Below are 55,189 nucleotides of genomic sequence, written 5' to 3'. Positions count from 1 at the left end.
TGGCGCCAGCTGACCACCATCGCGCTGGACGCGCCGCTGGAAGGCAGCCAACCCGGCCTGCTGCGCCAGGCGGCCGACCCGGAGCTGCTCGGTGGCCTGTGCCAGACCCTGCGCTTCGGCCCGATGACCCGCCGCCGGCTGTTCGATGCCGCCGGCGTACCCGACATTCTTCCCACCCACAGCGAGCCCGCATGAGCCAGCGCAACACCGAAGCCCCGCGTGTCGTCTATGAAGGCAAGTACCAGCGCATGCTGGTGCGAGGCACCTGGGAGTACAGCGAACGCACCCATGCCGGCGGCCTGGCAGCGATCATCATCGCCGTCACCCCCGAGGACAAGGTGCTGTTCGTCGAGCAGTTCCGCGTGCCGCTGCAGGCCCCCACCATCGAGATGCCGGCCGGCCTGGTCGGCGACATCCACGCCGGCGAATCGATCGAAGTCTCGGCCGTACGCGAACTGGAAGAAGAAACCGGCTGGACCGCCGACCACGCCGAAGTGCTGATGATCGGCCCCACTTCCTCCGGCGCGAGCAGCGAGAAGATCGCCTTCGTGCGCGCTACCGGTCTGCGCCGGGTCGGTGAAGGTGGCGGTGATGACAGCGAGGACATCACCGTGCACGAGATTCCGCGCAGTGAGGCTGCGGCCTGGCTGGTGCAGAAGATGGGCGAAGGCTACGAGCTGGACGCCAAGCTCTGGGCCGGGCTGTGGATGATCGAGCATCACCTGGACGGACGCCCGCGTGGCTGACGCCGACCTGCATGCGCTGCCGGCGCTGCTGGGCGCCGATGATCCGGCAATCTACGCGATCCACCGGGCGCAGGGCGCGTCGCCGTACCTGCTGCTGGCCGACCATGCCGGCCAGCAGGTGCCGCGTGCGCTGACCGGGCTCGGCCTGGCCCAGGCCGAACTTGACCGCCATATCGGCTGGGACATCGGCATCGCCGGCACCACCCGCGCACTGGCGGATCGGTTGGATGCCTGGGCGATCGAACAGACCTATTCGCGGCTGCTGATCGACTGCAACCGGCCACTGGCCTCACCGACGCTGATTCCGGAAGTGAGCGACCACACCGTGGTCCCGGGCAACGCCGGGCTGTCGGCGGCACAGCGCCAGCAACGCATCGATGCGATCCACGCGCCCTACCACGCGCGCATCGACGCAGAGCTGGATGCGCGCCGCGATGGCGGCCGCCCCACCCTGCTGGTGATGATGCACAGCTTCACCCCAGTGATGAACGGCACGCAGCGGCCGTGGCAGGCCGGCGTGCTTTACCACCAGGACACGCGCTTTGCGCATGCGCTGCTGCAGGCACTGCGCGACGAAGGCGACCTGGTGGTGGGTGACAACGAACCATATTCGGTCAGCAGCACCAGCGACTACGCGGTGCCGGTGCACGGCGAAGGCCGAGGGCTGGTGCACGTGGAACTGGAGATCCGCCAGGACCTGATTGCCGACGTGGCCGGGCAGCAGGCGTGGGCGGAGCGGCTGGCGCGGATCTTCAGCGCGCTGCAGCCGCAGTTGCTGGCGTTCGGTTGAACGTCATCCACGCATGGCGTGGCTCTACTCGCGATGTCCCAGTAGATCCACGCCATGCGTGGATGGTGTCGTTCAACGCAATACGGGCGCGTCCATCCACGGGAACGGCTTGAACGCGTGCACCTGCACGGTCGCGCCGATGACGTCGAAGTCATCCTTGATCGCCTGCGCGCGGCGACGATCCAGCGCTTCACCCAGCACCAGCGGCAACGCGCGGCAGCGCGCCAACGCCTCGCCCACCGGAATCTCCAGCAGGCGCGCCACGCACTGGGCTGCGGCTTTGATCTGCCCCTCCAGGCACGCTCCCAGCGTCAGATCGAAGGACGCGAAGATGCCTGTGCCCACACCCGCCTCGCGCGCAGCCACCTGTTCCGCAGCTTCCGCTTCGCCCAGGGCCTCGTCGATACCCTCGACCTGCTGGAACGCGTCGTACTCGGCGTAGTACGCCAGCGCCTGTGCGTAGTCCCGCAGCGACGACAGCGGGCGTTGCCGCTTCTGCACGTCGAGCACATCCGCAAACGTCGCAGGTTCCAGAAACGTGCCCAGGCCCAGCGCGCGCGCTTCAGCCGGGACCTCGCTGTCCTCATCGAAGGCGGCATCCTCATCGGGTGGCAACCAGAAGCGCGCCTGCAGCAGATCGCCCTCGGTGGCGTGCACCCAACCGAAGGAACCGTACACCTCATCATCATCGTTGCAGGCGGCGAAGGCATGCAGGGTCTGTTGCAGGTCCAGCAGTTCGATCATGCGTCGGTGCTCAGGCAGGCGGTCGCTGCCGAGTCTACCGGCGCCGGGCGCAGGCCCAGCGCGATCACCACGCCGAGCGCGGCGAACAGCGCGGCGCCGTACTGTGCATTGACCATGCCCTGTAGGGCATCGGGGCTGGTTGCCGCCTGCGTGCCGCGCGTGGCGTTGGCGATCATCACCAGTACCGCCAATCCCAAGGCGCCGCCGATCTGCTGGGCGGTGGCCGCCATGCCGGACGCAACACCTTGCTGCGGTCCCGGCACGCCCTGCCCGGCCACGATCCACATCGCCGTCCAGCTCATGCCCTGGCCGATGCTGAGCACGACGATGCCCGGCAGCAGCGGCCAGTAGCCGGCGCCATGCGGCATTGCCAGCGCCACCGCGGCGATGCCGATGGCACCGGCGGCAAAGCCCCAGGCCAGCACCTGCCGTGGCGAACGGCGCCGCAGCATGCGTTCGGCAATACGGATGCCGAAGGTGCACACCAGCGTAGGCAGCAGGAACGCCATGCCAGCCTGCAGCGGGCTCCAGCCATAGCCATCCTGGAAGTACAGCGCCAGGAAGTAGTACTGCACGCCGTAGCTGCTCATGAAGGCGAAGGTCAGGCCCAGTGCCGCGCGCAGGCCGGGCAGGCGCAACAGCGAAAACTGCATCAGCGGGTCACGGCTGCGCTTCTCGATCTGCACGAACACGGTCAGCAGTACTGCTGAAAGCAGCAGGCAGATGAGCGTGGCCGGCGCCGTCCAGCCCCACTCCGGCCCTTGCACGAGGGTGGTGACCAGCAGGCTGCCGCCAGCGGTGACGGTGAGGCAGCCGGCCAGGTCGAAGGAGCGCCCCTGCACCCGTGGGCCATCGGCCGGCAACCACGCACCGGCAGCGACCGCACATGCGGTGGCCAGCGGCACGATTACCGCCAGCACCGCCGGCCAGCCGAACGCCTGGGTCAGCACGCCACCGAGCAGCGTGCCCAGCGCCAGGCCCACCGCGCTGGCCATGCTCCAGATCGCCAGCGCGCGGTTGCGCACCGGGCCTTCGGCGTACAACGTGTTGATCAATGCCAGCGTAGCCGGGAACAGCAGCGCCGCACCGACGCCCTGTGCGGCACGCGCGATGATCAGCAGGGTCGCATTCGGCGCCAGCGCACCAAGCAGCGAGGCCAGTGCAAACAGCAGCATGCCCAGCCGGTAGAAACGGCGGCGGCCGATCAGGTCGGCGGCGCGGCCACCCAGCAGCAGGCTGCCGCCGAAGGCGACGGTGTAGGCACTGACCACCCATTGCAACTGCTGCGCGTTGATCTGCAGCGCGCGGCCCATGTCGTGCAGGGCGACGAAGATGATGGTGGCGTCCAGGGCGATGATCAGCTGCGCGGTGGCCAACAGGGTCAGCGCCCAGCGCGGGTATTTGAGGGGAGGCATCGGCGGGTTGGAGCGGTGGGGGGAGCGCAGTCTCATTGATGCGGACAAATCAATAAACCCCCTGCCACCCATATCTGTCATGATTTTCAGCATGAATGGAGCCTCGATGGACCTCAATGCGGTGCGCATGCTGGTGCAGGTGGCCGAAGCCCGCAGTTTCACCGTGGCCGCCGGCCAGCTCGGCCTGAGCCAATCCGGGCTGTCCCGCGCGATCGGCCGGTTGGAGGCGACGCTGGGGGTGAAGCTGCTGCAGCGGAACACCCGCAACGTGGCGCTGACCCCGGATGGCCGCCAGTTCGTGGAACAGGTGGCCCCCCTGCTGGCCGGCCTCGACGATGCCGAGCGCCAGCTGGCCGACCGCCCATGCACGCCTTCGGGCACGTTGAAGATCAGCGCGCCGTCGATGTTTGGCCGCAAGGTGCTGGTGCCAATGCTGGGGCCGTTGCTGCAACAGCATCCGCAGTTGCAGGTGGAAGCCGTGCTCAGCGACCGCCTGGTCGATCTGGTCGAGGAAGGCTTCGATGCCGCGCTGCGCACCGGCGTCATCGCCGACCAGCGCATCGTCGCGCGGCCCTTGCGGCCGCTACGCTGGGTGACGGTGGCCAGCCCCGCCTATCTGGCCCGCTGTGGCGCACCGGACGATGTGGCCGCGCTGCAGGATCACGCCTGCCTGGCGGTGCGCAATCTGCGCAGTGGCCGGCTGGTGGACTGGCAGTTCCTGCAGGACGGGCAACTGCGTGAGGTCACGCCACCGACGCGGATGGTGTTCGACAGCGGCGATCCGCTGGTGGAAGCGGCCATCGCCGGTATCGGCATCGTGCAGGTGATGGATTTCGCGGTGGCCGATGCGTTGGCTGACGGCCGCCTGCAGCGCGTGCTGCAGCCCTTCGAGGGCCGCAGCCGCGAACTGTCGTTGATCTACCCGCCGTCGCGCCAGCATTCGCCGAAGCTGCAGGTACTGGCCGACGCGTTGCTGGCGGGCGACTGGTAGATCCACGCCATGCGTGGATGGGTTCCTGACTGGGGTCAGAGCCCTTTCCGTGGGAAAGGGCTCTGACCCCGGGGCATTACGCGAAGCTATCGGTGGCACGCACCAGCGCGTCCACGTTCTCGGCCTCGAACGCCGAATGGCCCGAAGCCGGGGTGATTTCCAGCTTTGCCTTCGGCCACACCTTGGTCAGATCCCAGGCGTTGGCCAGCGGGCAGACCACGTCGTAGCGGCCGTGCACGATCACGCCGGGGATGTCGGCGATGCGGTGCGCGTCGCGCAGCAACTGGTCTTCCACCTCGAAGAAGCCGCCGTTGACGAAGTAGTGGTTCTCGATGCGGGCGAACGCCAGTGCGAAATGCGGATCTTCGTGACTGTTGATGAAGTCATCATCAACATGCAGGAAGCTGGTCGCGCCTTCCCACACCGCCCACGCCTTGGCCGCTTCCAGGCGGGTGGTTTCGTCGTCGCTGGTCAGGCGGCGGTGGAAGGCCGAGATCAGGTCATGACGCTCCACCGACGGGATCGGCTTCAGGTAGTGCTCCCACGCGTCCGGGAACAGGCGGTTGGCGCCTTCCTGGTAGAACCATTCCAGCTCCCAGCGACGCAGCATGAAAATGCCGCGCAGGACCAGTTCGGTCACGCGCTGCGGGTGGGTTTCGGCATAGGCCAGCGCCAGGGTCGAACCCCAGCTGCCGCCGAACACCTGCCAGCGATCGACCTTGAGGTGTTCGCGCAGCTTCTCGATATCGGCAACGAGGTCCCAGGTGGTGTTGTCCACCAGGTCCGCGTGCGGGGTCGAACGGCCGGCACCGCGCTGGTCGAACAGGATGATCCGGTACTTGGCCGGGTCGTGGAACTGGCGCATCTTGTCGCTGCAGCCGCCGCCCGGGCCACCGTGCAGCATCACCACCGGCTTGCCGTCCGGGTTGCCGCACTGTTCGAAGTACAGCGTGTGGCGGTCGTCGACCTTCAGGGTGCCGACCTCGTAGGGGGTGATGGCGGGGTACAGCGTACGCATGCTTGCAGCTCCAGGGTGATGCCCTGCCGGGGCAGGAGAACCTCCATTCTAGGCCGGACGCCGGCCCAGAGTGATGCGGTCGCGCTGCTCCAGGTCCTGCACAGTCTGCACCTCGGCAAAACCCGCTGCGTCGAACAGCGTGCGGATCGCCTCGCCCTGGTCCCAACCGTGCTCGATCAGCAGCCAACCATCGGGCAGCAGGTGGGCCTGGCCACCGTCGACGATGCGGCGGATGTCATCCAGGCCATCCACGCCGGAGGCCAGCGCGGTGGCCGGTTCAAAACGCAGGTCGCCCTGTTCCAGATGCGGGTCGTCGCTGGCGATGTACGGCGGGTTGCTTGCTATCAGGTCGAAACGCGCGCCCTGCAGCGGCGCATACCAGTCGTGCCCGCCCTCGGCGAAGCGCACGTTGCGCAGTTCATGGCGCGCGGCGTTGCGCTTGGCCACGGCCAGCGCGCCCGGGCTGGCATCGGTGGCCAGCACCTGCGCCTGCGGCCGCTCGCTGGCCAGCGCCAGGGCGATCGCACCGCTGCCGGTGCCGAGGTCGGCCACCTGCAGGTCGCGATTGGCCGGCAGGCGCTCGAGCGCCAGTTCCACCAGCAGCTCGGTTTCCGGGCGCGGAATCAGCGTGGCTGGGTCGACCTCCAGGTCCAGCGTCCAGAAACCGCGGCGGCCGGTCAGGTAGGCCACCGGCTCACCGGCCACGCGGCGGGCCAGCAGTACTTCGAAGGTGGCCTGATCGGTGGACGGCAGCGGGTCGGTGGCGTGCGCGAACAACCAGCTGCGCGGGCGCTCCAGTACGTGCAGCAGCAGCAGTTCGGCCTCGTGGCGGGCGTCGATGCCGCCCAGGCGGGCGCTGGCCTCGGCCACGATCTGGCGCAGGGTGGGTTCGGGGTGTAAAGACACCCCCCATTTGTAGCCCCGCGCCGCTGCTCGGCTACTTCTGGAACAGCCGAGCATCGGCTCGGCTCTACAGATCCACCGTCGAGCGTGGCTTGACGCTACAAAAAGCTGGAATCCGTTCAGGTTTCGCCAGAGCGCATAAGGAGGGGCTATCAGCCCTTTTCACGCGCCCAGGACGATTTTCCTTGTCACACAGGCAGTTGCAGGATGAGGGCGGCAAGGTTCAGTGCCTGCTCATGGCCTTTTGATAGACTCCATCTATCAAATAGATGCAATCAATGGATTGTTCTTATCGCGAGCGAATCGGTAACCTAGCTCCTGTCGATTCACCCACTCCCCTTCACCAGAGGAAAAACGATGTCCCTGATCAACACCCAGATCCAGCCGTTCGAAGCCAACGCTTACCACAATGGCGAGTTCATCAAGGTTTCCGACAACAGCCTGAAGGGCCAGTGGTCCGTCCTGATCTTCATGCCGGCCGCCTTCACCTTCAACTGCCCGACCGAGATCGAGGACGCGGCTGACCATTACGCCGAGTTCAAGAAGGCCGGCGCCGAGGTCTACATCGTCACCACCGATACCCACTTCTCGCACAAGGTGTGGCACGAAACCTCGCCGGCCGTCGGCAAGGCCCAGTTCCCGCTGGTCGGCGACCCGACCCACCAGCTGACCAATGCCTTCGGCGTGCACATTCCGGAAGAAGGCCTGGCCCTGCGCGGCACCTTCATCATCAACCCGGAAGGCGTGATCAAGACCCTGGAGATCCACTCCAACGAGATCGCCCGTGACGTCTCCGAGACCCTGCGCAAGCTGAAGGCTGCCCAGTTCACCGCCGCCAACCCGAACCAGGTCTGCCCGGCCAAGTGGAAGGAAGGCGAGAAGACCCTGACCCCGTCGCTGGACCTGGTCGGCAAGATCTAAAGCAGTACCGGCCTGCCGTGGCCCCACGCCACCGCGCGCCTTTCATCCCCGTGCCGGTCCCCCCGCCGGCGTGGGGGTGAACCCAAGACAGCCAACGCGCGCCAGCCTTGGCCAGCCAGCCCCTTCCACGGTCGCTGTCTTGGGTTCACCCCTACCCCCTGCTGGTCCGCTACCTTCTACAGCGGTGCCACACCCCCTGTTTGCCTGAAGCCAGGAGATGACCCGATGTTGGACGCCAACCTGCAGTCGCAGCTGAAGACCTATCTGGAGCGCGTGACCCGCCCGATCCAGATCACCGCGCACGCCGACGACGGCGCCAAGTCGCAGGAAATGCTGGAACTGCTGCAGACCCTGGAAAGCCTGTCGGACAAGATCTCGCTGCAGGTGCTGCGTGACGGCCAGGGCCGAGTGCCCTCGTTCGACCTGGGCACGCCGGGCCAGGATATCCACCTGACCTTCGCCGGCCTGCCGATGGGCCACGAGTTCACCTCGCTGGTGCTGGCCCTGCTGCAGGTGGGCGGCCACCCGTCCAAGGCCACCGCCGAGCTGATCGAGCAGGTGCAGAACCTGGAAGGCGAGTACCGGTTCGAAACCTACTTCTCGCTGTCCTGCCAGAACTGCCCGGACGTGGTGCAGGCGCTGAACCTGGCCGCGGTCCTCAACCCGCGCATCCAGCACGTGGCCATCGACGGTGCCCTGTTCCAGGACGAAGTCGAGAAGCGCGAGATCATGTCGGTGCCGACCGTGTACCTCAACGGTGAAGTCTTCGACCAGGGCCGCATGACCCTCGAGCAGATCGTGGCCAAGCTGGATACCAATGCCGGCAAGCGCGATGCCGAGAAAATCGCCGCCAAGGACGCCTTCGATGTGCTGGTGGTGGGCGGTGGCCCGGCCGGCGCGGCAGCAGCGATCTACGCCGCACGCAAGGGCATCCGCACCGGCATCGCCGCCGAGCGTTTCGGTGGCCAGGTGCTGGACACCATGGCGATCGAGAACTTCATTTCGGTGAAGGAGACCGAAGGCCCGAAGCTGGCCACGGCGCTGGAACAGCACGTGCGCGAGTACGAGGTGGACATCATGAACCTGCAGCGCGCCAGCGCGCTGGTGCCGGCCGGTGAAGACGGCCTGGTGCAGGTGCAGCTGGAGAACGGCGCAGTGCTGAAGTCGCGTTCGGTGATCCTGTCCACCGGCGCACGCTGGCGGCAGATGAACGTGCCGGGCGAAGACCAGTACCGCAACAAGGGCGTGGCCTACTGCCCGCATTGCGATGGTCCGCTGTTCAAGGGCAAGCGCGTGGCGGTGATCGGCGGTGGCAACTCCGGCGTGGAAGCGGCCATCGATCTGGCCGGCATCGTGTCGCATGTAACCCTGCTGGAGTTCGATTCCAGCCTGCGCGCCGATGAAGTGCTGCAGAAGAAACTGCGCAGCCTGGCCAACGTCACCGTGTTGACCAGCGCGCAGACCACCGAAGTGCTGGGCGACGGCAGCCGTGTCACTGGCCTGGTCTACAAGGACCGCGTCGGCGGCGACGCCCACCGCGTCGAGCTGGAAGGCATCTTCGTGCAGATCGGCCTGCTGCCCAACACCGAGTGGCTGAAGGACACCGTGGCGCTGTCGCCGCGTGGCGAAGTCGTCATCGACGACCGCGGCCAGACCAACCTGCCGGGTGTTTTCGCCGCCGGCGATTGCACGACGGTACCCTACAAGCAGATCATCATCGCCATGGGCGCCGGTTCGACCGCCGCACTGAGCGCGTTCGACCACCTGATCCGCTCGTCGGTGAGCAGCAGCAGCGGTGCCGTTGCTGAAGCTGCCTGATCCACCGTTCCCAGATCACCGGGAACATTGTCTGCCTGTCGGGTAACCACGCCGTCAGCCGGTCCGTTACCCCTGGGGTGTAAGGATGAACCTACGTGATCTGAAGTACCTGGTAGCCCTGGCCGACCACAAGCATTTCGGCCGGGCTGCCGCCTCCTGCTTCGTCAGCCAGCCAACGCTGTCCACGCAGATCCGCAAGCTGGAAGAAGAGCTGGGCCTGCCACTGGTGGAACGCGCACCGCGCAAGGTGATGCTGACCCCGGCCGGCCAGGAGGCTGCCGCGCGGGCGCGAGTGATCGTGTCCGAAGTGGAACAACTGAAGGAAGCGGCGCGACGCAGCCGCGATCCGGAAGCCGGTACGGTGCGCCTGGGGATCTTCCCGACCCTGGGCCCGTACCTGCTTCCGCATGTGATCCCGCGCATCCGCGATCGCTTCCCGGAGCTGGAACTGCTGCTGGTCGAGGAAAAGAGCGATGTGCTGCTCGACCGCCTGCGCGAAGGCAAACTCGATGCTGCGCTGCTGGCCCTGCCGGTGATCGACGATCAGCTGCACGCCGAGTTCCTGTTCGAGGAGCCGTTCCTGCTGGCCGTGTCCGGGCGCCACCCGCTGGCCCGTCGCGAACACCTGGACGTGCAGGAACTGGCCACGCAGAAGCTGCTGCTGCTGGAAGACGGGCATTGCCTGCGCGACCAGGCGCTGGAAGTCTGCCGCCTGTTCGGTGCCAACGAGAAGTCCGAGTTCCGCGCCACCAGCCTGGAGACGCTGCGGCAGATGGTTGCCGCCGACGTCGGCATCACCCTGCTGCCGAGCCTGTCGGTGCAGCCGCCGGTCCCGCGCTCGAACAACATCCGCCTGCTCGACTTCACCGGCGAGGGCCGTCCCAGCCGCCGCATCGCCATGATCTGGCGCCGCAGCTCGGCCATGAACGACTTCCTGATGGAGCTGGCCGACCAGTTCAAGCGCCTGCCGCAGGCGCTGTTCACCCTGGAGGCGGTCAACGCCGCCGGCGACACTGCCGCCCTGCCCGGCCCCGCGCTGAACGGCTGAGCCCCCGCAGTACCGGCCTGGAATCGGCAGGAGTCGATTCCGGCCGCATTTGTCCCCACAATACAGACAGGCGGCGCCAGCAGGTGCCGCCTTTTGCATGGCTTTCAACCAAGGAGCTTCACCATGAGTACCGCCAGCGGCCTGCCGCCGTCGATCACCGTTTCCACCTTCGACATGGACCGCCTGGACGCCATGCTCGAATCCCCTGCGCTGAGCCAGACGCCTGCCGCGCTCGCGCTTGCTGAAGAACTCAACCGTGCCACCGTGCTGGCACCGGACCAGATTCCCGAAGGCATCGTCATGATGCATTCGCGCGTGGAGTGCGAAGATGAAGTCTCGGGCGAGAAGCACGTCCTGACCCTGGTCTTCCCCCGCGAAGCCAACGTCGATGAAGGAAAGGTTTCCGTGCTGGCCCCGGTCGGCAGTGCCCTGCTCGGCCTTTCGATCGGCCAGAGCATCGACTGGAACGCGCCCGGCGGCCGCAAGCTGCGCCTGCGCGTGACCGCGGTCCACAACGACCGCCCCTGATTACCGCTGCGCACCGCGCGCGATTCGATCCCCCTGCACCAGGAGCCGTAATGAGTACCCCGTCCAAACTGTCCCAGCTGCGCGAACTGTCCGTGGTCGTTGCCGATACCGGTGACTACGACGCCATCAAGCGCCTGCAGCCGGTGGACTGCACCACCAACCCGACCCTGGTGAAGAAGGCGCTGGACCTGCCGGTCTACGCCGAGCTGATCGAACGCGAACTGGCCTGGGGCCGCCAGCAGAGTGGCGACCGCGAAGCCGTGGTGCATGCCGTGGCCGACCGCCTGACCATCGGCGTCGGCGCGCTGCTGAGCACGCTGGTGCCGGGCCGCGTGTCCACCGAAGTGGATGCCGACCAGGCTTACGACACCGCCGCCACCGTGGCCAAGGCCCGCCAGTTCATCCAGATGTACGCTGATGCCGGCGTGCCGCGCGAGAAGATCCTGATCAAGATCGCCGCGACCTGGGAAGGCGTGGAAGCCGCGCGCATCCTGCAGGCCGAGGGTATCGACTGCAACCTGACCCTGATCTTCAACCCGACCCAGGCACTGGCCTGCAGCGAAGCCGGCGCGTTCCTGATCTCGCCGTTCGTCGGCCGCATCCTGGACTGGTACGTGGCCAACGGCCAGACCCCGGCCAGCATCGACGAAGACCCGGGCGTGAAGTTCGTGCGTGGCGTGTATGCCGAATTCAAGCGCCGCGGTTCGCCGACGGTGGTGATGGGCGCCTCGTTCCGTTCGACCGCGCAGATCGAAGCGCTGGCCGGCTGCGACCGCCTGACGATTTCGCCGGACCTGCTGGAGAAGCTGGACGCCGACCACGGCGCGCTGCCGCGCAAGCTGGTGGTCGGTGCCGCCGACGGCGTGGCGGTGACCCCGATCGATGCGGCGAAGTTCGCGGCGGATCTGGCGGCCGATCCGATGGCGACCGAGAAGCTGGCGACGGGTATCGATGCGTTTGCCAAGGATCTGGAAGCACTTCGTCAGCGGATCCGCGAGGCGCTGTAAGGGTTCCGGCCAACGGCTGAGCCCCTCGTGGCGGACCGCATAAGGCAGATCGTGGGATTGGCAGGGCGGGTGGGCCATGCAGGGGACGCTGCAAGTACGTCCATGTAAGCTCGGTCGCCGCATCCATGCGGCTCACGCCCCTGCACGGCCCACCCGCCCTGCCTTCGACAATTTCCTGCAGTGGTCCGCCACGGAAGAAAGAAAAGAAGAGCAAAAGCGGGTCGCGCGCTGCGCTTGCTCACAAACAAAAAGGACGCGGCGAATGCCGCGTCCTTTTTGTTTTCCATCAGGTCGTCAGTAACCCAAACGCTGTTGCCCACCGTCACCAGGAAACTGTCGGGGGTGGGGCGGTGTGGGTTGGCAGGACCGTTGGCGCCATGGGCCCGAGGCATGCCTCGGGCGGGTTGGGCAGGACGCCCAACCCCGGTCTTGCCGTGTGCGCAGGACAGCGCACACGAGCAAGGCGCCATCGAGCCCCCAAGGACGGGTTTACGGCGTGTCCTGCCAGCCGCCCCCGTCCCGCCAAACCATCAGCAACCCAGAGCCGCTTTGGCTTTGGCTTTGGCTTTGGCTTCTGCCCGCCGCAGGCGGACCTCCGCGCGTCAGCGCGGCGCCTCCACATCCAGCCCGATCGGGCAGCTCACGCCGGTGCCGCCGATGCCGCAATAGCCATTCGGGTTCTTCGCCAGGTACTGCTGGTGATAGTCCTCGGCGTAGTAGTACGCCGGCGCCGGGTACACGATCTCGGTGGTGATCGGGCCGTAACCGGCCGCATCCAGCTGCGCCTGGTAGGCCTCGCGGCTGGCCAGCGCTGCGGCGTACTGCGACTCGTCGGTGGCGTGGATCGCCGAGCGGTACTGGGTGCCGGTGTCGTTGCCCTGGCGCATGCCCTGGGTCGGGTCGTGGCTCTCCCAGAACAGCTGCAGCAGCCGCTCCAGGCTCATCACTGCCGGATCGAACACCACCTGCACCACTTCGGTATGGCCGGTCAGGCCCGAACAGACCTCTTCATAGGTCGGATTCGGGGTGATGCCACCTGCATAGCCGACCGAGGTGCTGTACACGCCCGGTTCGGTCCAGAACTTGCGCTCGGCGCCCCAGAAGCAGCCCAGCGCGAAACGGATCTGCTGCAGGCCGGCGAAACGGTCCTTCAGCGGATGGCTGTTCACGAAGTGCTGGTTGCTGTGCAGCGGCAGCGGTTGGTCACGCCCCGGCAGCGCCTCTTCCGGGCGCGGCAGGCGCTGCTTGAAGGCGCCGATGCCGAGGATGCCCTCGCCAATTCCCAACATGATGCGCTCCTACGCCGGAAGTCCGGCTATGTCGTCTGCATCTGAAATGGGGGCGTCCGGCGCGTGGCCCAAGTCCAGCGCCGCCACGATGTCCTCGGCCTGCGGCCGCGCCGCGTCGGGGATGCCCACCCGCAGCACGCCGAACAGCGGCAGCTCACCCATGCCACCCAGCAGCGACTCGCCGAACACGAAGGCCGGGATGCCGGCATCTTCCAGCGCGTGCTTGACCAGGTGGGCGTCGAACAGGTTGTCGGCCTTGTACACGATGTGCATGCGGCGGCTCCGTGGGACAGGGTTCCAGCATACGCCCGGGGGCTGAATGGTGGTGGTGACGGCGCATGACCATTCCCACGGCCAGCCCTACCGGGCAGCCATGCCCCGTACGCGCTAGACTGTTGGTCTTTCTGCCTTTCTTTTTCGCCGACTCATGTCCGAGCACACCCCCGCCAGCCCCGAGACCCCCGCCGACAGCCACGAAAAGCGCGATTTCATCCGCCAGATCGTGCGCGAGGACCTGGCCAGCGGAAAGCACCAGGCGATCAAGACCCGCTTCCCGCCGGAGCCGAACGGCTACCTGCACATCGGCCACGCCAAGTCGATCTGCCTGAACTTCGGCATCGCCGGTGAATTCAGCGGCGTCTGCAACCTGCGTTTCGACGACACCAACCCGGCCAAGGAAGATCCGGAATACGTGGCCGCGATCCAGGACGACGTGCGCTGGCTGGGCTTCAGCTGGAACGAGCTGCGCCACGCCTCGGACTACTTCCAGACTTATTACCTGGCCGCCGAGAAGCTGATCGAACAGGGCAAGGCCTATGTCTGCGACCTGTCGGCCGAGGAAGTGCGCGCTTACCGCGGCACCCTGACCGAGCCGGGCCGCCCGTCGCCGTGGCGCGACCGCAGCGTCGAGGAAAACCTCGACCTGTTCCGCCGCATGCGGGCCGGTGAATTCCCGGATGGCGCGCGTACCCTGCGCGCCAAGATCGACATGGCCAGCGGCAACATCAACCTGCGCGATCCGGCGCTGTACCGCATCAAGCACGTCGAGCACCAGAACACCGGCAACGCGTGGCCGATCTACCCGATGTACGACTTCGCCCACGCCCTGGGTGATTCGATCGAGGGCATCACCCACTCGTTGTGCACGCTGGAATTCGAAGACCACCGCCCGCTGTACGACTGGTGCGTGGACAACGTCGATTTCGCCCATGACGATGCGCTGACCCAGCCGCTGGTCGATGCCGGCCTGCCGCGCGAAGCAGCCAAGCCGCGCCAGATCGAGTTCTCCCGCCTGAACATCAACTACACGGTGATGAGCAAGCGCAAGCTGATGGCGCTGGTCACCGAACAGCTGGTGGACGGTTGGGAAGACCCGCGCATGCCGACCCTGCAGGGCCTGCGTCGCCGTGGCTACACCCCGGCCGCGATGCGCCTGTTCGCCGAGCGCGTGGGCATCAGCAAGCAGAACTCGCTGATCGACTTCAGCGTGCTGGAAGGCGCGCTGCGCGAAGACCTGGACAGTGCCGCGCCGCGCCGCATGGCGGTGATCGATCCGGTCAAGCTGGTGCTGAGCAACCTGCCGGAAGGCCACGAAGAACAGCTGACCTTCAGCAACCACCCGAAGGACGAGAGCTTCGGCAGCCGCGAAGTACCGTTCGCACGCGAAGTGTGGATCGACCGCGAGGACTTCGCCGAAGTACCGCCGAAGGGCTGGAAGCGCCTGGTCCCGGGTGGCGAAGTGCGCCTGCGCGGCGCCGGCATCATCCGCTGCGATGAAGTGATCAAGGATGCCGACGGCACCATCACCGAGCTGCGCGGCTGGCTGGATCCGGAATCGCGTCCGGGCATGGAAGGCGCCAACCGCAAGGTCAAGGGCACCATCCACTGGGTCAGCGCCGTGCACGGCGTACCGGCCGAGATCCGCCTGTACGACCGCCTGTTCTCGGTGCCGAACCCGGACGACGAATCGGAAGGCAAGACCTACCGCGATTACCTCAACCCGGAATCGCGCCGCACCGTCACCGGCTATGTCGAGCCGGCCGCGGCCAGCGCCGCGCCGGAGCAGTCGTTCCAGTTCGAGCGTACCGGCTACTTCGTGGCCGATCGCCGCGACCACACCGAGGCCAAGCCGGTGTTCAACCGCAGCGTGACCCTGCGCGACACCTGGTCGGCCTGAGGACCTGCGCGGGCGCCGGGAAGGCGCCCGCACGAACCCGACGATGATCACCGCCCTCTCCGCCCTGCTCTGGTTCATCTCGCAGCATCCGCTGCTGACGTTCTTTTCGGCGATGGTGCTGGCCGGGCTGGTCTCGTGGTGGCGGCGCTTTCCGGGCTACGCCATCGTGGTGTTCCCGCTGGCGATGCTCAACATCTTCCTCGGCCACTTTCTCAACGCCGCCTTCCTCAACGTAGTGGGCGAGCGTGGTGAAGCGGTGATCGTGAAGTCCGAGCGGACCAGCTCGACGATGAACGAGCAGTACATCTGGCGCTACGAAGCGGTACTGCGCACTGCCGAAGGCCGCGATGTGGAAGTGGTGTTCCACACCAACACCGCCTCACTGTGGCCGCTGGAGAATGCCATCCGCATCCCGGCGCCCGACCAGCCGTTCGTGGTGAAGTACACGCCGGGTTTCCCGCGCAACTTCGTCATCCTCACCAACGAATCCCCGCACGGCATCGCCCAGGCCCGTGCCAGTGCGCGCGAGCGCGTGGAGGTGGCGGCACGCAAGCTGCACTTCAGCCCGGGCAATGCCGATTTCCGCGCGGACTATCGCCGCGAGCTGGAAACCTGGCTGCGCGACCACGGCAACGATCCGCAGCAGCAATCCGACGCGCAGCGATATCGCGCCGAACTCGACGCTCTCGACCGTTAGATTTCCAGGCCCTGCCTGGGTGTTCCACCCCATCCACCGACAGGCCTGACATGACCACGACCTCCGCCGCCCTCCTCCCGCTGCTGCAGCAGGTCCTGCAGGACGCGGGCGTCGCCAACCACGTCGACGGCAACGCGCTGCTGCTCGACAGCGGCCTGCGCCTGACCCCGCATGCGATGGCCGCACATGCGCGCGACAACGGCGGCTGGCAGACCTCCACCGTCATCGAAAGCCAGCATCCGCAGCTGTTCGCCGATGGCCTGTTCGAGTACCAGCATGCCAACGGTGCTGATGAGCAGGCATCGCTGTTGTCCGGCTTCCAGGCCTGGGTGCGGGTGGACCTGGCGACCCTGCAGACCGCGATCGGCGCCGAAGATGCACAGGGCCTGCCGATGATGGGCCTGACCTATCCGGCCAGTGACGATGGCGAGGAGCACGAACGCACCGTGGTGCTGGGGCCGTTGGCGCACTACCGCGCGCAGGAGGTGGATGCCTCCACCTGCAGCGAGGACGACCACGGTTCCTGCCCTTGCTGCCTGTTCACCCGCAGCATGGAGGCCTTCGACGAGCTGCTGAAAGCCCGTCAGTTCCTGGCCATCCGCCTGTTCGCCTCGCGCGATGCCGATGGCCTGTGCGAGGCCGATTGCCGGGTCAATGGCCACGACTTTGCCGCCGCCCTGCCCCTGCTGCGCGCCTACGCGGCCAGCTGGCCGCAGGCCGGGCTGGAATTCCGCAAGCAGTACGTGGTGATCCGCACCGGCTCGCCGGGCTGACCCGCCGCCACACCCGATACAGGCCGGTGCAGCTACACTGCGCGCCGGTTTCCCAAGCAACCGCACTTTCTTCCATCCCACTACGAGGCACCCCCGCGATGCTGTACGCGCAAGTCCACCTGACCCTTCCCGCCTGGATCCACGACCAGATCGACCTGGATCGTCGATATCCGGGCGATGAGGCCAAGGTCGCGCTGGCGATCGAGCTGTCGCGGCTGAACGTCGAACACGCCAGTGGCGGCCCGTTCGGCGCCGTGGTGTTCGGCCCGGATGACAAGGTCATCGCCGCCGGCGTGAACCGGGTGATGCCGCACGCGACCTCGCTGGCGCACGCCGAGAACATGGCCTACATGCTGGCCCAGCAGCGCCTGCAGACCCCGCGCCTGAACGCGGTGCTGTCGCCGGTCACCCTGGCCACCAGTTCGCAGCCGTGCTGCCAGTGCTATGGCGCCACCGTGTGGGCCGGCATCGACCGCCTGCTGATCGGTGCCAACTCGGCCGACGTCGAGGAACTGACCCCGTTCGACGAAGGCCCGCTGCCGGCCGACTGGGTGGGCGAACTCAACAAGCGCGGCATCGAAGTGGTGCAGGGCCTGAACCGCGACGCCGCGCGCAGCGTGCTGCGCGCCTATGGGGAAAGCGATGGCGCCCGTTACTGAAACCGGCATCGGCCTGCTGTGCCTGTGCCGGCAGGGCTTCGAGCCCGAACTGGCCGGCGAGCTGCAGTTCCGCGCCGGTGAAGCCGGTTTCGCCGGTTATGCGCGCACCCAGCGCAATGATGGCTACGTGCTCTTCATGTGCGACGAAGCTGCGGCACTGGCACCGCGCCTGCGCTGGCGCGAGCTGATCTTCGCGCGGCAGAAGCTGGTGGTACTGGCCGAGCTGCCGCAGCTGGACCCGGCCGACCGCATCACCCCGATGCTGGAGGTGCTGGCCGATGCGCCGCGCTTCGGCGACCTGTGGGTGGAACACCCGGATTCGGATGCCGGTAAGCCGCTGTCCGGCCTGGCCCGCGCCTTCGGCAACGCGCTGCGCCCGGCGCTGCGCAAGGCCGGCAAGTTGACCGACAAGCCAAACAATCGCCTGCCGCGCCTGCACGTGGTGTTTGTGGACGGCACCCACGCCTTCGTCTGCGTGGCCGACCCGGCCGACAGCGCGCCGTGGGCGCTGGGCATCCCGCGCCTGAAGCTGCTACCCGAAGCGCCTTCGCGTTCGGCGCTGAAGCTGGACGAAGCGCTGCTGACCCTGCTGACGCCGGAAGAACGCGAAGCGCTGGCCAAGCCCGGCATGCGCGCAGCCGACCTGGGCGCCGCCCCCGGCGGCTGGACCTGGGTGCTGACCCGCCAGCACATGCACGTACTGAGCATCGACAACGGTCCGCTGCGCCAGCACGTGCTGGACACCGGCCTGGTCGAGCACCTGCGCGCCGATGGCTTCCACTGGCACCCGGAGCAGCCACTGGACTGGATGGTCTGCGACATGGTCGAGCAGCCGCGCCGCGTGGCCGAACGCATGGCCACCTGGTTCCGCGAAGGCTGGTGCCGGCACGCGATCTTCAACCTGAAGCTGCCGATGAAGAAGCGCTGGGATGAAACCCGGCTGTGCCTGGACCTATTCCAGGACCAGGCCGGCAAGCCGCTGGTGGTACGTGCCAAGCAGCTCTATCACGACCGTGAGGAGATCACGGTACTGGCCTCGCCGCTGCGCTGAGGAACATGCCCGCCGGGCATGGGCCCGGCGCTACCGAGGAAGGGAACCATGCGATACCACCCGCTCCCCATGCTGATCACCCTGCTGGCAGCCGCACCTGCCATTGCCCAGCAGCTGCCGCACACCCCTGCGCAGAGCCAGCCGCTGGGCCCCAACGGCGGCGCGATCCGCCAGCAACCGCTGGATGCTGGCCGGGTCAGCGGCAGCGTCGAGATTGCACAGCCGGCCGGCGAGGCGCAGGTGACCGTGCGTTCGCTGGAACCCAGCAGCGTGGTCGGCCAGTACCGCATCCACTTCGCCACGCTGGATGTGAACGGCGATGGTTTCATCAGCCGCGAGGAAGCGCAGGCCAATCCGGCACTGGCCGATGAGTTCAATGCATTGGACGTGAGCCGTCGCGGCAAGCTGGATCGTGCCGACCTGGCCGGTTGGCTGGTCGACTGAAAAAAGGGGACGGAGGGGATTAAGTCGTTTGTGGCACAAACGACTTAATCCCCTCCGTCCCCTTTTTTTGTTCACCGATGCCGGAAGCGTGCCAACCAAGGTTGGCACCTACCAGAGCTGCGTCCCGTGGTTGGTAACGCGCCAGCGATGCCCGCAGCGTCGTGCGGCATGTATTCCGCTTACACCCCAGCGGCGCGCTTCCAGAACGCCTGCACCAGCGGCGGCCATTTGCCGACACAGCCCAGCGCGCGACCACGGGCCAGGGTCAGGTGCATTTCGTCGTTGGAGAACAGGCGGTTGATCGCATCGAAGCTGTAAGCGGCGATGTGGTTGTCGCTGCGCCGTTCGCGTGCCCAGCGCTGCAGTCGCTGCGGCGACAGCCGCGGCTGGCCCCGACGCTCGGCGGACGGCGCCAGCCACTGCTGCAGGGCGGCGACATCGCGCAGCCCCAGGTTCACGCCCTGCCCGGCCAGCGGATGCACCACATGTGCGGCATCGCCCAGCGCCAGCACGCGGCCGGCCACATAGTGACGGGCCAGCTGCCGGCGCAGCGGGAACGCCGCACGCGGTGATGCCAGCCGCAGGTCACCCAGCCGCGCCGCAAAGGCGCGGGTCAGTTCGCGGTTGAACGCATCTTCGTCCAGCGCCAGCACGCGTGTTGCCTCGTCTTCAGGCAGGGTCCATACGATCGAGCTGCGGCGCTCGGCCACCGGCAGCAACGCCAGCGGGCCGCTCGGCAGGAAGCGCTGCCAGGCGGTGGCCTGGTTCGGCAGTTCACTGTCGACATAGGCCACCACGCCACGCTGGTGGTAGTCGTGCTTTTCAACCTCGATCCCGGCCAGCTGGCGCAGGGTCGACTCGGCACCGTCGGCGGCCACCGCCAACGCCGCTTCCAGGCGGCGACCGTCATCCAGGCGCAGGCGCACGCCGTCCTCGTCCTGCTCCAGTGCTTCCACCCGTGCCGGGCAGTGCAGCTGCACGCCCGCCGCCGGCAGCGCCGCCCACAGGCGGTCCTGCAGCAGGCCGTTCTCGACGATGTAGCCCAGTTCGCGCCGGCCGAAACGATCGGCGTCGAACAGCAGATCCTCGCCACCGGCCGCGTCCCACACCTGCATGCGCCGGTAGGGCCAGGCGCGGGCCTGCGCGATCGCCGGCCACACGCCCAGGCGGTTCAACAGCTGCACGTTGTCGGCGGCAAAGGCGAACACGCGCAGGTCAGGCTGTGCGGCCTGCCACGGTGCCGGTTCACGACCTTCCACCAGCGCAACCGACAGGCCGGCATCGGCCAGCGCCAGCGCGCACGCGGCACCGACCACGCCGCCACCAACGATGGCCACATCAAGGCGCATGCGCCGGCTCATGCGGCTTCTCCGCGGCACAGGCGCGGCACGTCGCCACGGAAGCCCATCGCGCCACCGACCAGCATCGACTGCACCGATGCGCGTTGCGCGGCCACCATGCCGAGGCTGCGCAGCGGCCGCATCAGCGGCGCCGGGTTGCTGGTCAGGCGCGCCAGCCCACCGGAGAACGCCACCGTCTGCCGGCGGTCCTCTTCGCGGCGCGCGACATAGGCCTGCAGCAGTGCATCACTGCCGGCATCATCGTGCGCATCCTCCAGCAGTTCGGCCAGGGTCAGCGCATCGCGCAGGCCCAGGTTGAAGCCCTGTGCACCCAGCGGATGAATGGTCTGCGCGGCATTGCCGAGCAGTACCGTGCGTTCACCGGCCAGCGCGCGCGCCAGCACCTGGATGAGCGGATAAGCACTGCGTGGGCCGGATTCAAGCAGGCGACCGGCGCGCCAGCCGATCGCGTTCTGCAGGCGTTGCAGCCAGGCCGCATCGTCCAGCGCCATCACCGCATCGGCGTGGTCGCGCGCTACGCCATGCACGGTGCCGAAGTGACGATCGCCACGCGGCAGCAGGGCAGTCGGGCCGGTATCGGTGAACCGCTCCCAGGCGGTGCCGTCCGGCGCGCGCTGGCTGCGCACGCGGGCCACGAACAGTGTCTGCTGGAAATCATGGCGGTCGACCTCGGTGCCCAGCGCGCCGCGCACGCCACTGGTCGTGCCATCGGCACCCACCACCAGCCGTGCCAGCAGCAAGCGCTCGCCGGTCTCGTCAGCCACCCGCACCTGGCGGTAGCCGTCCACCACCTCGCCCAGTCCCAGGAACCGCATCGGCCGGTAACGGCGCAGGCGCGGCAGCTCCTGAAGCCGCGCTTCCAGCGCCTGGCCGAAGTCCCGCGCCACCACCACCTGGCCGAACCACGGCCGGTCGTAATCGGCCGCTTCGAGCTGCACACGGCCGAAATCGCCGGCACGACTGACATGGATGCGCCGGATCGGGCCCGGTGCCATCGCCAGCTTCTGCATCACCCCCAGCGCGGTCAGCGCATTGACGGTGGCAGCGGCGAAACTGAGATTGCGCTGGTCGAACACCGCAGGCAGCTCGCCGGCCGGGCTGGCCTCGAGCAGGCCCACGTCGCGGCCCAGGCGGTCCAGGGCAATGGCCAGGCTGGCACCGACCAGGCCACCACCGACAATCAGCACGTCATGTCGTTCACTCATGCGTTCATGATACGCGCTCGCCCCGACTGTACGCCGAACGGGCGGCACCTGCGCCAACCTGCGCGGCGGGCTAGAATGAAACCTGAATCCGCTCCGGGCCCCCGCCATGTCCGATACCGCCAACCGCGCCTTTGTCCTGTCCGTACTCGTACTGCTGCTGGCGGCGACCCGGGTCAACCACTTCGCGGCCATTCCGGATGCCTCCTGGGCCGTTTTCTTCATCGGTGGCTTCTACCTGGCCCGCTGGACGCGCTGGGCGTTCCCGCTGCTGATGGTATTCGCCGTACTGGTCGACTGGATCGTGATCCGCAGCAGCGGCCTGGATTTCTGGCAGCACTACTGCGTGTCGCCGGGCTACTGGCTGCTGCTGCCGGCCTACTTCTCTTTGTGGGCCGGCGGCATGCTGCTGGGCCGCAACTACCAGAGCGCGCGCTGGCCGGTACTGGCCAAGGGCGCACTGCTGCTGGTCGCCTCGGTGGCGGTCTGCCACCTGCTGGCACAGGGCGGCTTCTACTGGTCCAGCCGCAACGTGGCCGAGCCGACCCTGGCCGGCTGGGCACAGAACTACGCGCAGTGGTTCGGGCCCTACCTGCGCACCACGGCGATCTATGTGGCCCTGGCCGCCGCCCTGCAGCTGGCCGTGGAGCAGGTGTTGAAGCTCCAGCAGGCCCGCCGCGACATCCGCCACTGAGCCGCGCCATGGGTCATCGCCTCTCGCGCATCTACACCCGCACCGGCGACGACGGCAGTACCGGCCTTGGCGACGGCCAGCGCGTGGCCAAGGATGACGCCCGCGTGGCGTCCTTCGGCACCGTCGACGAGGCCAACGCCGCGCTCGGCCTGCTGCTGGCCGCACCCCTGCCCGAGGATGTGCGCGCGCTGGTGGTGCATCTGCAGCACCAGCTGTTCGACCTGGGCGCCGAACTGTGCATCCCCGGCCACGCCGCGATCCATGCCGCCGACGTTTCGGCCCTGGAACAGCAGCTGGACCATTACAACGCCGACCTGCCGATGCTGAAGGAATTCATCCTGCCAGCCGGTGGCGAAGCCGCCGCGCGCTGCCATCTGGCCCGCACCATCGTCCGCCGCGCCGAGCGCGAAACGGTCACCCTGGCCCGCCACGAAGCCGTGCGCAGCGAGGCGCTGCAGTACCTCAACCGGCTGTCGGACCTGCTGTTCGTGCTGGCCCGGGTGCTGGCCCGCGCCGATGGCCAGAGCGAAGCGCTGTGGCAACCGCAGCAGCGCCAGCGCTGAGTCGGCACGATGCTGGTCTATACCCACCCGTCCTGCCTGCTGCATGACCCCGGTCCCGGCCATCCCGAATGCCCGCAACGCCTGCAGCATGTGCTGGACGCGCTGCACGCGGCCTTCCCCGGCCAGCTGGACTGGCGCGAAGCGCCGCCGGCCAAGTTCGGCGAACTGACCCGGGTCCACGACAGCGCCCTGCTCGACTTCGTGCTGCAGCCGCAGACCGCGCCGCTGCGCCAGCTGGACATGGACACCTGGACCTCGCCCGGCTCGGCCAGCGCCGCCGTGCACGCCGCCGGCGCCGGTGTGGCCGCAGTCGATGCGGTGATGCTGGGCGAGGACCCGCTGGCCTTCTGCGCGGTGCGCCCGCCGGGCCACCACGCCACCAGCAGCACGGCGATGGGCTTCTGCCTGTTGAACAACATCGCCATCGCCGCCGCCTATGCCCGCGACCGCCATGGCCTGGAGCGGATCGCGGTGGTCGATTTCGACGTGCACCACGGCAATGGCATCCAGGACATCTTCCAGCACGATGCCCGGGTCTCGTACTACAGCACCCACCAGGCCGGGCTGTTTCCCAATTCCGGCCTGCGCCGCGACCGCGGTGCCGGCAACCTGATGAACATCCTGCTGCCGCCGGGCAGCGGCGGCTTCCGCTTCCGCAACGTCTGGGCCGACGAGATGCTGCCGGCCATCGACGACTTCCGCCCGCAGCTGCTGCTGATCTCGGCCGGCTTCGACGCCCACCTGCGTGATCCGCAGGCGGACCTGATGCTGGAGACCGACGATTTCGCCTGGATCACCCGTGAACTGCACGCGCTGGCACGCCGTCACGCGGCCGGCCGGGTGGTCTCGATGCTGGAGGGAGGCTACGACCTGCAGGCCCTGGCCGAGTGCAGCGTGGCCCATGTCCAGGCCCTGATCACACCCTCTGCGGGTGGCTCCGCCGGATGAACCCGAACCGGCAGGCTTCGGCGCCCTTCATTGCCCCTATGCAAGGGATGGGGCAAGCTACCGTCCGTTTTCGCCCGAATCCGAACCGCGTGCGCCGAGCCCTCCGCCTGCTTCCCCTGCCTCTGAGCATCGCCATCAGCCTGCCGGCGATGGCCGATGATAAGCCGCTCAACTGGGGCCTGTGCCCGGCCACCGACGTCATTCCCGCGTTCACCGACGCCCCCACCCCGGTCCCGGCCCAGGACAAGGCTGCCGCCGCGGCCGCCCGCGAGAACCAGCCGACCGACATCGAAGGTGACCAGCTGCTGGGCACCACCACCGTGCCGCAGTACGAGGGCAACGTGGCGCTGCGCCGGGGTGACCAGTTCGTCGGCACCGACAAGCTCAGCTTCGACACCGAGACCGGCAACTACATCGCCGACGGCAATGTCCGCTACCAGGACGGGTCGATCCGGATGGTCGCCAAGCGTGCCGAAGGTAACCAGGAAAGCGACACCCACAAGATCTCCGACATCAAGTACCAGCTGGTGTCACGCCGGGGCAACGGCGATGCCGAGTCGGTCGACCTGCAGGGCGCGGTCGGCCAGATGCACCGCTCCACCTACACCACCTGCGACCCGTCGCAGCCGGTATGGAAGCTGTCGGCGCCGCAGATCGAAGTGGACAACGACGAAGGCTTCGGCACGGCCCGCAACGCGGTGCTGCGCATCGGCAAGGTGCCGGTGCTGTGGGCGCCCTACTTCAAGTTCCCGATCGATGACCGCCGCAAGACCGGCCTGCTGTTCCCGCAGCTGGGCATGTCCGGCCGCAACGGTTTCGATTACGCGCAGCCGATCTACTTCAATCTGGCGCCGAACTACGATGACACCCTGACCCCGCGCTACATGAGCCGGCGCGGCCTGCTGCTCGACAACGAGTTCCGCTACCTCTACAACGGCGGCCGTGGCGAGGTGCTGACCAGCTACATGCCCAGCGACAAGCTGCGCGACCGCGACCGCGGCCGGGTGATGTTCGACGGCTACCACAACGTGAACAGCCACTGGCAGGCCCGCGCCAACCTGGCCTGGGTGAGCGACGAGCGTTATGTCGAGGACTTCGCCAACCGCCTGGTGGGCGTGACCGCCTCCAACCTGCAGAGCACCATCGGCCTGTACGGCACCGGCCAGAACTGGACGGCCGGCATCATGGCCGACCGCTGGCAGCTGACCGACTACACCCTCGACGAGCGCGCCCTGCCCTACAACCGCGAGCCACGCCTGTTCTTCAACTGGAACAAGCCGGTGCTGCCGTGGCTGGAAACCGGCATCTACACCGAAGCGGTGCGCTTCACCCACGACGACGTCAACTTCAAGTACGGACCGGACCGGGGCACGGATCTGCAGTACACGCGGAACGGCATCCAGCAGACATCCGGTCTTGGCATCAGTGGTGGCTCGCGGCTGGACGTGAAGCCGTACGTATCGTTCCCGATCAGTGGCGCGGCCTGGTACATCACCCCGACCCTGGCCTACCGCTATACGGCCTACCAGCTGGACCGCGGCCTGGTCGACGGCGTCAACGGCATCCAGGCCCAGATCCTGCGCTCGCAGGGCATCGACCCGGCCACGGCCACCCCGGAACAGCTGCGCGGCAATACCTCGCCCAGCCGCAGCCTGCCGATCGGCAGCCTTGATGCCGGCCTGTTCTTCGATCGCGAGACGTCGATCGGTGGCAAGTCATTCCTGCAGACCCTGGAGCCGCGCCTGTTCTACCTGCGCACGCCCTATCGCAACCAGGACGAGCTGCCGATCTTCGACACCCGTGACTTCACCTTCAGCTGGGGCCAGCTGTTCCGCGACTCGCGCTATACCGGCGCCGACCGCCAGAACGATGCCAACCAGCTGACCCTGGCACTGGGCACCCGCTTCATCGACCAGACTACCGGCAAGGAACGCTTCTCGGCCGCGATCGGCCAGATCCAGTACTTCGACGAATCGCGGGTCAGCACCACGCCGGGCGGCGCACCGGTGGAGAAGGGCAAGTCGGCCTGGATCGCCGACGGCAACTACATGATCAACGACCGCTGGACCCTGGGCGCCACCTACCAGTGGGACCCGAAGTACAAGCGCGAGGATCTGGCCAGCGTCCGCGCCCGCTATCTGATGCCCAACGATGGCGTGATCAACCTCAGCTACCGCTACCGCATCAACGCTGGCGCGCCGGCGACCGCCAACAAGCATGACCGGACCCTGCTGGAGCAGGCCGACCTGTCGTTCCTGTACCCGCTGAATGCGCGCTGGAGCCTGGTGGGCCGGTATTACTACTCGCTGCAGGACAAGGAACCGCTGGAGATCATCGCCGGCGTGCAGTGGGACAGCTGCTGCCTGGCGGTCCGTGCGGTGGCCCGCCGCTACGTGCGCAACCGCGAAGGCGACATGAACAATTCCTTCCAGCTGGAGTTCGTGCTCAAGGGCCTCAGCTCCATCGGCCAGGACACGGACCGTACGCTGCGCCGTGCTATCCTCGGCTACAACCGCGACGACCTCTATCTCGTGCCGCCCAGCAACACCGGGGCGACCCGGGATGACTACGATCCGAATCAGATCCCATGACCAAGCGCTTCCCCGTTCTTCTCGCCTCCCTGCTGGCGGTGTCCAGCGTGTCCGCCCCCCTGCAGGTGCTCGCGCAGGAGGCGCAGCCGTTGGACCGCATCGCCGCCGTCGTCGACGAGGACGTGATCCTGCAGAGCGAGCTCCAGCGTGCGATCGCCAACATCAAGGCGCAGTACGCCGGCCGTGAAAACCAGCTGCCGCCGGAAGACGTGCTCAGCCGCCAGGTGCTCGAGCGCCTGGTGCTGGTCAAGCTGCAGGTAGCCCGTGCCCAGGGCAGCGGCATCCGCGTCAGCGACCAGGAGCTGAACCAGGCGATGAATGCCATCGCCCAGCAGAACGGCTCGAACTTGGATGCACTGCGCCAGCGCCTGGCTCACGACGGCATCGACTTCAACGATTTCCGCGCTTCGGTGCGCGATGAAATCACCGTGCAGCGCCTGCGCCAGAGCTTCGCGCAGAGCCGCATCAGTGTCAGCGAGGGCGAAGTCGACGCCGCCCTGAAGCAGCAGGCCACGGTGGGCAACCAGTACCACCTGGCGCACATCCTGATCGCCCTGCCCGACGGCTCCAACGCCGACCAGATCGCCACCGGCCAGAAGAAGGCTGAAGGCGTGAAGGCCCTGTTGGACAAGGGTGAGCTGGACTTCAACGCGGCCGCCGTGCGTTATTCGGACAGCCCCAACGCGCTGGAAGGCGGCGACCTGGGCTGGCGCAGCCTGGATGAAATCCCGCAGGCCTTCGCGCAGATGATGGAAAAGATGAAGCCCGGCGAAGTGGTCGGCCCGATCCGCGGCCCCAGCGGTTTCCAGCTGCTGAAGCTGGTGGAAGTGCGTGATGCCAGCGCCGCCAGCGGTGGTGAGCACACGGTCACCGAGTACCACGGCCGCCACATCCTGGTGCGCGTGGACGATCACCAGACCGACGCTGCCGCCAAGGCCAAGATCGATACCCTGCGCGCCCGCATCGCCGGTGGCGCGGACTTCGAGACCGTGGCCAAGGAGTCCTCCGAGGACAACAACAGCAAGGGCCAGGGCGGCGATCTGGGCTGGTTCCCGGCCGACGCGTTCGGTCCGGCGTTCGGCCAGCAGGTGTCCGGCATCCAGGATGGCGGCGTCAGCCAGCCGTTCCGCACCGATGCCGGCTGGCACATCGTGCAGCGCGTGGGCACCCGCCAGACCGACGTGACCACCGACAACCAGCGTGCCCAGGTCCGCGAGACCATCGGCCGCCGCAAGCTGGAAGACGAGTACAACCGCTTCCTGCAGGAACTGCGTGGCGAAGCCTACGTCAGCTTCCGCAGCGGCGACCGCGCGGAAAACACCGCCACGCCGCCGCAGTCCTGACCGATGCGTCCCGAGCTCGCTCTGGTACCGGGCGAGCCCGCCGGGATCGGCCCGGAGCTGTGTGTCCGCCTCGTCCAGCAGCCGCGTGAAGATTGCCGGCTGCTGGCCTTCGCCGACCCGGATACCCTGCGCGCGGCCGCCGCCGCGCTGAACCTGCCGCTGCAGCTGCTGCCCGAGGACGCCGAAGCACGCGTCCCCGGCGATCTGCGTGTGCGCGTTGTGGCCAATACCGTGCCCAGCCACTTCGGCCAGGCCAACCCGGCCAATGCCGGTGCCGTCATCGCTGCCCTGCTCGGTGCTGGCCAGGCCTGCCTGTCCGGCGAACTGCACGGCGTGGTCACCGGCCCGGTGCACAAGGCGGTCATCAACGAAGGCGGCATCGCCTACAGTGGGACCACCGAACTGCTGGCCGACCAGGCCGGGGTGAAGGTGGTGATGATGCTGGCCAACCACATCGTCCGCGTGGCCCTGGCCACTACCCACCTGCCACTGCGCGAGGTGGCCGACGCGATCACCGCGCCCCGCCTGGAACACACCCTGCGCACCGTGCATGCCGCCCTGCGCCGCGAGTTCGGCCTGCCTGCGCCGCGCATCGCCGTGCTCGGCCTGAATCCGCACGCCGGCGAAGACGGCCATCTGGGTCGTGAGGAGCTGGACCTGATCATCCCGCTGCTGCAGCGCCTGCGCGCCGAGGGCATGGACCTGATCGGGCCGCTGCCGGCCGATACCGCCTTCCTGCCGGCCAAGCTGGCGGGCTTCGACACCGTGCTGGCGATGTACCACGACCAGGGCCTGCCGGTGCTGAAGTATTCGGGCTTCGAGCAGGCGGTGAACCTGACCCTGGGCCTGCCCTACCCGCGCGTGGCGGTGGACCATGGCACGGCACTGGATCTGGCCGGGCGCGGCATTGCCGATCCTTCCAGCCTGCAGGCGGCAACGACGTTGTGTGCGCAGCTTGCGCGGCAACGTACACTGAGCGCATGAATTCCCCGCATTCCCCCTCCGGCCCGGTGTTCACCGCCCCGGCCAAGAAGCAGCTTGGCCAGCATTTCCTGGCCGACCGCCACTACATCGACAAGATCGTGATGGCGGTCAACCCGAAAGACGGTGACCGCCTGGTCGAGATCGGTCCCGGCCAGGGCGCGATCACCCTGCCGCTGCTGCGCGTGCATCCGAAACTGACGGTGATCGAGTTCGACCGCGACCTGATCGCGCCGCTGACCGCCGCCGCCGAGCCGCTGGGCGAGCTGACCATCGTCCACCGCGACGTGCTGCGCGTGGACTTCACCGAGCTGGCTGCCGGCCAGCCGATCCGCCTGGTCGGCAACCTGCCCTACAACATCTCCTCGCCGATCCTGTTCCATGCACTGGAACATGCCGCGGTGATCCGCGACATGCACTTCATGCTGCAGAAGGAAGTGGTCGACCGCATGGCCGCCGGCCCCGGCAGCAAGGTGTACGGCCGGCTCAGCGTGATGCTGCAGGCCTACTGCCAGGTGACCTCGCTGTTCGTGGTGCCGCCGGGCGCGTTCCGGCCGCCGCCGAAGGTCGATTCGGCCGTGGTGCGGCTGGTGCCGCGTGACCCGGCCACAATCAACATCAACGACCACAAGCGTTTCGCCGAGGTGGTCAAGGCCGCCTTCGGGCAGCGCCGCAAGACCCTGCGCAACGCCCTGAACAACGTGGTGTCCGCCGAACAGTTCGTTGCCGCCGGCGTGCGTCCCGATGCCCGCGCCGAACAGCTGGACGTGGCCGAATTCATCGCCTTGGCCAATGCCTCCTGATTACACTGCCGGTATGGAAGACGCTGACGTTTATGCCATCTCCGTCGAAGTCGCACCGCGCTTCCTCGACGATCAATCCGCGCCGGAAGACGGGCGCTATGCGTTCGCCTACACGATCCGCATCCACAACCAGGGACGTGTTGCCGCGCGCCTGGTCGCACGCCACTGGCGCATCACCGATGCCAACGGCCGCGTCGAGCATGTCGACGGCGACGGGGTGATCGGCGAGCAGCCGCGCCTGCGTCCCGGTGAAGACTTCCATTACACGTCCGGTGTCATGCTGGGGACCGATCACGGGACCATGCAGGGCCACTACGACATGGTCGCCGACGACGGCACCGAATTTGCCGCGCCGGTCGCACCTTTCGTGCTGGCCATCCCGCGTACCCTGCACTGACACGGAGGCCGAACGATGAGTGTGTGGGCGATCGGCGACCTGCAGGGCTGCTATGACGTCACCCAGCGACTGCTGGAAAAGATCCGTTTCGACCCGGCACAGGACACCCTGTGGTTCTGCGGCGACCTGGTGAACCGGGGTGGCCAGTCGCTGGAAACGCTGCGGCTGGTGCATTCGCTGCGCGAGCACAGCGTGGTGGTGCTGGGCAACCATGACCTTTCGCTGCTGGCCGTCGGTGCGCGCACCGAAGAGGAACAGCGCAAGGTCAACCCGGACCTGCTGCGCATCGTGCAGGCCGAGGACCGCGACGAACTGCTGGACTGGCTGCGCCTGCAGAAGCTGGTGCACGTGGACCGCGAGCTGGGCTGGATGATGGTGCATGCCGGCCTGGCGCCGAAGTGGACCACACAGATGGCCGAAAAGCATGCCGCCGAGGTCGAGGTGCAGCTGCACGGCGCCGGCTACCGCAAGCTGTTCCGCAACATGTATGGCGACAAGCCGAGCTGGGCCCCCAACCTGTCCGGCTACGACCGCTCGCGCGCGATCATCAATGTGCTCACCCGCATGCGCTACTGCACCCCACGCGGGCGCATCGGCATCGAGGACAAGGGCACGCCGGGCACGCAGGAACAGGGGTTGTATCCTTGGTTCGAAGTGCCGGGCCGGGTCGAGCGCGACCTGAAGGTGGTCTGCGGCCACTGGTCGGCGCTGGGCCTGACCATCACCCAGGGCGTGCACGCCATCGACACCGGCGCGGTCTGGGGCGGCAAGCTCACCGCGATCCAGCTCGATACCGATGAACTGCGCGTGGTGCAGGTGCCAGGCCGCGATGTACCCGCCCCCGTGCCCAACGCCCGCCCGCCAGCACGCCCGGCGCACGAGCGCCCGGCTGCGTCGGCGCAGGGCAAGGAACAGGGCGGCGGTAACGCTCCGGCCGCCACCCCGGGCAATCGCGGCCCGCGCCGTCGTCGTCGCCGTGGTGGCGGTGGTGGTGGCTCCGCGGGCCCCGGCAACAACAGTCCTCCGCCGCAGGCATGACGCGGCGCGGCTGGGCACCATGGATGGTGCTGCTGACGCTGGCCCTGGCCAGCGGCTGCCAGCCCACTTCGGCCCCGGCCCCCACCGGCGGCGGAAACGTCGGCCACACGCCATCGCAGCCGCAGGCGCCTTCGCCGCCGCTGGTGGCTGCAGCGCGCGCGCAGATCGGCGTCACCACCCGCTACGACCCTGCCTATCAGGTGCTGGCCTATCCCGGCGGAGACGTCCCGGTTGATCGCGGCGTGTGCACCGACGTGGTGGTGCGCGCGCTGCGCAGCCTGGACGTGGACCTGCAGGCCCGCGTGCATGAGGACATGCGCGGCAACTTCAGTGCCTATCCGGCGATCTGGGGCCTGTCACGACCGGATCGCAACATCGATCATCGCCGCGTACCGAACCTGATGCGCTGGTTCGAACGGCAGGGCTGGCAGCAGCCGATCACGGCCCTCGCCGCCGACTACGCGGCCGGCGACATCGTCGCCTGGAAGCTCAACGGCAACGGCCTGCTGCACGTGGGCATCGTCTCCGACCGGCAATTGGCCGACGGCACACCGCTGGTACTGCACAACATCGCGCGCGGCACGCGCGAAGAGAACTTGCTGTTCCAGCACACCATCATCGGGCATTACCGGAGGCCGTAGGCAATCCTGTAGAGCCGAGCCATGCTCGGCTACGGGATGTGTCCGGCAACAGCAGCCGAGCATGGCTCGGTTCTACAGGAAACCATCTTCAGCGGCGCACGTAGTGCACGAAGCGGAACGCGTGGACATGGCGTTCGTCGGCCGGGTGCGGCTCGCTGCTCACTTCCCGCCAGTCCTGCGCATCCACCTCGGGGAAATGGGTATCGGCGGGGACTTCGGCATCCACCCAGGTCAGGTACAGGTCACTGGCCTGGTCCAGCAGCTGGTGGAAGATCTCGCCGCCGCCGATGATGCACAACTCGCTGGCGCCCTCGCGTTCGGCAATCGTCTTCGCCTCATCCAGCGACGCCACCGCGCGCATGCCCTCGAACGGCACCTGCCCGCTGCGGGTCAGCACCAGGTTGGTCCGCCCCGGCAGTACGCGGCCGATCGACTCGGCCGTCTTGCGCCCCATCAGGATCGGCTTGCCCAGGGTGAGCGCCTTGAAGTGCTTGAAATCATCCGGCAGGTGCCAGGGCATGGCATTGCCCTGGCCGATGCCACGGTTGCGATCCAACGCCACGATCATCGACAGCTTCATTGCTACCACCTCCTCAGCTGGCGTCGATCTGCAGGCGTTCGCAGGCAGCGTTGGCGGCACTGGCGGCCTGCAGCGCCGCCGCCAGCGCAGGACTGGACGTGGACTGCTCATCCAGGCCATCGAGGATCTTCTGCTTCTGCGCCTCTTCGATATCCTTCAGGCCCGGTCCGGACAGGATGTCTGCCGACAACGCAGCAGTGTCGGTGCTGGCACGACGTGCCAGAAATGCCTGCAACTGGTCACTGGAATAGACGGTGGCAAGCTGCTGCTCGAGCGTGCGCTGATAGGCCGGATCCTCGACACCCGCCTTCAGGTGCTCGGTCATCGCCGTGTACATGCCGGTTACCGCCTCACGCATCTGCGCCCGGCAGCCTTCCGGCACATCCTGGGGCATCATCGTGCCGCCGTTGAAGGCCCCGGCGAACGCCTGCACTTCCTCGCGCATGTGCTTGTGCACGATCTGCTCATTGACCTGCCGGGCCAACGACAGCGCATCGGCCGGTCCGGCCTGCACCATGGCCAGCGGCAACATGCCGCACAGCGCCAGCAGGCCGCTGGAAATCAATCGGGGACTCATACCGCCACCGGCGCCTTGATCGCCGGGTGCGGATCGTAGCCGTCGATGCGGATGTCGTTGAACTGGAAGCCGAACAGGTCGGTCACCTCCGGGTTCAACCACAGCGTCGGCAGCGCGCGCGGTTCACGCGACAGCTGCTCGCGCGCCTGCTCGAAGTGGTTCGAATACAGGTGCGCATCGCCCAGCGTATGCACGAAATCACCCACGCCCAGGCCGGTGGCCTGCGCCACCATGTGGGTCAACAGCGCATAGCTGGCGATGTTGAACGGCACGCCGAGGAAGATGTCGCCGCTGCGCTGGTACAGCTGGCAGCTGAGCTTGCCGTCCACCACGTAGAACTGGAACAGGTTGTGGCACGGCATCAGCGCCATCTGCGAAAGCTCGCCCACGTTCCAGGCGCTGACCACCAGCCGGCGCGAATCGGGGTTGCGCTTGATCTCGTCCACCAGCCACTGCATCTGGTCGATCTCGCCGCCATCGGCGGTGGCCCAGCTGCGCCACTGCTTTCCGTAGACCGGGCCGAGGTCGCCGTTCTCGTCGGCCCACTCGTCCCAGATCCGCACTTGGTTGTCCTTCAGGTAGCCGATGTTGGTGTCGCCCTTCAGGAACCACAGCAGCTCGTGGATGATCGAGCGCAGGTGCAGTTTCTTGGTGGTGACCAGCGGGAAGCCTTCGGCCAGGTTGAAACGCATCTGCCAGCCGAACACGCTGCGGGTACCGGTGCCGGTGCGGTCGCTCTTCTCGGCGCCGTGCTCGAGCACGTGCGAGAGCAGGTCCAGGTAAGCCTTCATGCCTTGCCCTCGGCAGCCACCGGCAGCTGCGGCTGCAGCACCGGCGCGCGGCGCGACATCACCAGCAGCACCAGGCCGAAGGCGATCAGCGGCAGGCTGAGGATCTGGCCACGGGTCAGCCAGTCGAAGGCCACGTAGACACCGTTGTCGGGCATGCGCACGAACTCCACGGCGAAGCGGAACAGGCCGTACATCAGCGCGAACAGGCCACCCACCAGGTAGCGGTGGCGCGGCTTGGCCGACACCGCCCACAGCACCACGAACATCACCAGGCCTTCCAGGAACGCTTCATACAGCTGCGAGGGATGCCGTGCGAACTGGTTCAACGCGCCGGTCGCGAACTGCGCCTGCAGGGTCGCGTGGTCGAGCTGGTTCAGCGGCGCCGGCAGGCCGGACGGGAACACCACGCCCCACGTGCCGTCGGTGTACTTGCCCCACAGCTCGGCGCCGATGAAGTTGCCGATGCGGCCGAAGCCCAGGCCCAGCGGCACCAGCGGCGCCATGAAATCCATGGTGTCGAAGAAGTGCAGCGCGTGCTTGCGCGACCACCACCAGCAGGCACCGAGTACGCCGAGCAGGCCGCCGTGGAAGCTCATGCCGCCATCCCAGACCTTGAACAGCAGCAGCGGGTTGTGCAGGAAATCGCCCAGCGCGTAGAACAGCATGTAGCCGATGCGCCCGCCCAGCACCACGCCGAGCATGGCGTAGAACAGCAGGTCGGAGAAACCATTGGCATCGACGCCCGGCAGGCGCCCGGCGGCGATGCGCTTGCGGCCCAGCAGCCAGGCGGCGGTGAAGCCGAGCAGGTACATGATGCCGTACCAGTGCACCTTGATCGGCCCCAGCGAGAGGGCGATGGGGTCGATGTCGTGGAAATAGATCATGGAAGGTGCCTTGCGGTTGAACGCCTATTCTCGGGCCAGTGCCGCCCCGGCTCAACCAAGGAGCTGGGGCGAGTTCGGCAACGCGTCATCGTTCGACCGCGTCGAGGCCGGAAAGTGCCCTTCGATCAGGCTGGAGACCTCGTCGATGGCATCCTGCAGCGCTTCCACCGGATGGGAGCCACGCAGGCCCTCGCGCAGGTGGGTGCAGACCCGCTGCCACTGCGCCGGGCTGACCCGGCCGTGCAGGCCACGGTCGGCGACGATCTCGATGGCGTGGTCAGCCAGCAGCAGGTAGATCAGCACGCCATTGTTATGGGTGGTATCCCAGGTGCGCAGACGGGCGAAGGCATGTTCGGCGGCCTGGCGCGGGCTGACCCTGTGCCACAGCGCGGCCAGCGGCAGGTCCGCTTCCACCGCGAACATCACCTGCCCGCCGTGGCGCTGCTCACCGGCCGCGATGGCCTCGGTGATCGCCTGCAGCGTGGCCGGCGGGAACGCGCGCCGTACCGACGGCGAAAACACATGACGACACAGTCGTTGGATCATCACCAGCCCCCCGAAGCACCGCCACCACCGGAGCGGCCACCACCGCCTCCCCAGCCGCCACCACCGCCTCCCCAGCCGCCACCGCCGCCGAAGCCGCCGCCACCGCCCCAGCTGCCACCGCCCCAGCCACCGCCACCGGCAAAGCGGCCCGGGTGGCCGGAGAGCATGGCCACGATCAGGCCTACGATGCCCGCCAGGCCACTGGCCAGCAGCGTGGACGTGAACAGGAACGCCGCCAGGGCTGCACCGGCACCGCCGAGCACGCCACGCAGCGGCCGCGGCACCCGCGAGAACACGCCGCGCAGGATGCTGCCGGCGAACACACCGATGAACAGCGCCAGGAACCAGGTATCACCGCCACCGCTGGGATCACGCCCGCGATGGCCGCTGACCGGTGCCGGCAGCGTTTCGCCGTCGATCAGCTTGACCAGCACCGCCGTGGCGTCGGTGATGCCACCGGCGTAGTCGCCGCTGCGGAAGCGCGGCACCAGGTATTCCTGGATGACCCGGTTGGCGATGGCATCGGGAATCGCGCCTTCCAGGCCGTAGCCGGGTTCGATGCGCACGCGCCGGTCATCCTTGGCCACTACCAGCAGCACGCCGTCATCCACGCCCTTGCGGCCAATCTGCCACTGGTCGAAGACGCGCGTGGTGTACTGCGCGATGTCTTCCGGCTGGGTGGTGGGCACCACCAGCACCTGCAGCTGGCTGCCCTTGCGCTGCTGCAGTTCCATCGCCTGCTGCAACAGCGCCTGCTTCTGCGTGGCATCCAGCGTGCCGGTGGTATCGACCACCGGCGAATCCAGCGCAGGAACCGGCGCCAGCTGCTGCGCCTGCGAGGCCAGCGGCAGCCACAGCAGCAGGGCCAGCAGCGCAGTGGCAAGGCGCATGGGTCAGTGGCCCGGCTGCGGTGCCGGCTGCTGCTGCGGCGCGTTGCCGAAATCGACCGCCGGCGCGTTGGAGATCTGCGCTTCGTTTTCCACGGTGAAGTTCGGCTTGGTCTTGTAGCCGAAGATCTTGGCGGTGATCACCTGTGGGAACGAGCGGATGTAGGTGTTGTAGTCCTGCACCTGCTGGATGTAACGGCCGCGGGCGACGGTGACCCGGTTCTCGGTACCTTCCAGCTGCGCCTGCAGGTCGCGGAAGTTCTGGTTGGACTTCAGCTCCGGATAGTTCTCGGTGACCACCAGCAGCCGCGACAGCGCGCTGCCGAGTTCGCCCTGGGCCTGCTGGAACTGCTTGAGCGAGGCTTCGTCGTCGGCATTGACGTTGATCTGGCCGACACGCGAACGGGCGTTGGTGACCTCGGTCAGCACGCGCTCTTCCTGGCTGGCGAAGCCCTTCACGGTCTGCACCAGGTTGGGCACCAGGTCGGCGCGGCGCTTGTACTGGTTGATGACCTCCGACCAGCTGGCCTTGACCGCTTCATCCTTCTGCTGGATGGCGTTGTAGCCACAGCCGGAGAGCAGGGAGGCCAGCAGCATCAGGGGCAGGACACGGGTGAACAGGCGCATGGCGGAGGTTCCGGGTGGGCTTGGCGCCGAGCATGCCATGGCCGGTGTTAACGAACGTGTGGAGATGAACAGGAATCCGGCAGGGCCGACCGGCCCAGGCCAGGAGGTCGCTGAAGCGATGGGTCTGGCGCATTGCCTGAACTGGGCCTAGGGGCGGCTCTGCCCCTTGCTTCCGCCTTCCGTCGGCCAGGCCCCCCGGCAGGGCAATCACGGGCCCATTTCGTACTTGTTGCATGGCTCAACACAGTTTCCGCATCAGATAGTTCAGGAATCCCGCACTTGAACTACCCGCCCGCAGATGCAGCAGCCATCGGTCGGGAAATGGGCATCGACCTCAATCATGTACAGACTTCTTTCAACAGCAGCCATCATCGCTGTGCTCATGCCTACGGCTTGCGCCCAGCCGACCCCGGGGCCCACACGGGATGCTCCGACGCCCGGGCCTGTCCTTACCCCGACTGCCCTCACCGCGCCAGCCGATGCCCAGACCCGGGACATGCTGCTTCACGTAGGGGGTGACAGCTATATAGGCAAGGCCTACATCGTGTCCGCATCGACGCAGGAGGTCAGCACGGCGTTTCGCGCGCGAAGCTATTTTTCCAGCTCATTTAGCCAGAGGGATCACGCTCAACCTATCCTGGGGGACATGGAGCGGGCGTGGATGAAGGTCTACGGGCACTTCCACCCTGAGAAAAGTGCAATCGTATTCGCGACGAACCTCGCTGCAATCGATGTAGCGGCCACGTTGGGGGTCATCGCACCAGAAGAGAAGTCGCGCTGGCGTACTTACGTAGAGCAGCTGTCTCCATCCGATCTCGATCCCACAGGTGCCTCGTTCACTGATCTGACTGTGGATCGGCTGACGTTCTCCAGTTCCTACATTGACACTTCGCGACGCAGGTCAGGCGACAAGCACGTTGTTCTTATCGACCTGACAGATCTGACAGGCGCTCCTCCGCAGACGCTGCTTTGGTATGCGGAACGGCGCCAGGAACAACGCCGTGTCGATCGGAAAGCCTTCGCATCCATTCCGGGGGTCGCCGGTGTGCCCTACCCGCATTGGGAGACCGAGATGATCACGGAGAACAACGCCAGCCAGGAATTCTCAGACCAGATGCAGGCGCTGGTATCAACGCTCCCGGCGGGCCCTGGAACATCATTGGATGTCATCTCGAATCTGTTCAATCCAAGCGAAGAGAGGCCGGTTCAGCGCATCGCCCCTCGCCTGCCCGTGGATGGCACGACGACGATGCTCCAGTGGCTCCCAATCCAGGGGATTCAACCGGGCAACAACTCTGGCCAGATTCGTTCGCTATCCAGTGACCAGTTCCATGTCACGTCAGCCACCAACAGCTCATACGGTTACATTGCCGCGAAGAAGGATGGGGGCGTCGTGGCTTGGCAGATGGGTGAAAGTCAGCGGGTCATCGAGACAAAGGTCGACCCAAAGGGGGGGTTATGGGCCCTGACCGCAATCGAGCCAAGCCTGACGCAACAGATTCTTACGTCCTGTCCTGTGTGGATCAGCGTTGATGCGACCGGGTCGATCCGAAGCGACCGTTGCATGCAGAGCACCATGGCCCCTCGTTGGCAACTTGATGCAGATGGCAACTCCTATCTCTACTCGGAGCCTCACATGGCGACAGAGGAGCGCTTCCCTGAGCGGATCATGGACACAGGATCAGGAGAAGCCATCGCGATGAAGGAGCTTTGGAAGGACAGAACGAACTTGAGACGGCGCGTCTTTGGCTACATGCAATCCTGCTCCTCAGGTCCGGCACCGGACCTGGGAGACGGACTTTTCTGGTTCACGAGTTGCGGTCTGGTTGGTGTTGCACCTGCGTCAGGCGATGTGGTCAAGAGCTTTCCACTAAGGTCCGGAAGCACTGGACGCTTGGTGTTGGGGAGCGCCGCGGGCGACTGGGTCGCCGAAGAGACTCGTGATCCAACAGACCAGAGGGAAGTTCTTCGCATTCATCGTCTTTCCACCGGGGAAACTGCATTTCAGGTGGAACGAAAAGCCGGTACTCAGGCACTGGCACGCACGGCTCAAGGCAGGCTGCTCGCGATGACGGTTACGGGTGCTTCGCCGGGCCGTTACGTCGATGTCTGGCGCATGGATTCCGGCAAGCACGTCTCACGTCTCGGCGTTCCTGAGGGAATCGCATTGAAATCCCTTGCATTCAATCGAGCCGGGACGGAGCTGTGGGTTCATGCACATCGACTCGCAGGTGAGGAAGCCGGCGTACTTATCTGGCCCGTGCCGGAATCATTGCAGGACGGCGCTGACGAAAACTGGAGCCCTGACGAGGCCGTAGTAAAGAAACACTAGCCAGTCCGATCCATCCACGCACTAGTCTCTGCAGAAGCCCATACTCCAAGCATTCGTGTCGACCAAGGTCGACACCTACCAGAGCAGAATCAGGGCCAGAGCCCGTTGCGCAGCAACGGGATCCGACCCCGTGCAGTTCCGGCAGACCGCGGGAAACTGTCGGGGGTGGGGCGGTGTGGGCTTGCAGGACCGCAGGCGCCATGGATGGCGCCTACGAGCCCCCAGGGATGGGTTTACGGCGTGTCCTGCAAGCCCACACCGCCCCGCCCAGCTCTCAGCAAACCAGCTTTTGACGTTGAGGGTGCCGGCCAGCGGCCGGCACTACCGCTTCGGCGGGTGCAGGGCGCAGCCCTGCCGGGAACCCTCCCCCCTTCAGCAAGCCTCAGCCACCGCAGTGCGCGGACGCCCCAGCCATGCCAGCAGCAGGCCCGATGCCGCCAGCAGGCCACCAGCCACCGGAATCGCCGCATAACCCAGCCCCGAGCTGATCACCGCACCGCCCAGCGCCGCACCCACGGCATTGCCCAGGTTGAACGCACCCACGTTGATCGACGATGCCAGACCCGGCGCCTCGCTGGCCGCCTGCATCACCCGGATCTGCAGCGGCGGCACGATCGCAAAGGTTGCCGCGCCGAACAGCAGCACGCCCAGCGCCGCAGTAGCATGGTGCATGAAGGCCAACGGCAGCACGAACATCAGCACCGCCAAAGCGGCCAACAGGATGCGGGTGGCGCCATCCAGCGACCAGTCAGCCATGCGCCCGCCGATGCCGTTGCCGAAGGTGAAGCCGATACCGATCAGGGCCAGCGACATCGCAATGAAGGCGTTGGAGGCACCGGTCAACTCGGTCAGCACCGGCGCCACGTAGGTGTAGAGGGTGAACATCGCGCCCGCGCCGAGGACCGTGGTGCCCATCGCCAGCAACACCTGCGGCTGCAGGATCGCCTTCAGTTCGCGGCGCACGTCCGGGCGCGGACCCGGCGCAGACGCCGGCAGCGCGAAGCCCAGCGCGGTGATCGCGACCAGGCCCAGCACCGCCGTACCGGCGAAGGACAGGCGCCAGCCCAATTGCTGGCCCACCCAGGTGGCCAGCGGCACGCCGCCAATGTTGGCGATGGTCAGGCCCATGAACATGGTGGCCACGGCAGCAGCCTGCTTGTCCTTAGGCACAAGGCTGGCGGCGACCACCGCACCGATGCCGAAGAAGGCACCGTGATTGAGGCTGGTGACCAGACGCGACAGCAGCAGCAGGCCGTAGTTCGGGGCCAGTGCCGAGAGCAGGTTGCCAACCACGAAAATCGACATCAGCAGCATCAGCGCGGTGCGCTTGCCGAACCGTCCCATCAGCAGCGTCATCACCGGGGCCCCCAGCATCACGCCCACGGCGTAGGCGGTGATCAGCATGCCGGCGGTGGGAATGCCCACGCCCACGCCGTCGGCGATGACTGGCAACAGGCCCATCGGCGCAAACTCGGTGGTTCCGATGGCGAAGGCGCCGACGGCAAGCGCCAGCAAGGCGGCTCTGGAATTCATGGGAGGGTTTCCTGGGGGCGGGAATCGGGAGTGCGTAGCCTGCGCGCTCTGCTGTTCCGGATTAAGCCTCGCCCTGGGAAAACACTGTTGATCCTGGTTCACAAGTGGATGCCGGAATTCCGCTGCGAGTGCCAAAACCGCGGTTCCGGTGTAGAGCCGAGCCCATGCTCGGCTGCTTCCTGCCGGTCAGCCGAGCATGGGCTCGGGCTCTACAAGGCAGAACGAAGAACCCCCGGCGTTGGCCGGGGGTTCGGGGTCATGCGCTTACCAGTCGCCGGCACCCGGCACGTGGTGTTCGCGGGCGCGGCGGCGCATCAGCAGGTTCAGCCACTCCACCAGCACCGAGAAGCCCATCGCGGCGTAGATGTAGGGCTTGGGCACGTGCACGTCCAGGCCGTCCAGGATCAGCACCGCACCGATCATCAGGATGAAGGCCAGGGCCAGCATCTTCACGGTCGGGTTGGCGTCGATGAAGCGGCCCAGCGGGTTGGCGGCCAGCAGCATCACCAGCACCGACAGCAGGATGGCGGCCACCATCACCGGGATGTGGTCGGCGATGCCGACGGCGGTGATCACCGAGTCCAGCGAGAACACGATGTCGATCACCGCGATCTGGGCGATCACGTAGCCGAACACGGCCGACGCCTTGGTGGTGCTGGGGTCTTCGTCCTCGCCACCGCTGATCAGTTCCTTGATCTCCATGCAGCCCTTGATGATCAGGAACAGGCCACCGACGATCAGCACCAGGTCGCGGATGGAGATGCCCATGCCGGCCACGGTGAACAGGTTGGCCGCCATGTGCGCCAGGTAGGCCAGCGACACCAGCAGGCCGATGCGGGTGATGCAGGCCACCGCGATGCCGAGCTTGCGTGCGAACGGACGCCGCTCTTCCGGCAGCTTGCTGACCGCGATGGAAATGAACACCAGGTTGTCGATGCCGAGCACGATTTCCAGCGCGCTGAGCGTGAACAGGGTCACCCAGGCATTGGGGTCGGCGAGGAACTCAAAGGACATGGAAACTCTTCAAGGCAGTGGGGGAATGGGGTTTCAGCCGTAATTGCCGGCCATTGCATGCGGGACCACGACCAGCGCCCAGCACAGAAGCACGTTCATCATCAGCACGAACACCGCCGCCGAGCCCATGTCCTTGGCGCGGCCGGCCAGCTCATGGATCTCGCTGCCGTAACGTTCGATCACCGCTTCGATGGCCGAGTTGGCCAGTTCCATTGCCAGCACCAGCAGCATCGAGCCGATCAGCAGCGCGCGCTCGACCGGGGTCTGGCCCAGCCAGATCGCGACCGGGGTCAGCAGGATCAGCAGGTAGACCTCCAGCCGGAACGAGGACTCATGCAGCCAGGCGGCGCGCAGGCCCTGCCAGGACCAGCGGGCGGCCTGGAAGATGCGGCGCGGGCCGCGGGGCAGATGGCCGAACTGATCAGCCACGGGTGGCACATCCAGCAACAGGGGCGCGGCGCAGCGACCGCTCAGACGCACGGCAGGGAATCATGGGTGCACAGGGATAGGCAGATGGCCGCCATTTTGCCACAAGGCCGCCAGCCGCATCCCGGCACCGGCCCGGTGAATGGACTGCCAGGGGCAAGCCCCGGCCCGCCCCAGCTTCTATGATGGCTGTCCCCTTCCCTGCTGGAGCGCCTGATGTCCCGTCGCCGTACCTGCCTGCTGATGCTGGGCCTGCTGACCGTCGCCCCCCTGGCCCAGGCGCTGAGCCCGACCAAGCCGCCGCGCGTGCCCGAGCAGGTCTCCAACGTGGCCTGGGCCGGCGACATGGCCCGCTTCGCCAGCGCCGACCAGGCCAACCCGCCGCCACGGGGCGGCATCGAATTCATCGGCAGCTCCTCGATCCGCATGTGGGAAGGCCTGGCAGCCGACTTCCCCGGCCAGCCGGTGTTCAACCGTGGCTTCGGTGGTTCGGAAGTGCGCGACAGCACCTGGTATGCCGACCGCATCGTAGTGCCGTATGCGCCGTGCAAGGTGTTCTTCTACGCCGGTGACAACGACCTCAACAGCGGCCGCAGCGCCGTGCAGGTGCGCGACGATGTGGTTGCCTTCGTGCAGCGCGTGCACCGCGACCTGCCGAAGACCAGGGTCGAGTACCTGTCGATCAAGCCGAGCCCATCGCGTGCGCATCTGCTGCCGGCGATCAACGAGGCCAACGCGCTGATCAAGGCCGCCCTGGCCAAGCTGCCCAACACCGGTTTCACCGACGTCTACACACCCATGCTCGGCACCGATGGCCAGCCGGATGCGTCGCTGTTCCGCGAGGACATGCTGCACATGACCCCGGCCGGCTATGACATCTGGACCAAGGCACTGGCGCCGAAGGTCAACTGCAACTGAGGCACTGCGGACGCCGGGCATGGCCCGGCGCTACCGCAACCCCATCCACGCATGGCGTGGATCTACTGCGGATCGCGGGAATCTGTCGAAGGCGGGGCGGTAGATGCCAACCTTGGTTGGCATGGGGACCCGCGTGAATCCTGTTGAAAGCGCCGACCAAGGTCGGCATCTACCGAGTCAGCAGGTGCCGCCTCAGCGGAAGATCACCGTGGCCTGGGTGCCCTGGCCCGGCTCGCTGGCCAGACTGACCTTCCAGCCGAAGCGGTCGCACAGCCGGCGCACGATCGACAGGCCCAGGCCGGTGCCCTGCGGACGGCTCGGCTCGGCACGGTAGAACGGCTCGAAGGCCCGCGACAGCGCGTCGGCCGACATGCCGATACCGGTATCGCGCACCACCACCCGGTCGTTGTGCACCTGCACGTCGATGCGCCCTTCGTCGGTGTAGCTGCAGGCGTTGCGCACCAGGTTGCTGACCACCACCTGCAGCACCCGCGGCGGCGCATGCAGCTGCACCGGGCCATCGCTGTGCAGGTGCACCGACACCGGGCGCGTACCCAGCAGTTCGTTGGCGTTGTCCACTTCATAGCGGACGATGTCGTTGACGTCGAACAGCTCGACCTGGGGCTCGACGTCGGCCTCGCGTGCCAGGATCAGGAAGGCATCGATCACCGCCTCCATGTCACGGCCTGCACGCTGGATGCGCTGCAGGCTGCGGCGCAGGCGCGGCTCCAGGCTGTCATCGCCCAGTGCCATGTCGCTGGCGACGCGGATGACGGTCAGCGGTGTGCGCAGTTCATGGCTGGCGTCGCGGGTGAAATTGCGCTCGCGCGCCACATGCGCGCTGACCCGGTTGGCCAGCGAATGCAGTGCGGCCGCCAGCTGCCGGGTCTCGCCCTGCATGTCCGCCGGCAGCTTGTTCGGTTCCAGGTCGGCCGCCTCCGGGTGGCCCGGATCCCAGCGTGAGACGCGCCGCGCCAGCCAGTTCACCGGCGACACCAGGCGCTTGGAGGCCCGATAGGTCACCCAGCTGGCGCCATACACCGCCAGCAGGGTCAGCAGCACCGGCACGATGCCGAACCAGAACGCCAGCATCTCCGCGCGCGAACGCAGGAACACCAGGTAAAGGCGGCCGGCCGGGCGTACATCGACCAGCACCAGCTGGTCGTCCTTGGGCAGTTCGTGGAAGCCGGGCTCCAGGTTGCGCAGGTTGGCCGGCAACGACAGGGCCGACTGCCCGCTTTCCAGCAGGTAGCCACGGATGTTCTGGGTGTTGGGTGGGGGCTGCACCGGCGAGGCCTCGTGCAGCGTCCAGAAGTACGCTGCCTCCTCGCGCAGGGCGGCGCCAACCAGGCTGTGCTTGATCACCAGCGAGACCAGCCACGCACCCAGCAGGATGCCCAGGCTGGCCAGCACTGCCTGCAGGATGAAAGCGATACGGATCTTGCGCGGCAGGCCGTGCGGCATTGCGGGGTCCCGGTCAGAGCGCTGCGATTATAGGCAGCGCACTGCGCCGTGCGGATGCATGGGCGATGACCGGTGGCAGCACCATCCGGTCATCCCCCGCCCTCCGTGGCCGCATCCCGGCCCGGCCTGCGGCTGCACCGGCGCGGGCCTGCTCAGGCCATCGGCTGGGCGATGTCGGCAATGCGGTAGCCGGCACTCTGCACGGTATGCAGCAGCGGACGGTCGAACGGCTTGTCGATGATCTTGCGCAGGTTGTACAGATGGCTGCGCAGGGTGTCCGAATCCGGCAGGCCGTTGCCCCAGATCTCGCGTTCGATCTCCTGGCGGGTGACCACGCGCGGCGATTCGCGCATCAGGATGGTCAGCAGGCGCAGGCCGATCGGCGACAGCTGCAGCTCGGTACCGGCACGGGTGGCACGCATGCTGACCGGATCAAGCACCAGGTCGGCGACCTTCAGTACTTCCGACCCCACCTGGCGACGTTCGCGGCGGATCAGCGCGCGCAGGCGGGCTTCCAGCTCCTGGATCGCGAACGGCTTGGTCAGGTAGTCATCGGCGCCGAAACCGAGGCCGGTGAGCTTGTCGTCCAGCGTGTCGCGTGCCGTGAGCATCAGCACCGGGGTGGACTTGCGCGCATCGTTGCGCAGGCGACGGCACACTTCGATGCCATCCAGGCGCGGCAACATCAAGTCGAGCACCACGACGTCATAGCTGTTCTCCGCCGCAAGGCGGTAGCCATCCAGGCCGTCCTGTGCATAGTCGACTTCGAAGCCGCGACCTTCCAGGTATTCCCCGATCATCTCGGAGATGTTGCGGTTGTCTTCGACCACCAGCACCAAGCCGGAGGTCTCCTTCGTCTGACGCATGTGATTCCCTCTAACTTCAGCTTTGTGAAACATGCCGGATCGACGGTGGACGCGATGTGAAGTTCCGTCAAGAGGGAAGTAAATCGTTCAGAGCAGGGGGCGCAGCAGCGGCCAGACGTTGTCCAGCACCTTCGGCTGCGCCTGTGCGGTCGGGTGCAGGCCATCGGCCTGCATCATGCCCGGCTGCAGGGCCACGCCCTCCAGCAGGAACGGCAGCAGCGGCACCTTGTACTGCGTGGCCAGCGCCTTGTAGGCGGCCGCCAGGCGCTGGCGGTAGGCCGGGCCGTAATTGGGCGGCACGTCGATGCCCAGCAGCAGCACCTTGGCACCGGCCTTCTGGCTGGCCTGCACCATCTTTTCCAGGTTGCCCTGCACCTGCGCCGGGGTCAGCCCACGCAGCGCGTCATTGCCACCGAGGGCAATCACCACCACGGTCGGTTTTTCCTTGGCCAGCAGGCCCGGCAGGCGGGTCAGCGCGCCGGCGGTGGTCTCCCCGCTCATACTGGCGTTGACGATGCGCGCCGGCGTTTTCGACTGCTGCCTGACCCGCTGCTGCAGCAGGCTGACCCAGCCGGCGTCGGCGGGGATATTGTGGGCTGCACTGAGGCTGTCGCCGAGCACCAGCACGGTACCGGCCGGACCTTTGGCACAGGCCAGCCCCGGCAACAGCAGGAACGCTAGCAGCAGCATCATCATCGCGCCGGCTTGCCGGCTCCATCCCGTCTTGCGCATTGGAGTCTCCTCATCGACAGCCTGTCCCCCCGCAGCGCGCCCGTCGCCATCGCCGTCGACCAGGTCGGCAAGTCCGTGCAGGGCCCGGAGGGTGAAGTCCACATACTGGACAACATCACCCTGACCGTCCATGAAGGCACCAGCGTGGCCATCGTCGGTGCTTCAGGTTCCGGCAAGACCACCCTGCTCGGCCTGCTGGCCGGGCTGGACCTGCCCAGCCGCGGCCGCATCAGCCTGGCCGGGCACGACCTGGGAAACCTTGACGAGGAAGCACGCGCCCAGCTGCGCGCACGCGAGGTCGGTTTCGTGTTCCAGAGCTTCCACCTGCTGCCGGCACTGACCGCCGCCGAGAACGTCGCGCTGCCACTGGAGCTGGCCGGACGCGAGGACCGCGCGCGGGTGGACGAGGTGCTGGCCCAGGTGGGCCTGGCCCATCGCGCCCGCCACTACCCGCGGCAGTTGTCCGGCGGTGAACAGCAACGCGTGGCACTGGCGCGTGCCTTCGTCACCCGCCCACGCATCCTGTTTGCCGACGAACCGACCGGCTCGCTGGACCACACCACCGGCCAGCACATCAGCGACCTGCTGTTCGAGTTGAACGCCGGCAGCGGCACCACCCTGGTGCTGGTCACCCATGACCTGCGTCTGGCCCAGCGCTGCCAGTACATCCATCGCATCGACGACGGCCGCCTGCTGCCGGTTGAACATGGGGCCCAGGCATGAACCTGCTGCGGCATGCGTGGCGCGCGCTGCGTCGCGAGGCCCTGGCCGGCGACCTGCTGACCGTGTTCGCCGCGCTGGTACTGGGCGTGGCGGTGATGACCGCAGTCGGTACGCTGGTGAACCGGGTCAACCTGGCACTGACCGGCAGCGCAGCGGAAATGCTCGGCGGTGACCTCGGCATTGCCGGGCGCGATGACCCGCCGCAGGCGTTCGCCGATGAGGCACAACGGCGCGGACTGGCCTTCACCCGTATCGCCAGCTTCGGCAGCGTGCTGTTCAACGGTGATGCCAGCCAGATGGCCAGCATCAAGGCGGTGCAGGCGGGCTATCCACTGCGCGGCACGCTGTGGGTGCGCAGCACGCCCGGTGGCGCGCTGATCGCCGAGGCCGGCATGCCACCCAAGGGCCAGGCCTATGCCGACCCGCGCCTGCTGCAGGGGCTGGGGCTGAAGACCGGCGATGACCTCGAATTCGGCGCAGGCACACTGCGCATCGCCGGCATCATCGAGGCCGAACCGGACACCGGTGGCGACCTGCTGACGCTCTCGCCGACCCTGCTGGTCAACCGCGCCGATGTTGAGGGCACCGGCCTGCTCGGCCCCGGCAGCCGCATCAACTATCGGCTGATGTTTGCAGGACCGCCCGGGCAGGTCGCGTCCCTGCGTGAGTGGCTGCTGCCACAAGTGAAGGGCCTGCGCCTGCTGAGCGTGGATGACACCCAGCGCGGCGTGCGCCAGGCCTTCGATCTGGCCGGCCGCTTCCTCGGCCTGAGCGCGCTGCTGGCAGTACTGCTGGCCGGCGTGGCGACCGCGCTGGCGGCCAACCGTTTTGCCCTGCGCCGTATCGACCAGGTGGCGATCCTGCGCTGCCTGGGTGCGCGCCAGCGCGACATACTGCTCGGCCTGGCACTGCAGCTGCTGATGCTGGCAGTGCCGGCCTGCGCGCTTGGCATCGGCCTGGGCATGGCCGCGCAGGAAGGGCTGGTGCAGGTGCTGGGCAGCCTGGTGCCGCAGCGCCTGCCGCTGCCGGAAGCGATGCCGGCGCTGACCGGTGCCGGCATCGGTCTGTTGCTGCTGTTCGGCTTCGGCCTGCCACCGCTGCTGCGCCTGCGCGGGGTGCCGCCGATGCGCGTGCTCAACCGTTCCTTCGCCTCCCTGCCGCCGGCCTCGCTGCTGGCCTATGTGGCCGCGCTGGGGGCGAGCCTGTTGCTGGCGGTGCAGGTCACCGGTGACCTCAAGCTGGCGCTGTGGGTGCTGGGTGGTCTGGCCGCGCTGGCGGTGGCGGCCGGGGTGGTCGGCTTCGTGCTGCTGCAGTTGCTGCGCGGCCTGCAGCATCGCCTGCATGGCAACTGGCGACTGGGCCTGGCCGCACTGACCCGGCGCCGCCTGCTGGCGGTGATGCAGCTGGTCGGGCTGTCGCTGTCGCTGTGCGCGCTGTTGCTGCTGGCGGTGACCGGCCCCGGCCTGCTGCAGCAGTGGCGCGAGCGGCTGCCCGCGGACACGCCGAACTACTTCCTGATCAACATCCAGCCCGAACAGCGCGACAGTGTGCTGGCAACGCTGCGCGGGCTGGGTGCCAACGACGCCAGCATCGAACCGATGGCCACCGGGCGCCTGATCGCCATCAACGGCAAGCCGCCGCTGCGCGTGGACCGCGAGCCGGGTCAGGACGGGCAACCGGCGCAGGGCGGCCAGCGCGACGACGATGACGAGAACCGGCCGCTGAACTTCAGTTGGCGCAGCAGCTTCCCGCCGGCCAATGCGCTGGTCAATGGCACGTTCTGGAAGGCCGACAGCACCGCACCGGAAGCCTCGGTGGAGATCGGCTGGGCCAAACGCTACGGCGTGTATCCCGGCGACCGCATCACCATTGCGGTGGGCGAGCAGGAGCGCGAATTCACCGTCACCAGCGTGCGCAAGGCGGACTGGAACACCTTCCGCCCCAACTTCTTCGTGCTGTTGAACCCGAATGCCGTGGGTGACACCCCGCACAACCTGCTGTCGGCATTCCATCTGCCTGCCGGCAAGGCGGCCGGGCTGGGCGAGCTGGTGCGTGCGCAACCGAACCTGTCGCTGCTGGACGTGGATGCGGTGATCTCGCAGGTGCGCGATGTGATGGAGCGGGTGGCGCAGGCGGTGCAGCTGGTGATGGTGTTCAGCCTGCTGGCAGGTGTGCTGGTGCTGCTGGCCGCGCTGCAGGCCACGGCCGGCGAGCGCCGCTACGACAGCGCGGTGCTGCGCACGCTGGGCGCGACCCGTCGCCAGCTGCGCGGTGCGGTGCTGGTTGAGTTTGGTGCACTGGGCACGCTGGCCGCGTTGCTTGCGGTGGGTGCGGCCGCCGCCATCGGCGTGGCGGTCTCGCAGAAGGTGTTCGAGCTGCCGTTGCTGCCACCCTGGCCGGGACTGCTGCTGGGCGGCGTGGCCGGCATCGGATTGAGCCTGCTGGCCGGCTGGTGGGGCACGCGGCGCATCCTGCATACCTCGCCGGCGCTGGCCCTGCGCGAAGCCTGACGCGGTTGTGACTCACACGGGTGGGACGGGCGGTATGCTGCGCGCCCCACCCGATCAGATCGTCCGGAAACGCGGAACGTTGCTCCCGCGCTCCCGATGTTCAAGGAACGAAGATGAAATACTGCGTCTGTCTGCGCGCCCTCCTGGCCAGTTCCCCGCTGCTCGCCGCGGTGCTGCCCGCAGGCGCCCGCGCGGCGGATGGCTATGTTCCTGACGCGGTTCAGACCTTCGTGCTGGAAACAGTGCTGGCCGACGAGGTGCGCGCCTTCCACGAAGGCCATCAGACCTATCTGGTTCCGGCCGGCGTGTCACGCACGCGCAGCGATGCCGACGTGGTGGCCGACCTGCGTGCGGAATTCAATCGGTTCTACCAGGGCCAACCGAAGCCAAGGAAGGAAGTGGCGCACATGGCGATCCTGGTGGCGCAGACCGCGCTGCTGCTGCCGGACCGGAGCGCCTGCAGCACGGATCGGGTGCGTTGCCACGAAGCTGTCATGGGCGTCCGTACCCGCGATGACGAGGCGAGCCTGCAGGCCACCCTGCGTGCTTTCCAGGACGCCGGGCTGGACCTGACCACCTTGAGTGGGCCGGCGTCCTGAGTGCAGGGCATCCACGCATGGCGTGGATCTACTGGGCTTTTTCCACGTACTTGGCGAACACTTCGTCGATCTGCTTGTCCTTCACCTTCTTGCCGGACTGGATTTCTTCGGCCTGGGTGAACAGCGGAATGATCATCGCCATGCCGTCGATCCTGGTCTTCAGGTGCACGCCCGGGGCCTGGGTCAGGAAACCGTCCCAGCGCTGGCGCACCTTGGCCCAGTAACCGGCAGTAGCCTTCCAGTAGTCGCGCGCCGGGGTGAAGTCGACCTCGGTGGTCTTCACGTAGTCGTTGAAGCCGAACTCGCGTGCGATCTCCACCTGGCTGCCGTCGGCGTTGCGCTGCACCTTGGTGTTGAACTGTTCGTGGGTCCAGCCGTTCGGGGTCAGCGTGTGGCGGTTGATCACGGCCAGCGCGTTGTAGTCGCTGCGCTTGGTGTACTCACGGCGCGGCAGCGGGCGCCAGCTCAGGTCGCTGGTCCAGCTCGGCACGTTGTTGGTGTAGCTCCAGGTGCCGGTGCCGCAGTAGCGTGGCGCGTCGCTCACTTCGTACACGCACTGGGTCCAGGCTCCCTGGTTCACCGCCGCCGGAATGCTGCGCACCTTCCAGGTCTGGTCTGCACTGAACTCGAAACGGTTCGGTGCTTCATACACCCAGTCCTGGCGCCAGTGCTTGGTGATGTGGCCGCTCTTCTCGTCCAGCAGCAGGTGCTGCAGCACGATGCGCTTCGGCGTGTCCTCGACCACGATGACCACTTCGCTGCCACCGCTGCGCATCGCCGGTGCACGCTCGTAGCCCGGCTTCAGCAGCACGGTCTCGTCGAACGCGAAGTCCACGGTGTACTCACCCTGCATGGCAAGGATGCTGTCGTGGTCGCGGGCGATATCGGAGGGCTGCGCGCTGGCCACGCCGCTGGCGGCGAGCAGCAGCATGGCGCTGGCTGTCTGGAGCTTCATCGGGGTCTTCCTTCGGGGTTGCAGATTCATTGAGCGGCCATCCGTGGCCAACGGGCGTTCCATCAGGAGATGGGTCACAGGCGGATCAGCGGCAGGTCGCCGGGAATCCGTGGCGCTTGGCGCCGGGCGGCGTCGGCACAACAACAGTCGTCGATTGCCAGTTCGCCTTCAGCGTTTTCCAGGCGTGCGATGCGGCGCGCGGTGGCCGCGCCCAGCGAGGACAGGGTCGACAGGCTGGCCGCCAGGGTGCGCCCGTCGTCGGCGGCATGCAGGCGCAGCGCGCACAGGCGCCAGCGCTGGCCACCGAGATGGCCGGCCAGGCGCCGCCACAGTCGTTCGCCGACGCTGCCATCGCTGTCGTGTTCCGGTCCCGGCGGCAGCGCCGCGACCAGGCGGTCCCAGGCCAGGAAGTCGCTGTCGGGCAGCAGGTACAAACGCCACACGCAGCGGCCGCGGCCATCGAGGAAACACAGGCTCTCGCGCAGGCCTTCACTGTCCACGCCCTGGCAGGCGTGCACGCGTACGGCCTGGCGCCAGCCACCCAGCTCGTTGCCGTCGGCGTGGTACAGGCACAACACGGTGCCGAGCGTGGCCAGCTGTGCCGGGGTCGGCCAGGCCGCGCTGTGCGGCGCGGCGATGGAGTCATTCCTGCGTGCGGACAGTGCTCGGCTCATGAGGTCACCAGGAAACGGCAAGGCTGGCGGAGAAGGTGCGGCCCGGGCTGCTGAAACGATCGCTCAGTGCGCGATTGGTGATCAGGCTCGGGGTGATCGACGACCATTCGATGTAGCGCTTGTCGGCCAGGTTGAACACGCCGACATTGAAGGTTGCACCCGGTGCGAAGTTCCAGTGCGCCATCAGGTCGAGCACGCCATAGCCGGCCGGCTGGTAGACGAAGGGTGCCGGTGCGTTCGGATTGGTCTGCGCAGCAGGCGGCGGCAGGCGCTTCTTGCGCTGTACGAAGGTGCCGGCCAGTTCGACGCCCCAGGTATCGGTGTCGTACATCAGGCCCAGCGTGCCGCGAAGCGGATCGACCGAGGCCAGCGGCTCGTCATCGGTCCGGTTGTCACCACGCGACCATGCCAACGCACTGCGCAGCGCCCAGCCCTTCAGCGCCGGGCTGAGCTCGCCGAACTCGATGCCGGCCTTCATTTCCGCGCCATAGATGCGTGCTTCGGCGATGTTCTGCGACTGGAACACGGTCAAACCCTGTGCGTTGCGGCCGGTATCGACGTTGGACTGGATGAAATCCTTGTAGTCGTTGTAGTAGCCGCTGACGCTGACGTACGCCGCCGGCGCGATGAAGCGCAGGCCCAGTTCGTAGCCGTCGCTGGTTTCGGGCTTCAGGTCCGGATTGGCGATGGCGGTATAGCGGAAGGCGACATTGGTCAGGCCGATGTTGACGTCGTTGTACGGCGGCGATCGGAAGCCACGCGCATAACCGGCGAACAACGACCACTGGTCGGTGAAGCGCCAGACCATGCCCAGCTTCGGCGACACGCTGGTCTTCTTCAACTGCGCCACGGCCGTGGTCGGGTTGTCTTCGGCGAAGATGCTGTCCACTTCCGGCTTCAGCTCGTAGCGGTCCACGCGCACGCCCGGCACCAGCGACAGCTTGCCGTCGGCCAGGCGCATCTCATCCTGTGCATACAGGCCCAGCTCGGTGGTCTTGCTGATCGGGAAGTCACGCACCGGGAAGGTGTCCGGCAGCACCGTGTTGCTGACCACGCCCGCCTTGCTGACCTGGTAGCCGTCGCGCTTCTGGCGGATCTCGGTACGGGTGCCTTCGAAACCGTAGGTCACTGCGTGCTCGACGCTGCCGGTGGTGAACGCCTTGTTGAACTGCGCCTGCAGGCCATAGGCATGCTGGTCGAAGGAGAACACGCGGTGGCGGCGGGTGCCGTCGGTGCGCGTTTCGTCGGTCTGCTGCCGGGTTTCGCTGTTCTGCGCGTACACCTGCCAGTGCAGGCTGTCGGCGAACGGCTGGTCCAGCGCATCCATTTCGTGGGCGAAGGACACTCGATTGCGCTTCTGGGTGTCGTGGGACTTCATGCCAGTGGCCGCAGCCGTCGCGCCGGGACGCGGCGCAACACTGGCAATCGCCGACAGCACATTGGTATCGGTGGTGTCTTCGTTGCCTTCCACGGTCAGGCGGAAGCGCTGGTCCTCGCTCGGTGCATAGACCAGCTTGCTGAGCAGGCTGCGGCCGTCGCGATCCTGCGGATTGGACGCGGTGCGGGTGTCGTTGTCGCTGCGCACCGTGCCCTTGTTGTCGGTTTCCTGGCCCTGGTGGTGGTTGACGTTGACCAGGCCGCTCCAATGGTCACCACCAAAGGCCGCCGTGGCACCGCCAAGCAGGCCCTTCCACTCACCGTCGTAGCCGAACTTCAGGCCGAAGTAGCTGTTCTTGCCGTCCTTGAGGTAGTCGGCCGGGTCCTTGGTCACGAACGCGACCACGCCGCCCAGTGCATCGGAGCCGTACAGCGAGCTGGCCGGGCCACGCACGATCTCGACCCGCTTGAGCGTATCGAGGTCGGTGAAGTTGCGGTTGGAACTGGCGAACGAACCGATGTCGAACCGGGTCGGCATGACGATGCCGTCGGTCTGGATGCGCACGCGGTTGCCGTCCAGGCCACGGATGCGGAAACCATCCAGGCCGAAGCGGGTCGCGCTGCGGGTGACCGACAGGCCCGGTTCGTAGCGCACCAGATCCTTGATGTCCTGCACCAGATGCCGGTCCATCTGCTCACGGTCGATGACGTCCACGGTGGCCGCCACGTCGCTCACGGCCCGCTCGGTGCGGGTGGCGGTGACCTGCACCCGATCGAATTCGCGCGCATCGGGCGCGGCAGTGGCAGCAGCGTGGGCGGACAGCGGCAGCGCCATCCAGACAGCAAGGCAAAGGGCGGTATGGCGGGTCATCGGGTTCGGTCGGTCAGGCAGGGGAACCCCCGGTTACCGGCACACCCGGAAGGTGCACGCGGTAGACCGAGGGGGAGAGAGCAGGAGCGGACGGGTCGCCCACCCTGTCGGCGCTGCCGGCAGGAGGGAGGGAGGCGGGCGACCAGGCCGCGATTACTTGGTCAGGATCAGCTTGTCGTTGCTGGTGTGCCGCAGGCGATAGAAGCGGTCGCCGTGCTGGATCAGGATTTCACGACGGCCCTTGAGCAGGGCTTCGCTGTCGATGACCTCTTCCGGCGGAACGACGCGGACCGGTCGATCGCGGAGGGTCAGCGTTTCGGGGCGCAGCAGTACAGGTTGAGCATTCATGAGCATCTGGACTCGTGCGAGGGACGAGTTAAATGATAATGATTCTCAGTTGACAATCAACAACCATTCTCAATTTCATTGATGAGATTAATGATCGAATCCGGAAATTCGATAGACATCATCAATCAAAAGATTGGTGCGACCCCTTTGTAGAGTCGAGATCCTATGTTCGTGGTCAAGCCTGCTGGAAGCAGGCTTGACCGACCTTCAGCATGGCCGGATCGAAGTCTCGGCCGCTTTTGAACACGCCCCAGGCGATCCTGGCCAGCTTCCTTGCCAGAATGTTGAAGACGGCGGTGCTGGGGTGACCGCGTTTTGACAGCTCGTCGTAGAGCGGTTGCCCCCGGCGACACCGCTTGAGCCCCATTGCAGCCATGTAGAGCATCTGGCGCAGCATCGGTGCGCCCTGTTTGGACAGCCGACGTCGTCCAGTTCTGCCGCCAGACTCGTTGGGCCGGGGATCCAGGCCGGTGCAGGCAATCCATGCGTTGGCGTTGGCCAACGGCCAGCGCGTCATGTAGTAAATCAGGTGGGACGCGACGGCAGGGCCGATACCCGGGATGGTCAGCAGGCGCTTGTAGAGCGCGCCATGCTCTCCATCGCGGCCCAAGCGCTGCAGTTCGCTTTCCAGCTCGGACAGCGTCCCAGCCAGAGCGCAGAACAGATCAGACAGCTCCCCAGGGTCACTTTTGCTTACCCCGAAGGATTGCTCCAAGCGCGCGCGCGTCTCCACCAGCGCTCGCCGCTTGCGCAGCAAATCGTGCATCTGCTGCTGCTCGTCAGTACGCGGTACGTATTCACGCAGGCGGTCGCTCTCCTTCTTCACATAGCGGGCGATCGCTTGGGCATCCATGGCATCTGTCTTGCCGCGCGAGCCCGTCGCCCGAGCGTAGTTCTTGATCAGCCGTGGATCGATTACATAGACAACGTGGCCCGCCTGGCCAGCCATCCGAGCCAACAACTCGTAGTACCGTCCCGTCGCTTCCATGCCAATCCGGCATCGCTGGGGCAAGGTTTTGAGCCACTTGGCTATCCCGGCCCGGGTGTTGGCGACCCTGTCACCGGCCTTGCGGTCGGCCACCGCCGGCACGAACTCCTTGGAGTCCACGTCCACGCCAATATCGAGAGAATCAGACATTTGTACGGCTCCCAGCTATCTTTAAAGGGCTGGGGTGGTACCGCACCGACGTTAGCTTGCCTACATCGACGATCCCCTTTGGGGGCCGTACGATCCTTTATCGACGTTCGTGTGCGGGATGGGGATCGCTCGACTCGTCTGTCGGCTGGTATCCGCAGATGCATGCTTGACGGTCCCTCCACCCTGGCTCCTACATACAGCGTAGGAGCCGGGAGGAACATACAAGCCATGCTCGAC

Annotated in this window: 55 protein-coding genes and 1 pseudogene (1 of these 56 cut by a window edge); 30 read left to right on the top strand and 26 right to left on the bottom strand. The window is 67.0% G+C overall.

Going from position 1 to position 55,189, the window contains the following annotated elements; translation table 11 throughout:
* The 3 genes in view from AC13FN_RS17375 to AC13FN_RS17365 are tightly spaced (each overlapping or abutting the next) and all read left to right on the top strand, a layout consistent with a single transcriptional unit that may run on beyond the window.
* Nucleotides 1–195 carry the end of a 5'-3' exonuclease gene (locus tag AC13FN_RS17375; protein WP_054171066.1) on the top strand. Its footprint begins 741 nt before the window's first position, so only the last 195 of its 936 coding nucleotides appear in the window; its start codon lies off the left edge, out of view; the stop codon is at nt 193–195.
* Entirely contained in the window at nt 192–746 is a 555-nt protein-coding gene (locus AC13FN_RS17370) for an NUDIX hydrolase (protein ID WP_286071023.1), read from the top strand. Before AC13FN_RS17375 ends, AC13FN_RS17370 begins: the two co-directional genes overlap by 4 nt.
* Nucleotides 739–1,536 (top strand): N-formylglutamate amidohydrolase, encoded by a 798-nt coding sequence (locus AC13FN_RS17365; RefSeq protein WP_482985113.1) that lies wholly within the window; start codon nt 739–741, stop codon nt 1,534–1,536. Before AC13FN_RS17370 ends, AC13FN_RS17365 begins: the two co-directional genes overlap by 8 nt.
* A gap of 72 nt (nt 1,537–1,608) precedes the next feature.
* Here AC13FN_RS17365 and AC13FN_RS17360 read toward each other — a convergent pair whose 3' ends face one another.
* Nucleotides 1,609–2,280: a DUF7716 domain-containing protein gene (locus AC13FN_RS17360; RefSeq protein ID WP_281055927.1), complete on the bottom strand. Its 672-nt coding sequence runs from the start codon at nt 2,278–2,280 to the stop codon at nt 1,609–1,611.
* The gene (locus tag AC13FN_RS17355; protein ID WP_329924201.1) at nt 2,277–3,695 is read right to left on the bottom strand and encodes an MFS transporter; all 1,419 of its coding nucleotides are present in this window, start codon (nt 3,693–3,695) and stop codon (nt 2,277–2,279) included. Before AC13FN_RS17355 ends, AC13FN_RS17360 begins: the two co-directional genes overlap by 4 nt.
* 106 nt (nt 3,696–3,801) lie before the next feature.
* Here AC13FN_RS17355 and AC13FN_RS17350 point away from each other — a divergent pair, with 106 nt between their 5' ends.
* Nucleotides 3,802–4,686 (top strand): LysR family transcriptional regulator, encoded by an 885-nt coding sequence (locus AC13FN_RS17350; protein WP_482985127.1) that lies wholly within the window; start codon nt 3,802–3,804, stop codon nt 4,684–4,686.
* 76 nt (nt 4,687–4,762) lie between these two features.
* Here the strand turns inward: AC13FN_RS17350 and pip are convergent, their stop codons facing one another.
* Together pip and prmC are read right to left on the bottom strand one after the other, a co-directional pair.
* Entirely contained in the window at nt 4,763–5,704 is a 942-nt protein-coding gene (pip, locus tag AC13FN_RS17345) for a prolyl aminopeptidase (RefSeq protein ID WP_329760111.1), read from the bottom strand.
* Between the two features lie 48 nt (nt 5,705–5,752).
* Nucleotides 5,753–6,610, bottom strand: a complete 858-nt coding sequence (gene prmC, locus AC13FN_RS17340) for a peptide chain release factor N(5)-glutamine methyltransferase (protein ID WP_482995116.1) — start codon at nt 6,608–6,610, stop codon at nt 5,753–5,755.
* A 354-nt stretch (nt 6,611–6,964) separates the two neighbouring features.
* Between prmC and ahpC the strand changes: the two genes are divergently transcribed.
* From ahpC to AC13FN_RS17315, 5 genes are all read left to right on the top strand, one after another.
* A complete protein-coding gene (gene ahpC, locus AC13FN_RS17335; RefSeq protein ID WP_049436466.1) occupies nt 6,965–7,528 on the top strand; it encodes an alkyl hydroperoxide reductase subunit C in 564 nt (187 codons plus the stop codon).
* Nucleotides 7,529–7,753: 225 nt separating this feature from the next.
* Nucleotides 7,754–9,346 carry an alkyl hydroperoxide reductase subunit F gene (gene ahpF / locus AC13FN_RS17330; RefSeq protein WP_312394010.1) on the top strand — a complete coding sequence of 531 codons (1,593 nt, stop codon included), beginning with the start codon at nt 7,754–7,756 and terminating at the stop codon, nt 9,344–9,346.
* Nucleotides 9,347–9,431: 85 nt separating this feature from the next.
* Nucleotides 9,432–10,394, top strand: a complete 963-nt coding sequence (locus AC13FN_RS17325) for a LysR substrate-binding domain-containing protein (RefSeq protein ID WP_049436468.1) — start codon at nt 9,432–9,434, stop codon at nt 10,392–10,394.
* Nucleotides 10,395–10,517: 123 nt separating this feature from the next.
* A complete protein-coding gene (rnk, locus tag AC13FN_RS17320; protein ID WP_005408156.1) occupies nt 10,518–10,922 on the top strand; it encodes a nucleoside diphosphate kinase regulator in 405 nt (134 codons plus the stop codon).
* A 50-nt stretch (nt 10,923–10,972) separates the two neighbouring features.
* A complete protein-coding gene (locus AC13FN_RS17315; RefSeq protein ID WP_312394012.1) occupies nt 10,973–11,929 on the top strand; it encodes a transaldolase in 957 nt (318 codons plus the stop codon).
* 602 nt (nt 11,930–12,531) lie between these two features.
* Here the strand turns inward: AC13FN_RS17315 and msrA are convergent.
* Both msrA and AC13FN_RS17305 read right to left on the bottom strand, forming a co-directional pair.
* Entirely contained in the window at nt 12,532–13,197 is a 666-nt protein-coding gene (gene msrA / locus AC13FN_RS17310) for a peptide-methionine (S)-S-oxide reductase MsrA (RefSeq protein WP_482985126.1), read from the bottom strand.
* 30 nt (nt 13,198–13,227) lie between these two features.
* Nucleotides 13,228–13,491: a putative signal transducing protein gene (locus AC13FN_RS17305; RefSeq protein ID WP_010481810.1), complete on the bottom strand. Its 264-nt coding sequence runs from the start codon at nt 13,489–13,491 to the stop codon at nt 13,228–13,230.
* A gap of 154 nt (nt 13,492–13,645) precedes the next feature.
* Here AC13FN_RS17305 and AC13FN_RS17300 point away from each other — a divergent pair, with 154 nt between their 5' ends.
* From AC13FN_RS17300 to AC13FN_RS17275, 6 genes are all read left to right on the top strand, one after another.
* Entirely contained in the window at nt 13,646–15,394 is a 1,749-nt protein-coding gene (locus AC13FN_RS17300; protein WP_049435561.1) for a glutamine--tRNA ligase/YqeY domain fusion protein, read from the top strand.
* Nucleotides 15,395–15,437: 43 nt separating this feature from the next.
* Entirely contained in the window at nt 15,438–16,091 is a 654-nt protein-coding gene (locus tag AC13FN_RS17295) for a hypothetical protein (protein WP_312392749.1), read from the top strand.
* Between the two features lie 50 nt (nt 16,092–16,141).
* On the top strand, nt 16,142–16,864 hold the full coding sequence (locus AC13FN_RS17290; RefSeq protein ID WP_312392747.1) for a DUF6348 family protein: 723 nt from the start codon (nt 16,142–16,144) through the stop codon (nt 16,862–16,864).
* Between the two features lie 98 nt (nt 16,865–16,962).
* Entirely contained in the window at nt 16,963–17,523 is a 561-nt protein-coding gene (locus tag AC13FN_RS17285; protein ID WP_004154307.1) for a nucleoside deaminase, read from the top strand.
* On the top strand, nt 17,507–18,574 hold the full coding sequence (gene rlmM, locus AC13FN_RS17280; protein ID WP_046428937.1) for a 23S rRNA (cytidine(2498)-2'-O)-methyltransferase RlmM: 1,068 nt from the start codon (nt 17,507–17,509) through the stop codon (nt 18,572–18,574). Before AC13FN_RS17285 ends, rlmM begins: the two co-directional genes overlap by 17 nt.
* A gap of 48 nt (nt 18,575–18,622) precedes the next feature.
* A complete protein-coding gene (locus AC13FN_RS17275; RefSeq protein WP_312392746.1) occupies nt 18,623–19,018 on the top strand; it encodes an EF-hand domain-containing protein in 396 nt (131 codons plus the stop codon).
* Between the two features lie 179 nt (nt 19,019–19,197).
* Here AC13FN_RS17275 and AC13FN_RS17270 read toward each other — a convergent pair whose 3' ends face one another.
* Both AC13FN_RS17270 and ubiH read right to left on the bottom strand, forming a co-directional pair.
* Entirely contained in the window at nt 19,198–20,379 is a 1,182-nt protein-coding gene (locus tag AC13FN_RS17270; protein ID WP_312392744.1) for a UbiH/UbiF family hydroxylase, read from the bottom strand.
* Entirely contained in the window at nt 20,376–21,584 is a 1,209-nt protein-coding gene (gene ubiH / locus AC13FN_RS17265) for a 2-octaprenyl-6-methoxyphenyl hydroxylase (RefSeq protein WP_312392743.1), read from the bottom strand. Before ubiH ends, AC13FN_RS17270 begins: the two co-directional genes overlap by 4 nt.
* A gap of 106 nt (nt 21,585–21,690) precedes the next feature.
* Between ubiH and AC13FN_RS17260 the strand changes: the two genes are divergently transcribed.
* The 10 genes and pseudogenes from AC13FN_RS17260 (at nt 21,691) to AC13FN_RS17215 (ending at nt 31,580) form a co-directional block, all read left to right on the top strand.
* A complete protein-coding gene (locus AC13FN_RS17260; RefSeq protein WP_019338105.1) occupies nt 21,691–22,275 on the top strand; it encodes a hypothetical protein in 585 nt (194 codons plus the stop codon).
* Nucleotides 22,276–22,283: 8 nt separating this feature from the next.
* Nucleotides 22,284–22,838 carry a cob(I)yrinic acid a,c-diamide adenosyltransferase gene (locus tag AC13FN_RS17255; RefSeq protein ID WP_217015164.1) on the top strand — a complete coding sequence of 185 codons (555 nt, stop codon included), beginning with the start codon at nt 22,284–22,286 and terminating at the stop codon, nt 22,836–22,838.
* 9 nt (nt 22,839–22,847) lie between these two features.
* Nucleotides 22,848–23,786: a histone deacetylase family protein gene (locus tag AC13FN_RS17250; protein WP_482985112.1), complete on the top strand. Its 939-nt coding sequence runs from the start codon at nt 22,848–22,850 to the stop codon at nt 23,784–23,786.
* Nucleotides 23,787–23,875: 89 nt separating this feature from the next.
* Nucleotides 23,876–26,377 carry an LPS-assembly protein LptD gene (gene lptD / locus AC13FN_RS17245; protein ID WP_010481829.1) on the top strand — a complete coding sequence of 834 codons (2,502 nt, stop codon included), beginning with the start codon at nt 23,876–23,878 and terminating at the stop codon, nt 26,375–26,377.
* Nucleotides 26,374–27,705 (top strand): annotated as a pseudogene (locus AC13FN_RS17240) (peptidylprolyl isomerase); the annotation flags it as partial. The gene lptD and the pseudogene AC13FN_RS17240, both read left to right, overlap by 4 nt.
* A gap of 18 nt (nt 27,706–27,723) precedes the next feature.
* Nucleotides 27,724–28,704: a 4-hydroxythreonine-4-phosphate dehydrogenase PdxA gene (pdxA, locus tag AC13FN_RS17235; RefSeq protein WP_043398088.1), complete on the top strand. Its 981-nt coding sequence runs from the start codon at nt 27,724–27,726 to the stop codon at nt 28,702–28,704.
* Complete coding sequence (rsmA, locus tag AC13FN_RS17230) at nt 28,701–29,504, top strand: 16S rRNA (adenine(1518)-N(6)/adenine(1519)-N(6))-dimethyltransferase RsmA (protein WP_005408139.1); 804 nt, start codon at nt 28,701–28,703, stop codon at nt 29,502–29,504. Before pdxA ends, rsmA begins: the two co-directional genes overlap by 4 nt.
* 13 nt (nt 29,505–29,517) lie before the next feature.
* Entirely contained in the window at nt 29,518–29,901 is a 384-nt protein-coding gene (apaG, locus tag AC13FN_RS17225; RefSeq protein WP_005412297.1) for a Co2+/Mg2+ efflux protein ApaG, read from the top strand.
* A 15-nt stretch (nt 29,902–29,916) separates the two neighbouring features.
* On the top strand, nt 29,917–30,939 hold the full coding sequence (locus AC13FN_RS17220; RefSeq protein ID WP_053442541.1) for a symmetrical bis(5'-nucleosyl)-tetraphosphatase: 1,023 nt from the start codon (nt 29,917–29,919) through the stop codon (nt 30,937–30,939).
* The gene (locus AC13FN_RS17215) at nt 30,936–31,580 is read left to right on the top strand and encodes a DUF1287 domain-containing protein (RefSeq protein ID WP_312392739.1); all 645 of its coding nucleotides are present in this window, start codon (nt 30,936–30,938) and stop codon (nt 31,578–31,580) included. Before AC13FN_RS17220 ends, AC13FN_RS17215 begins: the two co-directional genes overlap by 4 nt.
* Nucleotides 31,581–31,668: 88 nt before the next feature.
* Here the strand turns inward: AC13FN_RS17215 and AC13FN_RS17210 are convergent, their stop codons facing one another.
* From AC13FN_RS17210 to AC13FN_RS17180, 7 genes are read right to left on the bottom strand one after another with little or no spacing between them, the layout of a single operon-like run.
* A complete protein-coding gene (locus tag AC13FN_RS17210; protein WP_312392738.1) occupies nt 31,669–32,160 on the bottom strand; it encodes a dihydrofolate reductase in 492 nt (163 codons plus the stop codon).
* Between the two features lie 13 nt (nt 32,161–32,173).
* A complete protein-coding gene (locus tag AC13FN_RS17205) occupies nt 32,174–32,737 on the bottom strand; it encodes a hypothetical protein (RefSeq protein ID WP_230080534.1) in 564 nt (187 codons plus the stop codon).
* Entirely contained in the window at nt 32,734–33,528 is a 795-nt protein-coding gene (locus AC13FN_RS17200) for a thymidylate synthase (RefSeq protein WP_043398075.1), read from the bottom strand. The genes AC13FN_RS17205 and AC13FN_RS17200 overlap by 4 nt, the downstream gene beginning before the upstream one ends.
* Nucleotides 33,525–34,412, bottom strand: a complete 888-nt coding sequence (lgt, locus tag AC13FN_RS17195) for a prolipoprotein diacylglyceryl transferase (protein WP_043398072.1) — start codon at nt 34,410–34,412, stop codon at nt 33,525–33,527. Before lgt ends, AC13FN_RS17200 begins: the two co-directional genes overlap by 4 nt.
* Nucleotides 34,413–34,463: 51 nt before the next feature.
* On the bottom strand, nt 34,464–34,958 hold the full coding sequence (locus AC13FN_RS17190) for a TPM domain-containing protein (protein ID WP_043398070.1): 495 nt from the start codon (nt 34,956–34,958) through the stop codon (nt 34,464–34,466).
* On the bottom strand, nt 34,958–35,848 hold the full coding sequence (locus AC13FN_RS17185; protein ID WP_312392735.1) for a TPM domain-containing protein: 891 nt from the start codon (nt 35,846–35,848) through the stop codon (nt 34,958–34,960). Before AC13FN_RS17185 ends, AC13FN_RS17190 begins: the two co-directional genes overlap by 1 nt.
* Nucleotides 35,849–35,851: 3 nt before the next feature.
* On the bottom strand, nt 35,852–36,472 hold the full coding sequence (locus tag AC13FN_RS17180; protein ID WP_043398066.1) for a LemA family protein: 621 nt from the start codon (nt 36,470–36,472) through the stop codon (nt 35,852–35,854).
* A 496-nt stretch (nt 36,473–36,968) separates the two neighbouring features.
* Between AC13FN_RS17180 and AC13FN_RS17175 the strand changes: the two genes are divergently transcribed.
* A complete protein-coding gene (locus AC13FN_RS17175) occupies nt 36,969–38,804 on the top strand; it encodes a hypothetical protein (protein WP_154583077.1) in 1,836 nt (611 codons plus the stop codon).
* Between the two features lie 372 nt (nt 38,805–39,176).
* On the opposite strand, the gene AC13FN_RS17170 is transcribed toward AC13FN_RS17175, so the two are convergent.
* The 3 genes from AC13FN_RS17170 to AC13FN_RS17160 form a co-directional block, all read right to left on the bottom strand.
* Nucleotides 39,177–40,337 (bottom strand): MFS transporter, encoded by a 1,161-nt coding sequence (locus tag AC13FN_RS17170; RefSeq protein WP_482985111.1) that lies wholly within the window; start codon nt 40,335–40,337, stop codon nt 39,177–39,179.
* A gap of 264 nt (nt 40,338–40,601) precedes the next feature.
* Nucleotides 40,602–41,351, bottom strand: coding sequence for a TerC family protein (locus AC13FN_RS17165; protein ID WP_049435581.1), 750 nt, complete (start codon nt 41,349–41,351; stop codon nt 40,602–40,604).
* A gap of 33 nt (nt 41,352–41,384) precedes the next feature.
* Nucleotides 41,385–41,780: a diacylglycerol kinase gene (locus AC13FN_RS17160; RefSeq protein WP_049435654.1), complete on the bottom strand. Its 396-nt coding sequence runs from the start codon at nt 41,778–41,780 to the stop codon at nt 41,385–41,387.
* A 213-nt stretch (nt 41,781–41,993) separates the two neighbouring features.
* Between AC13FN_RS17160 and AC13FN_RS17155 the strand changes: the two genes are divergently transcribed.
* On the top strand, nt 41,994–42,695 hold the full coding sequence (locus tag AC13FN_RS17155; RefSeq protein ID WP_049435582.1) for an SGNH/GDSL hydrolase family protein: 702 nt from the start codon (nt 41,994–41,996) through the stop codon (nt 42,693–42,695).
* A gap of 192 nt (nt 42,696–42,887) precedes the next feature.
* On the opposite strand, the gene AC13FN_RS17150 is transcribed toward AC13FN_RS17155, so the two are convergent.
* From AC13FN_RS17150 to AC13FN_RS17140, 3 genes are all read right to left on the bottom strand, one after another.
* The gene (locus AC13FN_RS17150) at nt 42,888–44,159 is read right to left on the bottom strand and encodes a sensor histidine kinase (RefSeq protein ID WP_099560050.1); all 1,272 of its coding nucleotides are present in this window, start codon (nt 44,157–44,159) and stop codon (nt 42,888–42,890) included.
* Between the two features lie 152 nt (nt 44,160–44,311).
* Nucleotides 44,312–45,025, bottom strand: a complete 714-nt coding sequence (locus AC13FN_RS17145) for a response regulator transcription factor (RefSeq protein ID WP_002811889.1) — start codon at nt 45,023–45,025, stop codon at nt 44,312–44,314.
* Nucleotides 45,026–45,112: 87 nt separating this feature from the next.
* The gene (locus AC13FN_RS17140) at nt 45,113–45,757 is read right to left on the bottom strand and encodes an arylesterase (protein ID WP_049435584.1); all 645 of its coding nucleotides are present in this window, start codon (nt 45,755–45,757) and stop codon (nt 45,113–45,115) included.
* A 75-nt stretch (nt 45,758–45,832) separates the two neighbouring features.
* Here AC13FN_RS17140 and AC13FN_RS17135 point away from each other — a divergent pair, with 75 nt between their 5' ends.
* The 3 genes from AC13FN_RS17135 to AC13FN_RS17125 all read left to right on the top strand — a co-directional run bounded on the left by AC13FN_RS17135 (nt 45,833) and on the right by AC13FN_RS17125 (nt 49,589).
* Complete coding sequence (locus tag AC13FN_RS17135; RefSeq protein ID WP_482985125.1) at nt 45,833–46,480, top strand: ABC transporter ATP-binding protein; 648 nt, start codon at nt 45,833–45,835, stop codon at nt 46,478–46,480.
* Nucleotides 46,477–48,990: an ABC transporter permease gene (locus AC13FN_RS17130; protein ID WP_482985110.1), complete on the top strand. Its 2,514-nt coding sequence runs from the start codon at nt 46,477–46,479 to the stop codon at nt 48,988–48,990. The genes AC13FN_RS17135 and AC13FN_RS17130 overlap by 4 nt, the downstream gene beginning before the upstream one ends.
* A 113-nt stretch (nt 48,991–49,103) precedes the next feature.
* Nucleotides 49,104–49,589 carry a hypothetical protein gene (locus AC13FN_RS17125; protein ID WP_482985109.1) on the top strand — a complete coding sequence of 162 codons (486 nt, stop codon included), beginning with the start codon at nt 49,104–49,106 and terminating at the stop codon, nt 49,587–49,589.
* A 28-nt stretch (nt 49,590–49,617) separates the two neighbouring features.
* Here the strand turns inward: AC13FN_RS17125 and AC13FN_RS17120 are convergent, their stop codons facing one another.
* The 5 genes from AC13FN_RS17120 to AC13FN_RS17100 all read right to left on the bottom strand — a co-directional run bounded on the left by AC13FN_RS17120 (nt 49,618) and on the right by AC13FN_RS17100 (nt 54,928).
* A complete protein-coding gene (locus AC13FN_RS17120; protein ID WP_054171036.1) occupies nt 49,618–50,544 on the bottom strand; it encodes a DUF6607 family protein in 927 nt (308 codons plus the stop codon).
* 74 nt (nt 50,545–50,618) lie between these two features.
* On the bottom strand, nt 50,619–51,218 hold the full coding sequence (locus AC13FN_RS17115) for a ChuX/HutX family heme-like substrate-binding protein (protein WP_043398020.1): 600 nt from the start codon (nt 51,216–51,218) through the stop codon (nt 50,619–50,621).
* A gap of 4 nt (nt 51,219–51,222) precedes the next feature.
* Entirely contained in the window at nt 51,223–53,466 is a 2,244-nt protein-coding gene (locus tag AC13FN_RS17110) for a TonB-dependent hemoglobin/transferrin/lactoferrin family receptor (RefSeq protein ID WP_392421905.1), read from the bottom strand.
* Between the two features lie 153 nt (nt 53,467–53,619).
* A complete protein-coding gene (gene hemP, locus AC13FN_RS17105) occupies nt 53,620–53,814 on the bottom strand; it encodes a hemin uptake protein HemP (protein WP_005412278.1) in 195 nt (64 codons plus the stop codon).
* Nucleotides 53,815–53,989: 175 nt separating this feature from the next.
* On the bottom strand, nt 53,990–54,928 hold the full coding sequence (locus AC13FN_RS17100; RefSeq protein ID WP_482995098.1) for an IS110 family transposase: 939 nt from the start codon (nt 54,926–54,928) through the stop codon (nt 53,990–53,992).
* Nucleotides 54,929–55,189: the final 261 nt, after the last annotated feature.

This window comes from Stenotrophomonas sp. 115C5 (assembly GCF_056861055.1).
The sequence above is the reverse complement of the archived record's forward strand: the minus strand, read 5'-3'. Positions and strand labels throughout refer to the sequence as shown.

Excerpts from the sequence above, each read along its gene's own strand:
- AC13FN_RS17370 (WP_286071023.1), top strand. The coding sequence starts at position 192 with ATGAGCCAGCGCAACACCGAAGCCCCGCGTGTCGTCTATGAAGGCAAG.
- AC13FN_RS17360 (WP_281055927.1), bottom strand. The coding sequence starts at position 2,280 with ATGATCGAACTGCTGGACCTGCAACAGACCCTGCATGCCTTCGCCGCC.
- AC13FN_RS17355 (WP_329924201.1), bottom strand. The coding sequence starts at position 3,695 with ATGCCTCCCCTCAAATACCCGCGCTGGGCGCTGACCCTGTTGGCCACC.
- AC13FN_RS17350 (WP_482985127.1), top strand. The coding sequence starts at position 3,802 with ATGGACCTCAATGCGGTGCGCATGCTGGTGCAGGTGGCCGAAGCCCGC.
- pip (WP_329760111.1), bottom strand. The coding sequence starts at position 5,704 with ATGCGTACGCTGTACCCCGCCATCACCCCCTACGAGGTCGGCACCCTG.
- ahpC (WP_049436466.1), top strand. The coding sequence starts at position 6,965 with ATGTCCCTGATCAACACCCAGATCCAGCCGTTCGAAGCCAACGCTTAC.
- ahpF (WP_312394010.1), top strand. The coding sequence starts at position 7,754 with ATGTTGGACGCCAACCTGCAGTCGCAGCTGAAGACCTATCTGGAGCGC.
- AC13FN_RS17325 (WP_049436468.1), top strand. The coding sequence starts at position 9,432 with ATGAACCTACGTGATCTGAAGTACCTGGTAGCCCTGGCCGACCACAAG.
- rnk (WP_005408156.1), top strand. The coding sequence starts at position 10,518 with ATGAGTACCGCCAGCGGCCTGCCGCCGTCGATCACCGTTTCCACCTTC.
- AC13FN_RS17315 (WP_312394012.1), top strand. The coding sequence starts at position 10,973 with ATGAGTACCCCGTCCAAACTGTCCCAGCTGCGCGAACTGTCCGTGGTC.
- AC13FN_RS17305 (WP_010481810.1), bottom strand. The coding sequence starts at position 13,491 with ATGCACATCGTGTACAAGGCCGACAACCTGTTCGACGCCCACCTGGTC.
- AC13FN_RS17300 (WP_049435561.1), top strand. The coding sequence starts at position 13,646 with ATGTCCGAGCACACCCCCGCCAGCCCCGAGACCCCCGCCGACAGCCAC.
- AC13FN_RS17295 (WP_312392749.1), top strand. The coding sequence starts at position 15,438 with ATGATCACCGCCCTCTCCGCCCTGCTCTGGTTCATCTCGCAGCATCCG.
- AC13FN_RS17290 (WP_312392747.1), top strand. The coding sequence starts at position 16,142 with ATGACCACGACCTCCGCCGCCCTCCTCCCGCTGCTGCAGCAGGTCCTG.
- AC13FN_RS17285 (WP_004154307.1), top strand. The coding sequence starts at position 16,963 with ATGCTGTACGCGCAAGTCCACCTGACCCTTCCCGCCTGGATCCACGAC.
- rlmM (WP_046428937.1), top strand. The coding sequence starts at position 17,507 with ATGGCGCCCGTTACTGAAACCGGCATCGGCCTGCTGTGCCTGTGCCGG.
- AC13FN_RS17275 (WP_312392746.1), top strand. The coding sequence starts at position 18,623 with ATGCGATACCACCCGCTCCCCATGCTGATCACCCTGCTGGCAGCCGCA.
- AC13FN_RS17270 (WP_312392744.1), bottom strand. The coding sequence starts at position 20,379 with ATGAGCCGGCGCATGCGCCTTGATGTGGCCATCGTTGGTGGCGGCGTG.
- ubiH (WP_312392743.1), bottom strand. The coding sequence starts at position 21,584 with ATGAGTGAACGACATGACGTGCTGATTGTCGGTGGTGGCCTGGTCGGT.
- AC13FN_RS17260 (WP_019338105.1), top strand. The coding sequence starts at position 21,691 with ATGTCCGATACCGCCAACCGCGCCTTTGTCCTGTCCGTACTCGTACTG.
- AC13FN_RS17255 (WP_217015164.1), top strand. The coding sequence starts at position 22,284 with ATGGGTCATCGCCTCTCGCGCATCTACACCCGCACCGGCGACGACGGC.
- AC13FN_RS17250 (WP_482985112.1), top strand. The coding sequence starts at position 22,848 with ATGCTGGTCTATACCCACCCGTCCTGCCTGCTGCATGACCCCGGTCCC.
- pdxA (WP_043398088.1), top strand. The coding sequence starts at position 27,724 with ATGCGTCCCGAGCTCGCTCTGGTACCGGGCGAGCCCGCCGGGATCGGC.
- rsmA (WP_005408139.1), top strand. The coding sequence starts at position 28,701 with ATGAATTCCCCGCATTCCCCCTCCGGCCCGGTGTTCACCGCCCCGGCC.
- apaG (WP_005412297.1), top strand. The coding sequence starts at position 29,518 with ATGGAAGACGCTGACGTTTATGCCATCTCCGTCGAAGTCGCACCGCGC.
- AC13FN_RS17220 (WP_053442541.1), top strand. The coding sequence starts at position 29,917 with ATGAGTGTGTGGGCGATCGGCGACCTGCAGGGCTGCTATGACGTCACC.
- AC13FN_RS17215 (WP_312392739.1), top strand. The coding sequence starts at position 30,936 with ATGACGCGGCGCGGCTGGGCACCATGGATGGTGCTGCTGACGCTGGCC.
- AC13FN_RS17210 (WP_312392738.1), bottom strand. The coding sequence starts at position 32,160 with ATGAAGCTGTCGATGATCGTGGCGTTGGATCGCAACCGTGGCATCGGC.
- AC13FN_RS17205 (WP_230080534.1), bottom strand. The coding sequence starts at position 32,737 with ATGAGTCCCCGATTGATTTCCAGCGGCCTGCTGGCGCTGTGCGGCATG.
- AC13FN_RS17200 (WP_043398075.1), bottom strand. The coding sequence starts at position 33,528 with ATGAAGGCTTACCTGGACCTGCTCTCGCACGTGCTCGAGCACGGCGCC.
- lgt (WP_043398072.1), bottom strand. The coding sequence starts at position 34,412 with ATGATCTATTTCCACGACATCGACCCCATCGCCCTCTCGCTGGGGCCG.
- AC13FN_RS17190 (WP_043398070.1), bottom strand. The coding sequence starts at position 34,958 with ATGATCCAACGACTGTGTCGTCATGTGTTTTCGCCGTCGGTACGGCGC.
- AC13FN_RS17185 (WP_312392735.1), bottom strand. The coding sequence starts at position 35,848 with ATGCGCCTTGCCACTGCGCTGCTGGCCCTGCTGCTGTGGCTGCCGCTG.
- AC13FN_RS17180 (WP_043398066.1), bottom strand. The coding sequence starts at position 36,472 with ATGCGCCTGTTCACCCGTGTCCTGCCCCTGATGCTGCTGGCCTCCCTG.
- AC13FN_RS17175 (WP_154583077.1), top strand. The coding sequence starts at position 36,969 with ATGCTGCTTCACGTAGGGGGTGACAGCTATATAGGCAAGGCCTACATC.
- AC13FN_RS17170 (WP_482985111.1), bottom strand. The coding sequence starts at position 40,337 with ATGAATTCCAGAGCCGCCTTGCTGGCGCTTGCCGTCGGCGCCTTCGCC.
- AC13FN_RS17165 (WP_049435581.1), bottom strand. The coding sequence starts at position 41,351 with ATGTCCTTTGAGTTCCTCGCCGACCCCAATGCCTGGGTGACCCTGTTC.
- AC13FN_RS17155 (WP_049435582.1), top strand. The coding sequence starts at position 41,994 with ATGTCCCGTCGCCGTACCTGCCTGCTGATGCTGGGCCTGCTGACCGTC.
- AC13FN_RS17150 (WP_099560050.1), bottom strand. The coding sequence starts at position 44,159 with ATGCCGCACGGCCTGCCGCGCAAGATCCGTATCGCTTTCATCCTGCAG.
- AC13FN_RS17145 (WP_002811889.1), bottom strand. The coding sequence starts at position 45,025 with ATGCGTCAGACGAAGGAGACCTCCGGCTTGGTGCTGGTGGTCGAAGAC.
- AC13FN_RS17140 (WP_049435584.1), bottom strand. The coding sequence starts at position 45,757 with ATGCGCAAGACGGGATGGAGCCGGCAAGCCGGCGCGATGATGATGCTG.
- AC13FN_RS17130 (WP_482985110.1), top strand. The coding sequence starts at position 46,477 with ATGAACCTGCTGCGGCATGCGTGGCGCGCGCTGCGTCGCGAGGCCCTG.
- AC13FN_RS17125 (WP_482985109.1), top strand. The coding sequence starts at position 49,104 with ATGAAATACTGCGTCTGTCTGCGCGCCCTCCTGGCCAGTTCCCCGCTG.
- AC13FN_RS17120 (WP_054171036.1), bottom strand. The coding sequence starts at position 50,544 with ATGAAGCTCCAGACAGCCAGCGCCATGCTGCTGCTCGCCGCCAGCGGC.
- AC13FN_RS17115 (WP_043398020.1), bottom strand. The coding sequence starts at position 51,218 with ATGAGCCGAGCACTGTCCGCACGCAGGAATGACTCCATCGCCGCGCCG.
- AC13FN_RS17110 (WP_392421905.1), bottom strand. The coding sequence starts at position 53,466 with ATGACCCGCCATACCGCCCTTTGCCTTGCTGTCTGGATGGCGCTGCCG.
- hemP (WP_005412278.1), bottom strand. The coding sequence starts at position 53,814 with ATGAATGCTCAACCTGTACTGCTGCGCCCCGAAACGCTGACCCTCCGC.